The sequence below is a fragment of the Micromonospora sp. DT4 genome (assembly GCF_049841675.1).
Lineage (GTDB): Bacteria > Actinomycetota > Actinomycetes > Mycobacteriales > Micromonosporaceae > Micromonospora.
This window is the reverse complement of sequence record NZ_JBNCKT010000018.1, coordinates 1-54,531: the sequence shown is the minus strand read 5'-3', so window position 1 is coordinate 54,531 and position 54,531 is coordinate 1. Positions and strand designations below refer to the sequence as shown.

The 54,531-nt window shown below is 73.0% G+C and carries 55 protein-coding genes and 4 pseudogenes (1 of these 59 only partly in view); 37 read left to right on the top strand and 22 right to left on the bottom strand.

The features are described from left to right. The 3 genes from ACLQ24_RS08585 to ACLQ24_RS08575 form a co-directional block, all read left to right on the top strand. Positions 1 to 845, top strand: the 3' portion of a protein-coding gene (locus ACLQ24_RS08585; RefSeq protein WP_425890210.1) for an SRPBCC family protein. 106 nt of this gene lie to the left of the window's left edge; 845 of the gene's 951 nt are visible here — the last part of the coding sequence; the start codon falls outside the window, past its left edge; the stop codon is at positions 843 to 845. A 22-nt stretch (positions 846 to 867) separates the two neighbouring features. Beyond that, on the top strand, positions 868 to 2,040 hold the full coding sequence (locus tag ACLQ24_RS08580) for a zinc-dependent alcohol dehydrogenase (RefSeq protein WP_425890208.1): 1,173 nt from the start codon (positions 868 to 870) through the stop codon (positions 2,038 to 2,040). 107 nt (positions 2,041 to 2,147) lie between these two features. Next, entirely contained in the window at positions 2,148 to 2,537 is a 390-nt protein-coding gene (locus ACLQ24_RS08575) for a DUF2267 domain-containing protein (RefSeq protein ID WP_425890207.1), read from the top strand. A gap of 272 nt (positions 2,538 to 2,809) precedes the next feature. Here ACLQ24_RS08575 and ACLQ24_RS08570 read toward each other — a convergent pair whose 3' ends face one another. Beyond that, entirely contained in the window at positions 2,810 to 4,288 is a 1,479-nt protein-coding gene (locus ACLQ24_RS08570) for a glutamate--cysteine ligase (RefSeq protein WP_425890205.1), read from the bottom strand. Between the two features lie 229 nt (positions 4,289 to 4,517). Continuing rightward, on the bottom strand, positions 4,518 to 5,066 hold the full coding sequence (locus tag ACLQ24_RS08565) for a hypothetical protein (RefSeq protein ID WP_425890234.1): 549 nt from the start codon (positions 5,064 to 5,066) through the stop codon (positions 4,518 to 4,520). A 142-nt stretch (positions 5,067 to 5,208) separates the two neighbouring features. On the opposite strand from ACLQ24_RS08565, the gene ACLQ24_RS08560 reads away from it, so the two are divergent. The 3 genes from ACLQ24_RS08560 to ACLQ24_RS08550 are packed head-to-tail and all read left to right on the top strand — an operon-like array spanning position 5,209 to position 9,278. Then, complete coding sequence (locus ACLQ24_RS08560; protein WP_425890203.1) at positions 5,209 to 6,333, top strand: Vms1/Ankzf1 family peptidyl-tRNA hydrolase; 1,125 nt, start codon at positions 5,209 to 5,211, stop codon at positions 6,331 to 6,333. Then, positions 6,326 to 8,080: a thiamine pyrophosphate-binding protein gene (locus ACLQ24_RS08555; protein WP_425890201.1), complete on the top strand. Its 1,755-nt coding sequence runs from the start codon at positions 6,326 to 6,328 to the stop codon at positions 8,078 to 8,080. Before ACLQ24_RS08560 ends, ACLQ24_RS08555 begins: the two co-directional genes overlap by 8 nt. A 49-nt stretch (positions 8,081 to 8,129) precedes the next feature. After that, complete coding sequence (locus ACLQ24_RS08550; RefSeq protein ID WP_425890199.1) at positions 8,130 to 9,278, top strand: iron-containing redox enzyme family protein; 1,149 nt, start codon at positions 8,130 to 8,132, stop codon at positions 9,276 to 9,278. Between the two features lie 201 nt (positions 9,279 to 9,479). On the opposite strand, the gene ACLQ24_RS08545 is transcribed toward ACLQ24_RS08550, so the two are convergent. Continuing rightward, complete coding sequence (locus tag ACLQ24_RS08545) at positions 9,480 to 9,710, bottom strand: CDGSH iron-sulfur domain-containing protein (protein WP_179778912.1); 231 nt, start codon at positions 9,708 to 9,710, stop codon at positions 9,480 to 9,482. 184 nt (positions 9,711 to 9,894) lie between these two features. Here ACLQ24_RS08545 and ACLQ24_RS08540 point away from each other — a divergent pair, with 184 nt between their 5' ends. After that, entirely contained in the window at positions 9,895 to 11,298 is a 1,404-nt protein-coding gene (locus ACLQ24_RS08540) for a hypothetical protein (RefSeq protein ID WP_425890233.1), read from the top strand. A 221-nt stretch (positions 11,299 to 11,519) separates the two neighbouring features. Further along, positions 11,520 to 12,662 carry a SigB/SigF/SigG family RNA polymerase sigma factor gene (locus ACLQ24_RS08535; protein ID WP_425890198.1) on the top strand — a complete coding sequence of 381 codons (1,143 nt, stop codon included), beginning with the start codon at positions 11,520 to 11,522 and terminating at the stop codon, positions 12,660 to 12,662. Between the two features lie 69 nt (positions 12,663 to 12,731). Here ACLQ24_RS08535 and ctaD read toward each other — a convergent pair whose 3' ends face one another. The 5 genes from ctaD to ACLQ24_RS08510 all read right to left on the bottom strand — a co-directional run bounded on the left by ctaD (position 12,732) and on the right by ACLQ24_RS08510 (position 18,415). Beyond that, positions 12,732 to 14,723 (bottom strand): cytochrome c oxidase subunit I, encoded by a 1,992-nt coding sequence (gene ctaD / locus ACLQ24_RS08530; RefSeq protein WP_425890196.1) that lies wholly within the window; start codon positions 14,721 to 14,723, stop codon positions 12,732 to 12,734. Between the two features lie 124 nt (positions 14,724 to 14,847). Next, positions 14,848 to 15,576 (bottom strand): ATP-binding protein, encoded by a 729-nt coding sequence (locus ACLQ24_RS08525; protein ID WP_425890194.1) that lies wholly within the window; start codon positions 15,574 to 15,576, stop codon positions 14,848 to 14,850. A 92-nt stretch (positions 15,577 to 15,668) separates the two neighbouring features. Continuing rightward, positions 15,669 to 16,139: a DUF4383 domain-containing protein gene (locus tag ACLQ24_RS08520; RefSeq protein ID WP_425890193.1), complete on the bottom strand. Its 471-nt coding sequence runs from the start codon at positions 16,137 to 16,139 to the stop codon at positions 15,669 to 15,671. A gap of 85 nt (positions 16,140 to 16,224) precedes the next feature. Then, positions 16,225 to 17,382, bottom strand: a complete 1,158-nt coding sequence (locus ACLQ24_RS08515) for a glycosyltransferase (protein WP_425890192.1) — start codon at positions 17,380 to 17,382, stop codon at positions 16,225 to 16,227. A gap of 49 nt (positions 17,383 to 17,431) precedes the next feature. Beyond that, positions 17,432 to 18,415 (bottom strand): glucosyl-3-phosphoglycerate synthase, encoded by a 984-nt coding sequence (locus ACLQ24_RS08510; protein ID WP_425890232.1) that lies wholly within the window; start codon positions 18,413 to 18,415, stop codon positions 17,432 to 17,434. A gap of 222 nt (positions 18,416 to 18,637) precedes the next feature. Here ACLQ24_RS08510 and ACLQ24_RS08505 point away from each other — a divergent pair, with 222 nt between their 5' ends. The 9 genes and pseudogenes from ACLQ24_RS08505 (at position 18,638) to ACLQ24_RS08465 (ending at position 26,125) form a co-directional block, all read left to right on the top strand. Beyond that, entirely contained in the window at positions 18,638 to 19,648 is a 1,011-nt protein-coding gene (locus ACLQ24_RS08505) for a Gfo/Idh/MocA family protein (protein ID WP_425890191.1), read from the top strand. Next, the gene (locus tag ACLQ24_RS08500) at positions 19,641 to 20,729 is read left to right on the top strand and encodes a zinc-binding dehydrogenase (RefSeq protein WP_425890189.1); all 1,089 of its coding nucleotides are present in this window, start codon (positions 19,641 to 19,643) and stop codon (positions 20,727 to 20,729) included. The genes ACLQ24_RS08505 and ACLQ24_RS08500 overlap by 8 nt, the downstream gene beginning before the upstream one ends. A gap of 41 nt (positions 20,730 to 20,770) precedes the next feature. Next, positions 20,771 to 21,187, top strand: a pseudogene (locus tag ACLQ24_RS08495) (ABC transporter transmembrane domain-containing protein); the annotation flags it as partial. Positions 21,188 to 21,255: 68 nt separating this feature from the next. Beyond that, positions 21,256 to 21,306, top strand: a pseudogene (locus tag ACLQ24_RS08490) (hypothetical protein); the annotation flags it as partial. Between the two features lie 90 nt (positions 21,307 to 21,396). Then, a complete protein-coding gene (locus ACLQ24_RS08485) occupies positions 21,397 to 21,573 on the top strand; it encodes an ABC transporter ATP-binding protein (protein WP_425890240.1) in 177 nt (58 codons plus the stop codon). A gap of 65 nt (positions 21,574 to 21,638) precedes the next feature. Next, entirely contained in the window at positions 21,639 to 23,930 is a 2,292-nt protein-coding gene (secA2, locus tag ACLQ24_RS08480) for an accessory Sec system translocase SecA2 (protein WP_425890188.1), read from the top strand. A 178-nt stretch (positions 23,931 to 24,108) separates the two neighbouring features. After that, positions 24,109 to 24,849 (top strand): GAF and ANTAR domain-containing protein, encoded by a 741-nt coding sequence (locus ACLQ24_RS08475; protein WP_425890230.1) that lies wholly within the window; start codon positions 24,109 to 24,111, stop codon positions 24,847 to 24,849. A 128-nt stretch (positions 24,850 to 24,977) separates the two neighbouring features. Continuing rightward, positions 24,978 to 25,469, top strand: a complete 492-nt coding sequence (locus tag ACLQ24_RS08470) for a DUF2231 domain-containing protein (protein ID WP_425890186.1) — start codon at positions 24,978 to 24,980, stop codon at positions 25,467 to 25,469. After that, positions 25,466 to 26,125: a hypothetical protein gene (locus tag ACLQ24_RS08465; RefSeq protein WP_425890184.1), complete on the top strand. Its 660-nt coding sequence runs from the start codon at positions 25,466 to 25,468 to the stop codon at positions 26,123 to 26,125. Before ACLQ24_RS08470 ends, ACLQ24_RS08465 begins: the two co-directional genes overlap by 4 nt. Positions 26,126 to 26,158: 33 nt before the next feature. Here ACLQ24_RS08465 and ACLQ24_RS08460 read toward each other — a convergent pair whose 3' ends face one another. Together ACLQ24_RS08460 and ACLQ24_RS08455 are read right to left on the bottom strand one after the other, a co-directional pair. Beyond that, on the bottom strand, positions 26,159 to 27,109 hold the full coding sequence (locus ACLQ24_RS08460) for a DUF3500 domain-containing protein (protein ID WP_425890182.1): 951 nt from the start codon (positions 27,107 to 27,109) through the stop codon (positions 26,159 to 26,161). Positions 27,110 to 27,124: 15 nt separating this feature from the next. After that, positions 27,125 to 27,517, bottom strand: coding sequence for an ankyrin repeat domain-containing protein (locus ACLQ24_RS08455; RefSeq protein WP_425890180.1), 393 nt, complete (start codon positions 27,515 to 27,517; stop codon positions 27,125 to 27,127). Positions 27,518 to 27,691: 174 nt separating this feature from the next. Here ACLQ24_RS08455 and ACLQ24_RS08450 point away from each other — a divergent pair, with 174 nt between their 5' ends. The 10 genes and pseudogenes from ACLQ24_RS08450 (at position 27,692) to ACLQ24_RS08405 (ending at position 33,972) form a co-directional block, all read left to right on the top strand. Then, a complete protein-coding gene (locus tag ACLQ24_RS08450) occupies positions 27,692 to 28,069 on the top strand; it encodes a signal peptidase I (RefSeq protein ID WP_425890178.1) in 378 nt (125 codons plus the stop codon). Between the two features lie 111 nt (positions 28,070 to 28,180). Continuing rightward, positions 28,181 to 28,636: a cysteine dioxygenase gene (locus tag ACLQ24_RS08445; RefSeq protein WP_425890177.1), complete on the top strand. Its 456-nt coding sequence runs from the start codon at positions 28,181 to 28,183 to the stop codon at positions 28,634 to 28,636. Positions 28,637 to 28,673: 37 nt separating this feature from the next. Beyond that, a complete protein-coding gene (locus ACLQ24_RS08440; RefSeq protein WP_425890175.1) occupies positions 28,674 to 29,162 on the top strand; it encodes a rhodanese-like domain-containing protein in 489 nt (162 codons plus the stop codon). 51 nt (positions 29,163 to 29,213) lie between these two features. Then, on the top strand, positions 29,214 to 29,792 hold the full coding sequence (locus ACLQ24_RS08435) for a winged helix-turn-helix domain-containing protein (RefSeq protein ID WP_425890173.1): 579 nt from the start codon (positions 29,214 to 29,216) through the stop codon (positions 29,790 to 29,792). Positions 29,793 to 30,053: 261 nt separating this feature from the next. Then, complete coding sequence (locus ACLQ24_RS08430; RefSeq protein ID WP_425890171.1) at positions 30,054 to 30,659, top strand: winged helix-turn-helix domain-containing protein; 606 nt, start codon at positions 30,054 to 30,056, stop codon at positions 30,657 to 30,659. A 144-nt stretch (positions 30,660 to 30,803) separates the two neighbouring features. Beyond that, positions 30,804 to 31,451 carry a uridine kinase gene (locus tag ACLQ24_RS08425; protein ID WP_425890170.1) on the top strand — a complete coding sequence of 216 codons (648 nt, stop codon included), beginning with the start codon at positions 30,804 to 30,806 and terminating at the stop codon, positions 31,449 to 31,451. A gap of 150 nt (positions 31,452 to 31,601) precedes the next feature. Next, positions 31,602 to 32,000 carry a TraR/DksA family transcriptional regulator gene (locus tag ACLQ24_RS08420; RefSeq protein ID WP_425890169.1) on the top strand — a complete coding sequence of 133 codons (399 nt, stop codon included), beginning with the start codon at positions 31,602 to 31,604 and terminating at the stop codon, positions 31,998 to 32,000. Positions 32,001 to 32,048: 48 nt separating this feature from the next. Next, positions 32,049 to 32,918: a DUF72 domain-containing protein gene (locus tag ACLQ24_RS08415; protein ID WP_425890168.1), complete on the top strand. Its 870-nt coding sequence runs from the start codon at positions 32,049 to 32,051 to the stop codon at positions 32,916 to 32,918. Between the two features lie 4 nt (positions 32,919 to 32,922). Beyond that, positions 32,923 to 33,108 (top strand): annotated as a pseudogene (locus tag ACLQ24_RS08410) (XRE family transcriptional regulator); the annotation flags it as partial. 435 nt (positions 33,109 to 33,543) lie between these two features. Beyond that, positions 33,544 to 33,972 (top strand): DUF2267 domain-containing protein, encoded by a 429-nt coding sequence (locus ACLQ24_RS08405; RefSeq protein ID WP_425890166.1) that lies wholly within the window; start codon positions 33,544 to 33,546, stop codon positions 33,970 to 33,972. A gap of 13 nt (positions 33,973 to 33,985) precedes the next feature. Here the strand turns inward: ACLQ24_RS08405 and ACLQ24_RS08400 are convergent, their stop codons facing one another. After that, positions 33,986 to 34,759, bottom strand: a complete 774-nt coding sequence (locus tag ACLQ24_RS08400; RefSeq protein ID WP_425890164.1) for a DUF72 domain-containing protein — start codon at positions 34,757 to 34,759, stop codon at positions 33,986 to 33,988. A gap of 157 nt (positions 34,760 to 34,916) precedes the next feature. Here ACLQ24_RS08400 and ACLQ24_RS08395 point away from each other — a divergent pair, with 157 nt between their 5' ends. Together ACLQ24_RS08395 and ACLQ24_RS08390 are read left to right on the top strand one after the other, a co-directional pair. Then, a complete protein-coding gene (locus tag ACLQ24_RS08395) occupies positions 34,917 to 35,096 on the top strand; it encodes a hypothetical protein (protein ID WP_425890239.1) in 180 nt (59 codons plus the stop codon). 9 nt (positions 35,097 to 35,105) lie between these two features. Continuing rightward, on the top strand, positions 35,106 to 36,410 hold the full coding sequence (locus tag ACLQ24_RS08390) for a cupin domain-containing protein (RefSeq protein ID WP_425890162.1): 1,305 nt from the start codon (positions 35,106 to 35,108) through the stop codon (positions 36,408 to 36,410). A gap of 48 nt (positions 36,411 to 36,458) precedes the next feature. Here ACLQ24_RS08390 and ACLQ24_RS08385 read toward each other — a convergent pair whose 3' ends face one another. The 5 genes from ACLQ24_RS08385 to ACLQ24_RS08365 all read right to left on the bottom strand — a co-directional run bounded on the left by ACLQ24_RS08385 (position 36,459) and on the right by ACLQ24_RS08365 (position 41,683). Further along, positions 36,459 to 37,121 carry a hypothetical protein gene (locus ACLQ24_RS08385; RefSeq protein WP_425890161.1) on the bottom strand — a complete coding sequence of 221 codons (663 nt, stop codon included), beginning with the start codon at positions 37,119 to 37,121 and terminating at the stop codon, positions 36,459 to 36,461. Further along, complete coding sequence (locus ACLQ24_RS08380; protein ID WP_425890159.1) at positions 37,118 to 39,793, bottom strand: FtsK/SpoIIIE domain-containing protein; 2,676 nt, start codon at positions 39,791 to 39,793, stop codon at positions 37,118 to 37,120. The genes ACLQ24_RS08385 and ACLQ24_RS08380 overlap by 4 nt, the downstream gene beginning before the upstream one ends. Beyond that, complete coding sequence (locus ACLQ24_RS08375) at positions 39,786 to 40,883, bottom strand: hypothetical protein (RefSeq protein ID WP_425890157.1); 1,098 nt, start codon at positions 40,881 to 40,883, stop codon at positions 39,786 to 39,788. The genes ACLQ24_RS08380 and ACLQ24_RS08375 overlap by 8 nt, the downstream gene beginning before the upstream one ends. 6 nt (positions 40,884 to 40,889) lie before the next feature. Next, on the bottom strand, positions 40,890 to 41,150 hold the full coding sequence (locus ACLQ24_RS08370; protein WP_007076395.1) for a hypothetical protein: 261 nt from the start codon (positions 41,148 to 41,150) through the stop codon (positions 40,890 to 40,892). A gap of 152 nt (positions 41,151 to 41,302) precedes the next feature. Continuing rightward, positions 41,303 to 41,683 (bottom strand): hypothetical protein, encoded by a 381-nt coding sequence (locus tag ACLQ24_RS08365; protein WP_425890155.1) that lies wholly within the window; start codon positions 41,681 to 41,683, stop codon positions 41,303 to 41,305. Positions 41,684 to 41,823: 140 nt separating this feature from the next. Between ACLQ24_RS08365 and ACLQ24_RS08360 the strand changes: the two genes are divergently transcribed. The 3 genes from ACLQ24_RS08360 to ACLQ24_RS08350 are packed head-to-tail and all read left to right on the top strand — an operon-like array spanning position 41,824 to position 44,941. Beyond that, a complete protein-coding gene (locus tag ACLQ24_RS08360; RefSeq protein WP_425890153.1) occupies positions 41,824 to 44,382 on the top strand; it encodes an ATP-dependent Clp protease ATP-binding subunit in 2,559 nt (852 codons plus the stop codon). After that, a complete protein-coding gene (locus ACLQ24_RS08355; RefSeq protein ID WP_425890151.1) occupies positions 44,379 to 44,591 on the top strand; it encodes a hypothetical protein in 213 nt (70 codons plus the stop codon). Before ACLQ24_RS08360 ends, ACLQ24_RS08355 begins: the two co-directional genes overlap by 4 nt. Next, positions 44,591 to 44,941: a DUF3140 domain-containing protein gene (locus tag ACLQ24_RS08350; RefSeq protein WP_425890150.1), complete on the top strand. Its 351-nt coding sequence runs from the start codon at positions 44,591 to 44,593 to the stop codon at positions 44,939 to 44,941. The genes ACLQ24_RS08355 and ACLQ24_RS08350 overlap by 1 nt, the downstream gene beginning before the upstream one ends. Before the next feature lie 69 nt (positions 44,942 to 45,010). On the opposite strand, the gene ACLQ24_RS08345 is transcribed toward ACLQ24_RS08350, so the two are convergent. Together ACLQ24_RS08345 and ACLQ24_RS08340 are read right to left on the bottom strand one after the other, a co-directional pair. Continuing rightward, positions 45,011 to 45,256: a hypothetical protein gene (locus tag ACLQ24_RS08345; RefSeq protein ID WP_266241928.1), complete on the bottom strand. Its 246-nt coding sequence runs from the start codon at positions 45,254 to 45,256 to the stop codon at positions 45,011 to 45,013. 85 nt (positions 45,257 to 45,341) lie between these two features. Next, entirely contained in the window at positions 45,342 to 46,058 is a 717-nt protein-coding gene (locus tag ACLQ24_RS08340) for a TetR/AcrR family transcriptional regulator (RefSeq protein ID WP_425890148.1), read from the bottom strand. 24 nt (positions 46,059 to 46,082) lie between these two features. On the opposite strand from ACLQ24_RS08340, the gene ACLQ24_RS08335 reads away from it, so the two are divergent. Then, entirely contained in the window at positions 46,083 to 47,339 is a 1,257-nt protein-coding gene (locus ACLQ24_RS08335; RefSeq protein WP_425890146.1) for an FAD-dependent oxidoreductase, read from the top strand. A 4-nt stretch (positions 47,340 to 47,343) separates the two neighbouring features. Here the strand turns inward: ACLQ24_RS08335 and ACLQ24_RS08330 are convergent. Next, positions 47,344 to 48,065, bottom strand: a pseudogene (locus ACLQ24_RS08330) (LysR family transcriptional regulator). Positions 48,066 to 48,153: 88 nt separating this feature from the next. After that, positions 48,154 to 48,762 carry a hemerythrin domain-containing protein gene (locus tag ACLQ24_RS08325; protein ID WP_425890145.1) on the bottom strand — a complete coding sequence of 203 codons (609 nt, stop codon included), beginning with the start codon at positions 48,760 to 48,762 and terminating at the stop codon, positions 48,154 to 48,156. Positions 48,763 to 48,936: 174 nt separating this feature from the next. Here ACLQ24_RS08325 and ACLQ24_RS08320 point away from each other — a divergent pair, with 174 nt between their 5' ends. Together ACLQ24_RS08320 and ACLQ24_RS08315 are read left to right on the top strand one after the other, a co-directional pair. Next, complete coding sequence (locus ACLQ24_RS08320) at positions 48,937 to 50,265, top strand: M20/M25/M40 family metallo-hydrolase (RefSeq protein ID WP_425890144.1); 1,329 nt, start codon at positions 48,937 to 48,939, stop codon at positions 50,263 to 50,265. A gap of 42 nt (positions 50,266 to 50,307) precedes the next feature. Beyond that, a complete protein-coding gene (locus ACLQ24_RS08315; RefSeq protein ID WP_425890142.1) occupies positions 50,308 to 50,967 on the top strand; it encodes a hypothetical protein in 660 nt (219 codons plus the stop codon). Between the two features lie 83 nt (positions 50,968 to 51,050). Here ACLQ24_RS08315 and ACLQ24_RS08310 read toward each other — a convergent pair whose 3' ends face one another. After that, the gene (locus tag ACLQ24_RS08310) at positions 51,051 to 51,242 is read right to left on the bottom strand and encodes a DUF5703 family protein (protein WP_039906151.1); all 192 of its coding nucleotides are present in this window, start codon (positions 51,240 to 51,242) and stop codon (positions 51,051 to 51,053) included. Positions 51,243 to 51,342: 100 nt separating this feature from the next. Further along, a complete protein-coding gene (locus tag ACLQ24_RS08305; RefSeq protein WP_425890141.1) occupies positions 51,343 to 52,314 on the bottom strand; it encodes an aldo/keto reductase in 972 nt (323 codons plus the stop codon). Between the two features lie 187 nt (positions 52,315 to 52,501). Here ACLQ24_RS08305 and ACLQ24_RS08300 point away from each other — a divergent pair, with 187 nt between their 5' ends. Both ACLQ24_RS08300 and ACLQ24_RS08295 read left to right on the top strand, forming a co-directional pair. Beyond that, complete coding sequence (locus ACLQ24_RS08300) at positions 52,502 to 53,554, top strand: LLM class F420-dependent oxidoreductase (RefSeq protein ID WP_425890139.1); 1,053 nt, start codon at positions 52,502 to 52,504, stop codon at positions 53,552 to 53,554. Then, complete coding sequence (locus tag ACLQ24_RS08295) at positions 53,551 to 54,387, top strand: undecaprenyl-diphosphate phosphatase (RefSeq protein ID WP_425890137.1); 837 nt, start codon at positions 53,551 to 53,553, stop codon at positions 54,385 to 54,387. The genes ACLQ24_RS08300 and ACLQ24_RS08295 overlap by 4 nt, the downstream gene beginning before the upstream one ends. Positions 54,388 to 54,531: the final 144 nt, after the last annotated feature.

The window sequence follows — 54,531 nt, the reverse complement described above, 5'->3', positions numbered from 1 at the left end:
TGGCCGCACCCCGACCTCTCGCGCGACTGACCGGGGTGGACGACTCCCCGGCGGCGCAGGCGGTCATCGGAGCCGTCGGCGCCCGCGAACTGGTGCACGGCGTCGGCCTGCTCACCGGACGCCGCCCCGCCGGCTGGACCTGGACACGGCTGGCCGGTGACGCGCTCGACCTCACCCTGCTGGGCCGGGCGATGGCCGACCGTCGAGGTGAACGACGACGCCGCCTGGCCCTGACCACCGCCGCGATCGCCGGCATCACCGCCCTGGACGTCGCCACCGCCATCGCCACCAGACGGGCGCACCGGGCGCGGGCACGGGTGATCCGGACGGAGATCGCGGTGACGGTCAACCGGTCGCCCGCCGAGGCGTACCGGTTCTGGCGCGACATGGAGAACCTGCCCCGGTTCATGGCGCACCTGGAGTCGGTACGCGCCGACGACCTGCGCCGCTCGCACTGGGTCGCCCGTGGACCGGCCGGTCGCCACGTCGAGTGGGACGCCGAGATCATCGACGATCAGCCGAACAGGTCGATCACCTGGCGATCGCTGCCCGGCAGCCGGGTGGCCAACGCCGGCCGGGTCGCGTTCGTGCCCGCCCCCGGCGACCGCGGCACCGAGGTCCGGGTGCAACTGCGCTACGCGCCGCCGGCCGGCGCGCTCGGGAGGGCGGTGGCGAAGCTCTTCGGCGAGGAGCCCGAGCAGCAGGTCCGCGACGACCTGCGCCGGTTCAAGCAGGTGCTGGAGACCGGCGAGGTGGTCCGCTCCGAGGGCAGCCCGAACGGCATCTCCGTACGCCAACAGGTCATGCAGCGGCCCGCGCAGCCGCTCGCGACGTCCCGACGCTGACCGTTTTTCGAAAGGACGAGGAATGAAGGCCACCGCCTGGATGGGCACCGACACCGTCAAGGTGATCGACGTACCCGATCCGACGATCATGAATGCCAGGGACGCGATCGTCCGGGTCAGCACCACCGCGATCTGCGGCTCCGACCTGCACCTTTACCACGGCTACATCCCCGCCATGCGCAAGGGCGACATCCTCGGCCACGAGTTCATGGGCGAGGTGGTGGAGGTCGGTCCGCAGGTGCGCAACCTCAAACCCGGCGACCGGGTGGTGGTGCCGTTCCCGATCGCCTGCGGGCACTGCTCCTCCTGCCAGCGCGGCCTCTACTCGGTGTGCGAGAACTCCAACCCCAACGCCGGGATCGCCGAGAAGATCATGGGTCACTCGCCGGCCGGCATCTTCGGCTACTCCCACCTACTCGGCGGGTACGCGGGCGGCCAGGCCGAGTACGCGCGGGTGCCGTTCGCCGACGTCGGCCCGCTCAAGGTGCCCGACGAGATCCCCGACGACCAGGCCGTCATGCTCGCCGACGTCTTCCCGACCGGCTACCTGGGCGCCGAGATGTGCGACATCAAACCCGGGCAGGTCATCGCGATCTGGGGCGCGGGACCGGTGGGGCTGCTCGCCGCGGCCAGCGCCCGGCTGCTCGGCGCGGAGCGGGTGATCGTCATCGACCGGTTCCCGTACCGGCTGCGGCTCGCCGCGGAGCACGCCGATGCCGAGACGATCAACTACGAGGACGTCGACGTGCTCGACACCCTCAACGAGATGACCGCCGGCCGGGGACCGGACGCCTGTATCGACGCGGTCGGTCTGGAGGGCCACCACGGCAACACCGCCATGTACGCGTACGACCGGGCCAAGCAGGCCACGCGGACCGAGACGGAACGGCCGTTCGCGCTGCGGGAGGCGATCCTCGCCTGCCGCTCCGGGGGAGTGGTGTCGGTCGTCGGCGCGTACGGCGGTTTCGTCGACAAGTTCCCGATGGGGGCGTTCATGAACCGGTCACTGGTCATGCGGACCGGCCAGTGTCACGTGCAGCGGTACACCCGGCCGCTGCTGGAACGCATCCAGCGCGGCGAGATCGACCCGAGCTTCATCGTCAGCCACCGTATGCCGCTCCGCGACGCCCCGAAGGGCTACAAGATCTTCCAGAAGAAGCAGGACGACTGCACGAAGGTGCTGCTGAAGGCCTGACCGGCCCCCGCCGCGGGACGCCGTTTGTGGTCCGCGGGCTCGGGAACGCGGCTCGTTCGTCCGCCAGCCGGCCTGCGCGCCGGTCCAGGAGACGGAAGGAGCGGGTCATGGAGTACGAGCAGATGATCGCCACCGTACGACAGCGCGGGGGCCTCGGGGAGAACGAAGCGGTCCGATCCGTACAGGCCGTCCTGTCGGTGCTCGGTGAACGACTCGCCGGACAGGAGGCCGACAACCTCGCGGCGCAGCTACCGGACCGGCTGAACGGGTCCGTCACCCGCAACCCGCAGGGCCGTCGGTGGGACGTCGGCGAGTTTCTGAAACACGTCGGCGACCGGGAACAGGTCGCGAACGCGGACGTGGTGCGTCAGCACGCCCAGGTGGTGCTGAACACCGTTGCCGAGGCGCTCGACGACGACGACGACCGGCACGATCTGCTGGCCCAGTTGCCCGGCGGCATCATCGACCTCTTCGGTGTGCCGACACCGCGCGGTTGAGCACGGGTACGCCCCGCCCTCACCGAGGGCGGACTCCGGCCTCCACCGTCAGGGTTCCCGCCGGTCTCAGCCGGGTCCCTGGTGAGGGTGACCGGCGCCGTCGTCATCACCGCCCTGCACAGCGCCTCGGCCGACTCGGGGCCGGTACGGCTGTCGGACCAGTTGACCATCGGTCCGTAGAAGGTCGCCAGACCGGTCTCGCGCCAGAGCTTACAGCCTGCGACGACGCTCGATGTCCCAGGAGATCCACAAAGGATGACCAGCGCGATCGTCTACGGGATCGACCACTCGTGTACCGGCCGGTTGCTGTGCATCAGCTCCACGTAGTGCCGCACCACCTCGCGCAGCGCCTCCGGCCGGTCCAGGTGATCGGCGGACTCCAACCGGTGCAGCGTCTCCACCTGCCAGGTCGCGCCGTTGCGGCTGGTCAGGCAGCGCTGCTCGATGATGCCCAACAGCCGGTCGCGCTCGGTCGGGTCGAGCCCCCACCGGTCCAGGCCGTGGTGCGCCATCGGCAGCAGCCGGCGCAGCACCAACTCGGTGACCGGCAGGTAGCCGAGGCCGGGCCAGAACACCTGCGCGTCGATGCCGTGCCGGGCGCAACTGGTGAAGTTCTCCTCGGCGGCGCTGAACGACATCTGTGACCACAGTGGCCGGTCCGACTCGGCCAGGGCGCGGACCAGCCCGAAGTAGAAGGCGCCGTTGGCGATGGTGTCCAGCACGGTCGGCCCGGCCGGCAGCACCCGGTTCTCCACGCGCAGGTGCGGCCGGCCGCGCGACACGTCGTACACCGGGCGGTTCCACCGGTAGATCGTGCCGTTGTGCAGCCGCAACTCGGCGAGGTTGGGCACCTCGCCGGCCGCGAGGGTCTGCGCCGGGTCCTGCGGGTCGCACACCGGCAGCAGCGCCGGGAAGTAGCGGACGTTCTCCTCGAACAGGTCGAACACGCTGGTGATCCACCGCTCGCCGAACCAGACTCTGGGGCGTACCCCCTGGGCTTTTATCTCTTCCGGCCTGGTGTCGGTGGCCTGCTGGAACAGCGGGATGCGGGTCTCGCGCCGCAGCTCCCGGCCGAAGAACAGCGGCGCGTTCGCGCCGAGCGCCACCTGGATGCCGGCGACCACCTGGGCGGCGTTCCAGTAGTCGGCGAACTGCGCCGGGCTGACCTGAAGGTGGAACTGGGTGCTCGTGCAAGCCGCCTCCGGGGTGATCGTGTCGGCGGTGACCGCCAGGCGCTCCACCCCGCTGATGGCGATCGGCAGGTCCTCACCCCTGGCGGCGAAGATCTGCTCGTTGAGCAGTTTGTAGCGCGGGTTCGCCGAGAGCGTCTCGGCGGTCAGGTGCTCGGGGCGCAACGTTGGCAGAATGCCGATCATGACCATGTGCGCGCCGATCGCTCGCGCCTTCTGCTCGGCGGCGTTGAGGCTGGCCCGCACGTGCTCCTCGAAGTCGGCGGTGCCGGTGCCCGTGAGCCGGCGCGGCGGCACGTTGATCTCGATGTTGAACTGACCCAGCTCCGTCTGGAAACTCGGGTCCTCGATGGCCGCCAACACGTCGGCGTTCCGCATGGCCGGGTTCGACGCCTCGTCGACGAGGTTCAGCTCGATCTCCAGCCCGGTCATCGGCCGGTCGATGTCGAACCGCGACTCCCGCAACATCTCGGCGAAGACGTCCAGGCAGTTGCGCACCTTCTCGCGGTAACGGGCCCGGTCCTCACGACTGAAGGTCCGCACGCCGACGTCTTCGCCCATGGTCACCACCCTGTCACCGCTGGTTCCCCCAAACCTCGCACGGGGCCGGCGGGTGGGGGAAGACCCGAGGGTTCTTTCCTACCCCGTCGTGGGCCGTTCGCCACCCTGATCTTCGAGCGCTGGGCCCGCCGCAGGGGAATCCTCGACGTCGACCACCACCCGGCCCGCGAGCCCGCACCCGTCGGCTGACAGGCGGCCCGGCCAGTGCGCGGGCGCCCATCGGGACAGCTCAGGTCAGCGCGGAGCAGGCCACCACGCCGGCGAGCAGCAACGCGCCCAGGGTCGCCTGCAACAGCAGCGGCGGGCCGAGATGCGACCAGAGCGTCGCGGTACGCGGGGTAAGCAACTGCCCGGTGGTCAGATTGACGATCCGCTCGATACGGGGCGGCAACTCCGGGTCGCGCTGCGCACGAAGGGTGAGCTGCACCTGGTCGGCCGGGTGCAGGGCGCTCTGGGGCAGGTGCCCGTGCAACTCCACCTCGCAGAGCTGACCGGCGGTGTTACGCACGCGTACCGGGGTGACCAGGTACTCCGGGCCCTGCTTCAGCTCCTTCCAGCGCCGGCGGGTGCCACCGCCGCCGAAGGAGAACAGCGTCCGCAGCAGCAGGGCCGGCAGGCGGGCGAACGCGGCCGCGGTGAGCACCGCGACCAGCACCGGCTGGCCCACGCGTATCTCGCGGGTGTAGCCGTCGAGCAGGCGGACCAGCCGCCCGGTGACGATCCGCTCCGCCGGGTGCACGATCCGTCGGGTATCGAGTCCGCTGTCCATCTCCACCACCGAGAGTCCGCTTGTGTTCACTGATCGTATCGACGTCCTCGGTTGAACGACGTGAATGAAACCTGGTCACGGGCTCACGCCCGCGAGGTGACATCCCGGGCGAGGAGGGTAAGCGGGGGGCCGAGCTGGAAAGGGGTCGAGCATGCAGCTGTCCTTCCTGCGCCCGCTCTACGACCGACCCGGGCCGTGGTGCTCGGTGTACCTGGACGCCTCCGCGGACACGGAGGACGCCCACCCCGCGCTGGACCTGCGCTGGCGCGCCCTGGAACGTCGCCTGGTCGAACAGGGGGCGGACGAGGCGAGCGTCGACGCGCTGGACCGGGTGATCCGGGGTCACGACCCGATGGTCGGGGACTACGGTCTGGCGGTCTTCGCGAGCCACGGCCGGGTGGTGCTCTCCGAGTACCTGTCCGCGCCACCGCTGCGCGACCTGGCGAGCTTCGGACCGTTGCCGCACGTCATGCCACTGCTGGCTCAGCGCGGCGAGCAGGTGGCCTGGGTCCGGGTCGTGGCCGATCGCACCGGCGGCGACGCGGTGGCGGTCAGCGCGGGTGGGGTGCCCCGACGGGCGCACGTGGCCGGCCGGGAGAGCTTCCCGCTACGTCGGGTCCAGCCCGGCGGCTGGTCCCAGTCGCGCTACCAGCGGGCCGCCATGGAGGCGTGGCACCAGAATGCCGGCGACGTCACCGCCGCGACCGTGGAGCTGGCCGACCGGGTGGGCGCCGACGTCGTGGTGGTGGCCGGTGACGTCCGGGCCACCGGGATGATCGCCGCCCAGATGCCGGAGCGCTGGCAGGACCCGGTCGTCCGCACGGACGCGGGGTCCCGGGCCGGCGGCGCCGACCAGACGATGCTGGACGACCTCACCGTGCAGACCATCGCGGAGGTCGCCGACCAGCGGATCAGCGCCGCGCTGGACCGGTTCGGCGTGCAGGAGGACGTCGGCGCCGGCCTCGACGCGGTCGTGTCGGCCCTGCAACGCAACCAGGTCGACACCATGCTCATCGTCGACGACCCGTCGGCCAACGGGGAGCTGTGGATCGGCCCCGAGCCGACCGAGATCGCCGTCGACCCGGCCCAGCTGAGCGCGATGTCGGTCGACGACCCGCAGCGGGTACGCGCCGACGCGGCGCTGGTCCGGGCGCTGGTCGGCACCGACGCGGCGTTGACGGTGCTCGGCGCCGACGAGGCGCCCCAGCTCACCGACGGCGTCGGGGCGGTGCTGCGCTACGTCGACGCCGGCACCCCGGGGCGCGGCAATGGCTGAGCGCCGTGTCGCGGACCTGGTGGTCGATCGGCTGCGGGCCTGGCGGGTGCCGCGCGCCTTCGGCTACCCGGGCGCGGCGATCGTCCCGCTGGTCGAGGCGCTGGAGGGCGCCGGGGGCGACCCGGCGTTCATCCCCGCCCGGCACGAGGAGACCGCCTCGTTCATGGCCACCGGGCACGCCAAGTTCACCGGCGGCATCGGGGTCTGCCTCGCCACCCAGGGGCCCAGCGCGGTGCAACTGCTCAACGGCCTCTACGACGCCAAGCTCGACAGCAAACCGGTTGTGGCGATCGTCGGTGAGGACATCACCGGGCCGCTCGGCGGCGCGCACCAGCAGATCGGGCTGAGTCGGCTCTTCGGCGACGTGTGCAACCAGTTCGTCCAGTACGGCCGCAGTCCCCAGTCCGTACCCGCGCTGCTCGACCAGGCGTTCCGCACCGCGGCGGCGACCCGCAGTCCGACCTGCGTGGTGCTGCCCCGGTATCTACAGGAGTCCCTGGTGCCCGATCTGGGCACGCACGCGGCGGGCGTGATCACGGCGACCCCCGGTGAGCCGCTGGCCCGGGTGCTGCCGCACGAGGTGGACCTCGACGCCGCCGCGCAGGTGCTCGGCAATGGTCAGCGCACCGCGATCCTGGTGGGCCAGGGCGGCCGGGGCGCCGCCGCCGAGATCGTCGAGTTGGCCGACCGGCTCGGCGCCGGGGTGGCGACGTCGCTGTTGGGCAAGCCGATCCTGGACGAGCGTCTGCCGTTCCACGCCGGTGTGCTCGGCGAGGTCGGCACACCGGCCGCGGCCGAGCTGATGGGCGGCTGCGACACGCTGCTGCTGGTCGGCACGAACGACCCGTGGACCGACTACTTCCCGATGCCGGACCAGGCCCGTACGGTGCAGATCGACATCGACGGCACCCGCATCGGCAGTCGGTACCCGGCCGACGTGGCGCTGGTCGGTGACGCCACCGAGACGCTGCGGGCCCTGCTGGCTCGGGTGCCCGCCCGGCCCCACCAGCAGTGGCGTGCGACGGTGGAGAGCGCCGTCGACCGCTGGCGTGCGACCGCGGCCGATCGGGCCGCCGCGCCGGCCGAACCGATCAACCCGCAGCTCGTGCTCCAGGAGCTGTCCACGCGGGTGCCGCACGTCGGGTCGGTCGCGGTCGACGTCGGCTCGGTCCTCTACTGGTACGCCCGGCACCTCGTCCTGCCGCCCGGAGTGAACGCGCAGCTGTGCGGCACGCTCGGCTCGATGGGTTGCGCCCTGCCGTACGCGGTGGCCGCCAAGCTCGCCGCGCCCGACGCGCCGGTGGTCGCGCTGCTTGGTGACGGGGCCATGCAGCTCAACGGTCTCGCCGAGCTGATCACGGTGTCGCACCACTGGCAGGAGTGGGCCGACCCACGGTTGGTGGTGCTCGTGCTCAACAACCGTGACCACAACAGCATGGGCGGCGGGCGGGAGCCGTCGGCGGACCCGATGCGTCGTCGCCCCGATGTGCCGTACGCGGGCTGGGCCCGGCTGCTCGGGCTGCACGGTGTCCGGGTCGACCGCCCGGAACTGGTGGGCGCGGCCTGGGACGAGGCGCTCGCCGCGGACCGCCCCTGCGTCCTGGAGGCGGTCGTCGACCCGTCGGTGTCGCTGGCGCCGCCGGAGCCCGCCTTCGCCGACCTGCGTGGCCTGTACGACGAGGGGGAACCGGCCCGGCGCGTCCGCGAGCAGGTCGAGCAGGCCGTGGCCGTGGAGGATCTCGTTTAGGCGCGTGCCGCCAGGGCATCAGTAGCGGCCCGACGACGCTGGAGGTCACATGCCGGAGCCCGCCGACCGTCCGTACGGTCCCGCGCCCCTGCCGCAGCCGCGCGGCCCGTTGTCGGCGGCGGTGGCCGACGCGCTGCGCCGCGCGCCGCACGACCTGCCGCCGGACCTCGGCGTCGACCTCGACCCGGCGGACGCGCTGACCGACGAGGACCTTCAGCTGACCCTGTTCCTCTGCTACGAGCTGCACTACCGGGGGTGGCAGGGCGTCGACGAGGGCTGGGAGTGGCAGCCCACCCTGCTGGCCCTGCGGGCCCGCGCCGAACGACCCTTCGAGGAGGCGCTGCGCCAGCTGGCCGGCGCGCCAGCGGTGCCGGCCGGAGGCGTCGCGGCCGGGCTGGCCGAGCTGGTCGCGGCCGACGACGGGCCACCGCTGGCGGCCACGCTCCAACGGCGCGCCGGCCTCACCCAGTTCCGCGAGTTCGTCGCCCACCGCTCCGTCTACCACCTGCGGGAGGCGGACCCGCACAGCTGGGCGTTGCCGCGCCTCGGCGGCCCCGCCAAGGCCGCCCTCGTGGAGATCCAGACCGACGAGTACGGCAACGGCCGGTTGGACCGGATGCACGCCGAGCTGTTCCGGCGCACGCTTGAGCGGCTGGGCATGGACACCGGCTACGGGGCCCACCTCGACGCGGTGCCCGCCGTGACGCTGGCGACCAACAACCTGATGTCGCTGTTCGGGCTGCACCGACGGCTGCGCGGGGCGCTCCTCGGGCACCTGGCGGCCTTCGAGATGACCTCGTCCCTGCCGAACCGCCGCTACGGCAACGGGCTGCGCCGCCTCGGCCTGGACGAGGTGGCCACCCGCTTCTACGACGAGCACGTGGAGGCCGACGCGGTGCACGAGCAGATCGCCGCGCACGACCTGTGCGGCGGCCTGGTCCGGACCGAGCCGGCGCTCGCCCCCGACGTGCTCTTCGGCGCGGCGGCGGCGCTCGTGGTGGACCGGCTCTTCGCGGGGCACCTGCTGGACAGTTGGGCCGCCGGCCGCAGCTCGCTACGGTCACCCGCCCCGCCGACCCCGCCCGCCCCGCCGACCCCGCCGCCCACCGTCCCGCTCGTCGGCCCAAGCCCGGTGGCCACGGCTGCGGCGACCCCTGCGGCCCCGGTGGCTTCGCTGGAGCCGATCGCGCTCGTCTGATCCGAACGGCTCGCCACGCTCACCGGATCGCCGGCTGTGCCCGCGGGTCAGACCGGTCCACCTTCGTCCTTTGCTCTGCTCCCACCGAGGCGACAGTGACGGGCCGTGAGTGGTGCGTCGGTGGAAGCAGAGCAAAGGGAGCGAGTCTGGTGGGGCCCGGTGGAGGATGCCGAGTTCGTGGTGGGGCGCGACGGCGTCGGCTCACCCCTGGCGGGTGGTGCCCGCCCGGAAGTTGATCGCCTTGTGGGTGCCGTCGCAGAACGGCTTGAGCGCCGACTTGCCGCAGCGGCACAGCGCCACCGTGCCCCGGCGGGCGTCGATCCGCTCGCCGTCCGGGGTCACCAGTTCGAAGTCGCCACGGACGAGCAGCGGACCGTCCTCGTACGGGGTGATCGTGGCGGCGGCGGGCTCGCTGGTGTCGTCGGTGCGCATGGGCCCCGATGTGCCCGCACCAGCCCCGGTGAAACCTGCGCGACCGATCGCCGCTGATGGTCCGCCCACCCCGCTGACCAGCGAATTGTGCCGCCGGGTGGGTGATGCCCCGTTTGAACCCCATCGGGACGGGAAGCCGGGCCGCGTGGTGAGCGAACGAGGCAAGGTGGGGCCGGTGCACAAGGTGCGCAAGGGGCTCACGGCCGATGGCGCCGGTCTGGCCGGTGACCGGGTCGTGGCCCAGAGCAGCGCGGCCCGCGTGCTGGTCGCCGCCACCGCCCGGGCGCTGCGTGGCGTGGACTGCGCCGACCTCGGACACACCGGGCCGACCTCGCGGTTCCCGGCGGCGCCCGAGCCGGTACGCCGGGCCGCGGCGACGCGGGCCGCCGGGCGGGTCGCCCTCACCGCCGACCAGGTCGGTGAGGTGGACGCCGCCCGGGTGGCCCGATGGTTCGTCGACCAGTACCCGCGCCGGAGCTACCCCGGGGTGGTCATCGGCTCGCCGCACGGCGCGGCGGCACACCTCGCGGTGGCCCTCGGCGCGCCGTGGCTGCCCGTCGGCTTCGAGATGACCGCGCACTGGAGCGATGGGGCCGTGGACCGTCCCCGGGAGGCGCTGGAACACGGGCGCGCTCTCGCCGAGCGGCTGCTCGCGGGCAACCCCGACGTGCACGTGCGTCAGGTGCACTGCCCGGCCAGCCGGGGGCCTCTGACCGGCGTGACGGTGTCGCTGGCCACCCGCTGGCGGGCGCTGCCGGCCGCGTACGCGCAGTTCCTGGGCGACCGGCTGAGCGCCGACGCCCCGATCCTGCTGGTGCGTGACGCGCGTACCTGGCCGGTGCTGGAGCGCGGCCCGGGGTACAGCTTCCAGGTCGGCTGCCCGGCCAGCGGGCTGGACCCGGTGGACTTCCACCCCGACAGCCACGCCCTGCGGCAGGTGCTGCGCGCGATGGGCGGGGACGCCGCCCGGTGGGCGCCGCCGGAGGTGTCGGTGCCGTCGGGCGACGCCGAGCACGGCATGGACCCCGGGTTCGAGGAGGCCACGCAGGACTTCGCGGCCCGGCACGGACACCCGCTGCACCGGCTGCTGGTGCCCCGGCCGGCGGCGTTGAGCGCCGGTGTGGCCGACCTCTACCGGCGGTGGCTGCGGGCCGCCGGCAAGACCGGTGACCGGTTGGTGGTCGAATGCGGACGGCTGCTCGATCCGTGGCAGGTGGTACGGGCGGGGCTGGTGCCGTACTGGTGCGAGAACGCCACCCGCCGCAGCGTGGACGAGGCGGAGTGGTGGCTCGCCGGCAGTGAGCCGTTCAGCTCGGTGGACGTCCTGCCCGAGCCGCCCGGCATGCGCTCGCCCGCCCTGGCCGGCCTTCCGCAGTGGTTGGCGGTCGCCGGCTTCGGACGGCGGCGGCGGGCGTTGGACCGGACCTCCGCGCGGGGCTACCCGGTGACGTCCGTGCCGACGTGCCGGGCCACCGAGGTGCTGCGCGCCCAGCCGTACGACCTGCCCGCTCCGCCCCTGCTGGGGGCTGCCGAGGCCCTGTCGGTGCTCCGTGACACCGGCGGTCACCAGGGGTTGCTCGTCTCCTGAGGGGAGGACGCCGAAACTTCCTCGCGAACCCGGGGTCTCGTGATTGAGTACCTACGGAGCGGGAACATCGCTGGCTGCGACGAACTGATCGCGCTGCGTAGCGATGTTGTCGCCCGCTGGCATCCCAGTCACTGACCCACTTTCCGGCCCGGTGCGTGGCTCGACCACGCGCACGACCGGTTTCCCGATCCGGGCGGGGGACCTTCCTGAGGGAGGCGCGGATGTTCGGACAGACGAGCACGACCACGACCACACCACCACCCACCGAGCGCGGTCTCGAGGACCTCGACGCGGCGGCGCTGGCGTACGCGGCCCGGATCGAAGGGCTGCCGCCGGAGCGGCGACAGGAGGCGCGGGACGACCTGGTTCGGTTCGCGCTGCCGTTCGCCGGGCGGCTGGCCCGCCGCTACCGGGGGCGGGGCGAACCGCTGGAGGACCTGGAGCAGGTGGCCCGCCTGGGGCTGGTCAACGCCGTCGACCGGTACGACCCGGAACGGGGCTCGTTCACCGCGTACGCGGCGATCACCATCGTCGGGGAGATCAAGCGCCATTTCCGGGACCGCACCTGGGGCGTACACGTGCCCCGGCGGCTGCGCGACCTGATCCTCGAGGTGGGGCAGGCCACTGCGGCGCTGACCAGCGAGTTGTCCCGGGCGCCGTCGGTGGCCGAACTGTCGGCCCGGCTGGAGACGCCGGAGGAGGAGATCCTGGCGGCGTTGGAGTCGGCGGCCGGCTACAGCCCGGCGTCGCTGAACGCGCCGGTCGGCGGCGAGAGTTCGGCGGAGTTCGGTGACCTGGTCGGCGAGTCGGACAACGCGCTGGAATCGGTCGACGACCGGGTGACGGTGAGCGGCCTGCTGCACCGGCTGCCCTGGCGTGAGCGCCGCATCCTCGCCATGCGCTTCTACGGCAACCAGACCCAGGCGGAGATCGCCGCCCGGTTCGGCATCTCCCAGATGCACGTGTCCCGACTGCTGTCGCGGGCGCTGACCTGGCTGCGGCAGGCCATGCTCGCGGACGCGCCGCCGCCCTGGCAGAACGGCGCCGCCGAACCGGACCCGGGCAAGACCCGCATCTCGGTACGGCAGAACGGCGACCGGGTGGTCGTCGAGGTCGGCGGCGAGGTCGACCGCGACGGGGCGAACCAACTGCGCCGGGCGGTGCTGGAGGCCGTCACGGGCCAGCCGAGCGAGGTCGTCGTCGACCTGGTCGGCGCGGGCGGCTTCGACGCCGGCGGGATCGCCGCGCTCGTGGCGGGCCGGGAGGCGGCGGAGCGTACCGGAGTGCCGCTGCGGCTGACCCGGGTGCAGCCGGCGGTGCGCCGTTCGCTCACCGCCGCCGGACTGTCGCCCACCCGGGACTGACCGGCCGACGACGACAGAGGGGCCCACACCCTGGTGGTGTGGGCCCCCCTCCGACGTACCGACCGACGCTCAGTGCTTCTCGTCCTCGCCGTCGCTGTGCGGGTGCCGCCAGCGTTCGTGCGGCTTCGGCGCGTCCTGCGCGTCCTTCGGCGCGTCGCTCTGCTCGAAGCTCGGCCGGCGCACGCCCTCGGGCTCGGGCACGTCCACCGGGCGGGCGCCGGACTCGGGCGCCGGCTGGTACCTGGCCGCTTCCGGGGCGCCGTGCGCGCCCTCGGCGGCGGGCGACTCCGGCGCGTGATGTTCCAGGTGCATCTCGTCGCCGAGGTGCTGCGGCGGCTTCGTGGTGCGCTGCGGCAGGTCGCGGCCCAGGTCGGCGACGAGGGGGCCGTACTTCAGGTCGAACGCCGGACGCTCCGAGCGGATGCGGGGCATCTTGTCGAAGTTGCGCAGCGGTGGTGGGCAGGTGGTCGCCCACTCGAGGGAGTTGCCGAAGCCCCACGGGTCGTCCACCGTGACGATCGCACCGTACCGCCAGGACTTCCAGGCGTTGTAGATGAAGAACAGCGTGGACAGGCCGAGGATGAAGGCGAAGATGCTGGAGATGGTGTTGAGCGTGGTGAATCCGTCGGTCGGCAGGTAGTCGGCGTACCGCCGCGGCATGCCCTCGTTGCCCAGCCAGTGGTGCACGAGGAAGGTGCCGTGGAAGCCGATGAACAGGGTCCAGAAGTGCGCCTTGCCGAGCCGCTCGTCGAGCAGACGCCCGGTCATTTTCGGCCACCAGAAGTAGAAGCCGCCGAACAGGGAAAAGACCACCGTCCCGAAGACCACGTAGTGGAAGTGCGCCACCACGAAGTACGTGTCGGTCACGTGGAAGTCGACCGGCGGGCTGGCCAGCAGCACCCCGGTGAGGCCGCCGAAGAGGAACGTGACCAGGAAGCCGAGGGCGAACAGCATTGGCGTCTCGAAGGTCAGCTGCCCCTTCCACATGGTGCCGATCCAGTTGAAGAACTTCACGCCGGTGGGCACCGCGATCAGGTAGCTCAGGATGCTGAAGAACGGCAGCAGCACCTGGCCGGTGGCGAACATGTGGTGCGCCCAGACCGTCATGGAGAGCACCGTGATCGCGACCGTGGCGAGCACAATCCCGGTGTAGCCGAACAGCGGCTTGCGGGAGAAGACCGGGATGATCTCGGTGATGATGCCGAAGAACGGCAGCGCGATGATGTAGACCTCGGGATGGCCGAAGAACCAGAAGAGGTGCTGGTAGAGCATCGGGCCGCCGGTGGCGGCGTCGTACACGTGCGCGTTGATCAGCCGGTCGGCCGCCAGGGCCAGCAGCGCGGCGGCCAGCAGCGGGAATACCAGGATCACCAGCACGCTGGTGAACAGCATGTTCCAGGTGAAGATCGGCATCCGGAACATGGTCATCCCGGGCGCGCGCAGGGTGAGGATCGTGGTGATCAGGTTGACCGCGCCGAGGATGGTCCCCAGCCCGGAGACGACCAGGCCGATGACCCACATGTTCGCGCCCACGCCGGGGCTGTTCTCCACGCTGCTGAGCGGGGGGTAGGCGGTCCAGCCGAAGTCCGCCGAGCCGCCCGGCGCGAGGAACCCGCCGACCACCATCAGCCCGCCGAACAGGTACAGCCAGTAGGCCAGCGCGTTGAGCCGGGGGAACGACACGTCCGGCGCGCCGATCTGGATCGGCACGATGTAGTTGGCGAAGCCGAACGCCGCGGGCGTGGCGAAGAACAGCAGCATGACGATGCCGTGCGAGGTGAAGAGCTGGTTGTACTGCTCGGAGGAGAGGAACTGCATCCCCGGTCGGGCCAGCTCGGCGCGCATCAGCATCGCCTGCAGACCGGCCACCAGGAAGAACCCGAAGGAGGTCAGCAGGTACAACACGCCGATCTGCTTGTGGTCGGTGGTGGCGAGGAACTTGATCAGGGAGTTGCCGGGGACCGGCGTCCGCAGGGCCCCGGGAAAGCCCCCGAAGCGGGCCGGTGCCAGGATCGCCGGGCCCCGATCGCGAACGGGTTCCGTGGTTACCCGCTTGGGCATGGCTGCTCACCCCGTCGTGACGGCAGAAAGGACGGGCGTGCCTACCCGACCCTCGCACCATGTAACCAGGCTTAAGCGGTAATTTCGGTCAGATTGCCCGTACCGGTCGAAGCGTCCCGAACTCTCAGGCCACCGGCAGTATCGCCCAGATGGCTTTGCCCTGGCCCGCCGGGACGCTGCCCCACCGCTGCGCCAGCTCGCGCACCAGCAGCAGTCCGCGGCCGCCCTCGGCCCGCAGGTCCAGGCCGGCGGGTTGGGCCTCCGCCGGGCTGCCGTCCACCACGGCCAGGTGCAGGTACGGCCGACGCAGGGTCACCGTCACCTGCATGGGGGTGCCCACGTGTCGGACCACGTTGCCGACCAGCTCGGTCAGCACGAGAGCCGCCGGGCCGGCAGCCTCGGGCAGGTTCCACCGGGCGCACGCGTCGCCGACCAGATCCCGGGCTCGCCGACAGGCCTCCGCCACCGGCTCCAACCGGGCCCGGATTCGTAGCGCGCCCTGTGCGCCGGCCGCCCTCGTCGCCTCCGCGCAGTCCGATGAGACCGGGACCACCCGGCACGTCGTCGACTCGGCCAGCCACCGGGCGGCGATCGGGGACGGGGCACACAGCACCACCGGCACGGCCGGCCACTCCTCGGCCTGCCGAGCTGTCGCCGCGAAGACCGACAGCGCGAGCCGGTCCCGCACGGTCACCCGCGCGAGGTCGACCACCAACGCCTCCGGCTGGGCGGCCAGCGCCCCGTCCAGGGCCTGGTGCACCGAGCGCATGGTGCCCAGGTCCAGGGCACCGGTGAGCCGGACGACCGCCACCGGTGCGGAGTCGCGCACCTCGCAGGTGATCCGGCTAGCCATCCGGGTGCCCTCGATTCGCTGGTAGGTCGGGATCTGCCAACTACCCGAGGCCCGACGGCGCCAAACCGGACCGATCGGTCGGCGCGCCGGGGTCACCCTGATCGGGCGGGCCGGGGTCGCGCGGTCAGCAGACCCAGCGCGATCAGACCGAGGCCCAGGCCGAGATGCAGCCAGTCATCGGCGGGATTGACCGGCAGGACGTTCGCGCCGGTGTCGTGGTCCACCGCCAGTCCGTAGAGCCAGAGCACCAGGTAGACCGCGCCGCCACCGACGAGGAAGGTCCGCGCGCCGCCGACCGTCCGCGCCAACGCCAGGCCGACCACCCCGAACAGCAGGTGTACGAGGTTGTGCAGCACCGACACCTGGAAGGCACCGAACAGGAACGCGCCCGAGGTGTGCCCGGCGAAGCGCAGGTCGTCCGTACCACTGGTGATCCCGGGAACGAAACCGAGCACACCGACCAGGAGGAACAGCACGGACGCGGCGCTCGCCGCCCGGCGTACCGGGGGCTTGCCGTCGGCCGGGTTGGCCCGCGCTCGGGAGTGCGCCATCGGTCCGACCATCACCGGCTCCCTCGCTACCAGGCAGGCGTGAGTGATGCGCCTACCCGTCGCCGCCGGCGGCAAACGCGCCAGCGGCGACAGCGGCTCAGACCGGTTGCAGGTGGGACGCGGTCGCCAGCTCGCGCACCCGCTGGTACAGCTCGACGTAGCGCTGGGCCATCACCGCGGGCGTGAACCGCTGCGCGGCCACCCGCCGGCACTCCTGCGGGTCGAGCAGGTCGGCGGCCAGCACCAGGTCGGCCAGCTCGTCCTCGTCGACGGTGAGCAGGCCGGTGCGTCCATGCTCGATCAACTCGGGCAGGCAGCCCCGGGCGGTGGCCACCACCGGCGTACCCAGGGCCAGCGACTCGACCACGGCCGTGCCGCCGGGCTCCTCCCAGCGCAGCGGGAACAGCGACGCGCGGGCGGTGGCCAGCAGGTCGTCGCGCTCCTGCCCGGCCACCGTGCCGATCCAGCGGACGAGGTCACCGTCGACGTGCGGCGCCACCTCGTCGAGGAAGAACCGTACGTCCGGGTTCTGCCGGGCCTCGTCACCGGCCGCGGCCAGGTCGGCCGGGCGGTGGTACGGGCCCACGGGACCGGCCAGCACCAGCGGAACGCCGATCCGCCGCGCGAGCCGCGCGCCCACGTCCTGCCCCTTGCCGGGGTTGATTCGACCGAGGATGAGCAGGTGCTCTCCCTTGCTCGGGCGCGGCTGCCGGTCGGCGTCCACGGCGAGCGGCGTGGACAGGTGCACGTGACCCACCGAGTGCTCGCGCAGCGCCAGCGGCGCCCGGGCCAGCTGTGACGCCGAGACGCCGTTGACCCGAACCCGGTCGCCGCCGTCCAGGCTGCCGTACAGCGCGGGGTGCTTGGCCAGGTCCCAGTGCAGGGTGTGCAGCACCGGCGGCCCGGACGGCCCCATCGCGGTGAGGGTGGCCAGCCCGACCGCCTCCACGTGGTCGTGCACCAGGTCGATGTCGTCGCGCGAGTGCAGCTCGCGGACCACCCCGGCCAGGTGCGCCTGGGCGATGCCGCAGACCTGGTTGTACGGCCGTTGCAGCGCGCCGAACTGCCCGTCGGCGAAGACCGAGACCTTCTCGTCCACCGGCAGGTCGCTGGACTCCACCGAGGCGAGTACCACCCGCACGCCGAGCCGCCGCAGCTCGGGTACCAGGGTGGCGATCACGTTCTCGATGCCGCCGTACCCGGGCGGGGGCACCGACAGCCACGGGCCGGCGTTCATGAGCACGGTGAGGCTCATCGGTGCACCTCCCGTACGGCGGCGACGTCCGAGCGCCGCTGTGGGGCGCTCACGCGGCGGCCACCCGTCGACGGGGGACCCGATGGCGCAGCTCGGCCAGCGGCGGGCGCTCGTCGATGGAGACGTCGCTGACCACGATCTCCCGGTCGAGGTTCGGCAGCGTGTCCGACCCACCCCGGCGGAACTGGGTCAGCAGCGCCTCCGGCATCAGGCCGGGACTGGCCCAGCCGCGTCGTTGCAGGCGGGACCACGCGGTCAGCATGATCTGCGCGGACATCCGGCCCAGCGCCGCCGTGTCCTGGTGACGGTGCTTGCGCTCGCCCAGGTCGACCTGCGCCAACGCGTCCAGACCGACCAGGTCCAGCAGGTCGATCATCATGGCCGTCTCCACGCCGTACCCGGAGACGAACGGCACCCGGGCCAGCACGTCGCGGCGGCCGGCGTACTCACCGGCGAGCGGCTGCACGAAACCGGCCAGCTCGGGCCAGAAGAGGTTGAGCAGCGGCCGGGCCATCAGCTCGGTCACCCGCCCGCCGCCGTCCTGTTCCACGGTGGCGGTCCCCACCAGGGGCCGGTGATAGAAGCCCTTCACGAAGTCCACCGACGGGTCGGTGAGCAGCGGCCCGAGCAGGCCGGTGATGAAGTGCGGGCGGAACTCGCGCAGGTCGGCGTCGACGAACGCCACCACGTCCCCCTCGGCGGCGGCGAGCCCCGCCCAGAGCGCGTCGCCCTTGCCGGTGAGCCGGGGCAGACCTCGGGTCATCGCGTCCTGGCTGACCACCTCCGCGCCGGCGGCCCGGGCCACCTGCGCGGTGCGGTCGGTCGACCGTGAATCCACCACGATCAGCTCGTCGACGAGGGCGACACGGTCCATCAGGTGTTCTCGGATCGTCGACACGATCGCGCCGACCGTCGCCTCCTCGTTGCGTGCCGGCAGCACCACGCTGACCCGGCTCTCTCCCTTGGCACGCAGTAGCCGGCGTGCCGGCCAGTCCGCTGCCGACGTGGTCCGGTACGTGGCCCACGCCTCCACCACCGGTGACACGGTCGTATCCCGCACGGGCACCCCTCCGTTCGTGCGTGGAACAAGCGAGGTCTCTAGTTCCCACTCGCCACCACGCGCTAACCGTTCCCAGGGCAACAGCTTGATCACGAGGGTGACATCGGCGCGTTCCCGGGGGATGAACGTTTGATTGCGCACACCCCAGGGGACTGCTCCCAGCGAAGTCGAAACGTTCTCGAAAGAGGTTGTCGAATGGGTAGATGCCGGGTGGGTCTCGTGGGAGCCGGCGGGGTGGCACAGCGCCATGCGCGGGTGCTGTCCGGGTTCGACGACGTCGACATCGTCGGGGTGACCGACGTGGTGCCGGAGGCGGCATCCGCGCTGGCCGGGCAGCACGGCGGGCAGACCTTCCGCGATGTCGCCGAGCTGCTGGCCGCCGGTCCCGACGCCGTGTACGTCTGCGTGCCGCCCTTCGCGCACGGCCCCGCCGAGGAGGCGGTGATCGACGCCGGGGTGCCGATGTTCGTGGAGAAGCCCGTGGCCGTCGACCTGAGCACGGCCGAGCGCGTCGCCGACCTCGTCGCCCGGCGGGGACTGCGCACCGCCGTCGGACACCACTGGCGCTACCTGAGCGTGCTCGACCAGGCCCGGGACCTGCTCGCCGAGCGTCCGGTACGGATGGTCGGCGGCGCCTGGCTGGACAAGGTGCCGCCGGTCGACTGGTGGTCGCGGCGGGACCGCTCCGGCGGTCCGGTCGTCGAGCAGGCCGCCCACGTGCTGGACCTGATCCGGGTGCTGGCCGGCGAGGTCACCGAGGTCACCGCGTACGGCGACGGCACGCCGCCGCCCGTCGACGGCGCCGACATCGACTCGGTGACCACCGCCACGCTGCGCTTCGCCTCCGGGGCGGTCGGCACGCTCAGCGCCGCCTGTGTGCTGGGCTGGAAGCACCGCGCCGGCCTGGAGATCCTCGCCGACGGGCTGGCCCTGTCGCTTTCCGAGGACGGTCTGCTGATCCGTGACTCCGACGGCGAGCGGCACGCCCCCGCCGATCCGGAGGCCGCCCGCGTGGCGGTGGACCGCGCGTTCGTCGACGCGGTCCGTGGTGTCGGCGACGACGTGCGCGTCCCGTACGCCGAGGCGCTGAACACCCAGCGGCTGGCCCTCGCGGTGGCCGACTCGGCCCGCAGTGGCCGGACGGTCCGACTCTCCGTGCCCGCCGATTCGGGCACGCTCAGCACCGGGGTGACCGTCGATGCGTGATCGGTTGGTAGCGGTCACCGCCCCCGGTCGGGTGGAACTCGTCGAGCAGGAGGCCGCGGCGCTGCGGCCCGGCACCTTCCGCGTCGAGACGCTGTTCAGCGGCGTCTCCGCCGGCACCGAGCTGAGCTACGTCAAGGGCACGAACCCCTACCTGAACGTCACCTGGAACGCCGATCTGGGGCTCTTCGAACCCGGCGCGGCGAGCACCCCGTACCCGGTGACCCGGCTCGGTTACATGCAGGTGGGCCGGGTCGTGGAGAGCGCCACCCCGGCGGTGGCCGTCGGAGCCGTCGGAGCGATGACCTACGGGCATCGCACCGGCTGGCTGGCCGACCCCGTCGCCGAACGGTTCGTGCCGCTGCCCGACGACCTGGACCCGCTGCTCGGCGTCTACGTCGCGCACATGGGCCCGATCTGCGCCAACGGCCTGCTGCACGCCGCCGCCGACCTGCACGGCGCGGACGTCCGCGCGCTCGGTGACGGCGTACGCGGGCGGCGGGTCGCGGTGGTCGGCGCCGGCGTGGTGGGCCTGCTGACCGCCCTGCTGGCCCGGCGACACGGCGCCGCGTCGGTGGTGGTGCTGGACCCGACCCCGCAGCGCCGCCAGGTCGCCGACGCGCTCGGCCTGGAATCACTCGACCCGGAGGCGGACGACCCGGCCGTGGCGCTGAAGACCCGGTGGGCGCACGTCGCCGGCGACCGGGGCGCCGACGTGGTGTTCCAGTGCCGGGGGCAGGCGTGGGCGTTGCAGCTCGCGCTGCGGTTGCTGCGCCCGCAGGGCACCGTGATCGACCTGGCCTTCTATCAGGGCGGCGCGGACGCGGTCCGGCTCGGTGAGGAGTTCCACCACAACGGGCTGGCGCTGCGTTGCGCGCAGATCGGGCGGGTGCCGCGCGGGCTCGCGCCCACCTGGGACCGGGAACGGCTCTCCGCCGAGACCGTCGACCTGCTGCGGACGTACGGGGACACGATCCGCAAGCACCTCGTCTCGGCGGTGGTGCCCTTCGACGAGGCGCCCACCCTGCTCACCGACCTGGCCGAACGCCGCCGCCAGGAGCTACAGGTGGTGCTGGCCGCCTGAGGCGCCCGCACGGGGTGACCCGGCCGCCTGCCGTTCGCCCCATGAGCACCCCGAGGGAGCGGCCGGTCGGCAGCACGACCGAGAGCAGACCGGTCGGCCTCACCGCGCTGCTGCCGTACCTGCGCGAGCACCGGCGCACCCTCGTCGTGGTGGGCGTGCTGTCGCTGGCCGGTTCGGCGGCGTCGCTGCTTCAGCCTCTGCTCACCCGGTCGGTGCTCGACCGGATCGGCGCCGGTCGCCCGCTGTCGGCGCTGTCGGCGCTGTCGGCGCTGTCGGCGCTGGTGGCGGTGCTGGTGGGGCTCGTGGTGCTCGCCGCGGCGATCGGCGGGCTGCGCGACTACCTGCTGCAACGCACCGCCGAAGGGCTGGTGCTGGGCACCCGGCGACGGTTGGCGGCCCACCTGCTGCGGCTACCCATCGCCGAGTACGACCAGCGGCGCACCGGCGACCTGCTCTCCCGGGTGGGTTCGGACACCACCCTGCTGCGGGCGGTGGTCACCTCCGGGCTGTTCGAGACGGTCACCGGGTGCTGCTCTCCGGGGGCGAGCGGCAGCGGCTGGCCATCTGGCGGGCGCTGCTGGCCGGTCCGCCGGTGCTGCTGCTCGACGAGCCGACCAGCAACCTCGACGCGCGCAACGAGGCCGCCCTGCGCCGCGCCATCGACGCGGTGGCCGTGCGCCGCACGCTGCTGATCGTGGCGCACCGACTCACCACCGTGGTGGACGCCGACCAGATCGTCGTCCTCGACGGCGGCCGGGTGGTGGCCGTGGGCACCCACGCCGAACTGACCGCCACCGACCCCCTCTACCGGGAGTTGGCCACCCACCAACTGCTGGTCGCCTGACCGGTCCCAACTTGCCGGGCGGCCGGGCCGCCCGTGTCGGCCGGAATCGCGTACCGTTGCCGCTCATGGGTGTGTCGCAACGGTTCAAGAGCAAGTTCCGGCGTTTCCTCCAGCGCCCGGGATCAACCGTGGATCTTGCTCCGCTGGAGAAGCTGCTGCCGGCGATCGCGGCGCGCGAGGACGACCTCGCCGCGCTGGACGACGCCGAGTTGACCGAGGCCGCTGGCGCCGCCGTCGGCTACGAGGAGATCTGCGCGGTCGGCCGCGAGGCCGCCCGCCGGGGCCTCGACCAGCGACCGTACGACGTGCAGCTGCTCGGCGCGATGGCGCTGCTCTCCGGCAAGGTCGCCGAGATGGCCACCGGTGAGGGCAAGACGCTGACCGCCACCATCGCCGCGTACGGGCACGTCCGGCTCGGTAACGGGCCGGTGCATGTGCTCACCGTCAACGACTACCTGGCCCGCCGCGACGCCCAGTGGATGGAGCCCGTCTACCGGCTGCTCGGCCTGACCGTCGGCTGGGTCAACGAGGCGTCCACCCCCCAGGAGCGGCGCGACGCGTACTCCTGCGACGTCACCTACGTCTCGGTCAGCGAGGCGGGCTTCGACTACCTGCGCGATCAGCTCGTCACCGACGTCGAGGACCGCGTGCAGCCGGTGCTGACCACGGCGATCATCGACGAGGCCGACTCGATCATGATCGACGAGGCCCGGGTGCCGATGGTCCTCGCCGGCGCGGTACCGGGCGAGCAGGACCCGGTGCACGCCGCCGCCGCGCTGGTGCGCGGCCTGCGCAAGGGCCGGCATTACACGATCGCCGAGGACGGGCGCAGCGTGGCGTTCACCTCCGCGGGCCTGGCCGCCGTCGAGGCCAAGCTCGGCATCGACCTGTACGACGAGGAGCACGTCGAGCAGCTCTCCGCGGTCCACGTGGCGCTGCACGCCCAGACCCTGCTGCACCGTGACGTGGATTACATCGTCCGGGACGGCTCCGTCGAGCTGATCGACGAGATGCGCGGCCGGGTGGCCCAGCGCCGCCGTTGGCCCGACGGGCTCCAGGCGGCGGTCGAGGCCAAGGAGGGCCTGGACGCCACCGCCGAGGGCGAAGTGCTCGGCACCATCGCGGTGCAGGCGTTCATCGCGCTCTACCCGAAGGTGTGCGGGATGACCGCCACGGCGGTGCTGGTCGGCGACCAGTTGCGGGAGTTCTTCGGCCTGGAGGTCGCCGTGATCCCGCCGAACACGCCGTGCGTCCGCGAGGACGAGCCGGACCGGATCTACGCCACCCGCGCCGAGAAGGACGAGGCGCTGATCGACGAGATCCGCCGCTGCCATGACGCCGGGCGGCCCGTGCTGGTCGGCACCCTGGACGTCAAGGAGTCCGAGGCGCTGGCCGCCGGCCTCAACGCGGCCGGCGTGTCCTGCGTGGTGCTGAACGCCAAGAACGACGACGAGGAGGCGGCGATCATCGCCGAGGCCGGCGCGTACGGCGCGGTGACGGTCTCCACCCAGATGGCCGGCCGGGGCGTCGACATCCGGCTCGGCGGCAGCGACCAGGCCGACCAGGACCGGGTGACCGAGCTGGGCGGCCTGTACGTGATCGGCAGCGGCCGGCACGACAGCCGCCGCGTCGACGACCAGCTGCGCGGTCGCGCCGGCCGCCAGGGCGACCCGGGTGGCTCGGTCTTCTTCGTCAGCCTGGAGGACGACCTGGTCGTGCGGCACGCGGCCGACGCGGTGCCCCCGTCGCCGCGGATGAACGCGGACGGCCTGGTCACCGACGAGCAGGTCGACTACGCGGTCGAGCACGCCCAGCGGGTCGCCGAGGGCGTCAACCACGAGATCCACCGCAACACCTGGCGCTACAGCGTGGTGATCGAGCAGCAGCGCATTGCCCTGGCCGCCCGCCGGGAGCGGCTGCTGACCAGCGACGTGGCCGCCCTGATGCTGCTGGACAAGGTGCCCGAGAAGGCCGGCGAGATGGACGAGGACCTGCTCGCCCGGGCGGCCCGCTCGATCGCGCTCTTTCACCTGGACCGGCTCTGGGCCGAGCACCTGGCCGAGCTGTCCGAGGTCCGCGAGGGCGTGCACCTGCGTGCCCTGGGGCGGCTCGACCCGCTGGACGAGTTCCACCGCGCGGCGGTGCCGGCGTTCAACAACCTCGTCCCGGAGATCGAGGCGCGCACCATCGCCACGTTCACCGAGACCGAATTCGATGAGGATTGGGAGCCCGAGGACGGCACCCTGGTCCGTCCGACCGCCACCTGGACGTACCTGGTGCACGACAACCCGTTCGGCTCGGAGCTCGACCGGCTGATCGCCTCGATCGGTCGGCGGCTCAGCGGCGCGTCGCGCTGACCTCACTTGCGGGGCCTCTGCCCTACCTTCGGGTGGCGCAGAGGCCCCTCCTTGCGCCGTTTCGATCCCGGTTTGCGAGGGTAGTAGGGCGGGTCGGTCAAGGCGGAAGAGAGCAGACGATGGCACACGTGACGACGACGGCCGGATGCGCGCGAGGGCATACGAGGGCAGTGCGACGGTGAACCTGGACACGCGGGATCCGGTGGTCGAACGACTCGGTGTGCTGGAGACAGCCGCGCTGTTGCGGGAGCTGACCGCCGGCCTGATCGGCCTGACCGATTTCGATGAGGCACTGCTGGCGCTGGTCCGGGTCACCCGCGACGCGGTGGCCGGGGTCCGCTGGTGCGGGTTCACCGCGCTGCGCGCCGGTGAGCCGGCCGGCGTGGCCGCCTCCGACGACCAGATGGCCGGCCTCGACGACCTGCGTCACGGACCGGACTCTCCGGCGATGAGCGCGATCCGTCGTCGCGAGATGATCCTCGCGGTCGACCTGGGCGGCGAGTCGCGGTGGCCGGCCTGGACGCCCCACGCCCGCGACCTCGGTGTACGTGGGGTGATCTCCGCGCCGGTGGACATCGACGACCAGGTGCTCGGGGCGGTCAACCTGTACGCCGCCGCGCCCGATGTCCTCACCCCGCAGCACCAGCTAACCGCGATGCTGCTCGCCGAGCACGCCGGTCTGCTGCTGGCCGCCGTCCGCGACCGGGGCCGCCAGCGGGCGCTCGCTGGCGAGCGGGACGCCTCGCTCCTGCACGACGGTGTCGTCGGCCAGGCCATCGGCGTGATCATGACGCAGCGCGGGTGCCCGCCGGCCGAGGCCCTGGACGTGTTGCGTACCGCCGCCTCGTCGCTCGACATACCGCTGCGTGAGGTGGCCGAACGCCTCGTCCGGACGGTCTCCCGCCCCCGCGAGAGCTGACCGGTCCGTCGGTGCGGGCGGGTGCCCGTTCTCCCGGTCGGCGGAGAGTCGGGCGCTGTCGTTTCGCCCGACGAGGGCTCGGGTAGCACTCTGCTACTGGTGGAGTGCGCTGATCCTGGGGAGGACCGATGCAGAGCCGGCTGCGGGTGCAGGGGCATCCCATCCAACCGATGTTGGCGACGTTCCCGCTCGGGCTCTTCGTCAGCGCCACGGTCTTCGACCTCACCGACGTCGTCGGTGGGCCGGTCTTCCTCGGCGAGGTTGGCTACTGGACCGGCGTCGCGGCCCTCTTCGCCGCTGCCGTGACGGCGATCGCGGGCATGGTCGACCTGTGGGACGTGCCGGTCGACGGCACCCGCCGTACCGCCATCGCCTTCAACGTGGTCAACGCGGCCATGGCGGGTCTGTTCCTGATCAGCAGCCTGGTCCGTGCGCACTCGCCGGATCGTGGCGCGACGGCGGCGATCCTGGCCACCGAGCTGGTCGCGCTGGCCGCCGGCGGGGTCGGTGTGTACCTGGGCGCGCGGCTCATGCGCCAGTTCGACACGGGTCGCGCCGAGACCGGCACCCTGGACGCCCTCGCCGGAGGCACGGTCGAGGTCGTCCGCCCCCGTCCGTGACCGGGGGCGCCGGACGCTTACCCTTCAGGCCCGCGAAAACGGATTGCCGTTCGGGTGGCGAGGCGGCGAGGCTGGTCGTCGTTATTGACGCGCGTGTCGCCGAGGATCTGATCGCGGAGTCCGCCGCCGCTCTGGTCGACGGCTGGGGTTTCGAGTGGCTGGCTGGCCGGGCCACCGAGGAGCGCCCGCCCTGGGGATACTCGCGGCTGGTCGCCGACCGGATGAGCCGTGCCGATGCCGCGCTGGGCGTGGACACGGGCGGCGGCGAGGTGCTGGCGGAGGTGCCACGCCCGCCGCATGTGCTGGTGGCCACCGAGGCGTGGCCACCGAACGTCCTGGTGGCACGGCGGAACCTGCGCCCGCTCGGCGCGACGGTGGTGGCGGTCGCGCCGGACTCGGCGATGCCGTTGCTGAGCGAGGCGATCCTCGGCCCGTTGCCGCCACCGGACAGCCGGCACCCCGAGGAGGCGGTCGCTTCCGCCGAGGCGGCGGGCCTGCGGGTGGTCGAGCTGTTATGCCCTCACCCACACCCTTCGTCACCACCACAACTCCATGATCGCCGGGGCGCCGGGCCGCCGGGGCGCCGGGGTGTCGGGGCGCCGGGGTGTCGGGCCGCCGGGACACCGGGGTGTCGGGGTGTCGGGGTGTCGGGGTGAACGGGCCGGGCCGGGGTGGGTCAGGGGTGGGGGTCAGTGGGGGTTTGTTTTGTGGTGGGCGGCCAGGATGTCGGCGCCGAAGTCGCTGGCGGGGCGGCGCAGCACGGTGTGCGCATGGTTGCCGTCGTCGCTGGTGTTGTCGTACTCGATCAGTAGGTCGTCGCCCTGCACCCGGTAGTAGTGCCGCTGGCCGGGCCGGGTCGGGCCGGCCCAGGCGAAGTGCAGCTGGCCGCCGGCGAGGCGGGTGGCCTCGCGTACGGCCAGCTCGGACGGCAGCCGGTCCAGGTAGAGCGCGACGACCTGGTCGAGCAGTGCCCGGCCGGTGGGGCCGAGCCGGTCGGCCGGTACGCCGAGCGGTTCGAGTGGGCCGTCGACCCGGGCGCGGGTGGCGCTGATGATGTCCGTCGGCGCGTCGTCGGCGACGATCGCCGCGGCCCGCCCGGCCGTCCCCAGTGCGTCCAGCAGGGCCCGGCCCAGATCCTCCTCGACGCCGAGCGGTCGGGAGACGGCACGCCCGGCGTACCGCACCGCGGCCGGGTTGGCGCCGAAGAAGACCGGCGCGGGGGAGACCTGGTCGTCCACGACGGTCATGGTCACCGACAGGTGGTGTCCCTCGATCCGCCACGCCCAGTGGCCGTCGCGCACCGGGTCGCCGAACACGGCGATCCAGTAGTCGCCGCTGTGCCGCCCGCGACGCCAACCCTCGGCCCGGTCCAGGACCTCCTCCAGCGCGATGATCCCCATGGCCTGGGCGTACGCCGACGGGCTGAGCGCGGTGGCCAGCAGCCGGTGCGCGGCCTTGCGCCCGGCGATGTCCAGGTCGGCGAGGCAGACGCCGGGGCGGGGGCGCGGCCGGTACTCGAGCCAGCGCCGGGCCGGCTCGTCGTCGAACGGGTACGCGGCGGCGACGCGGGTCGCGGGGTCGAGTGCGGTCAGCAGGGCGGTGGCGGCGGCACGCATCTGTTCGGGCAGAGGATCTTCCACCGTCCCTGTATACCGTCAGCCGGCCCGCAGCAGCCGCACCATCTCCGGCAGGTCGAAGAACTGCGCGGTCTCGAGCGCCGAGGGATTGCCGTACGCCGGGTCGGCCCCGGCGGCGAGGAGCGCGCGGACCCCGTCGGCGCTGCTGCGAAAGACCGCGGCGGCGAGGGCGCTCTGACCCCGGTCGTTGGTGCGGGTGTGGTCCGCGCCGCGCGCCAGCAGCGCGGCCATTGTGTCGGGGTGGGCGTGGTAGGCGGCCAGGATCAGCAGGGTGTCGCCCTTGTCGTTGGTCAGGTTGATCGGCAGGCCGGCGTCCACCTGGGCGGCCAGCTCCTCGGTGGCGCCCGCGCGGGCGAGGTCGAACATCCGGTGGGCGAACGCCAGGGTCGCGGCGTCGAGGTCGTCGGTCACCGATCCAGGTTAGGGCCGTTTCATGAGAACTGCCCGGCCTGCGGCGGGCCCGGACGACGACCGCGCCTTGCCGGATCGCGTCCGGACTCCGCCTCGGCTCGGCCGCTCTTATGAAGCGGCCCTAGTCGTCGGAGTCTTGATAGGTTGCTCGGCCGGCACGTGGGGGAGGGTCCGATGGGTGAGACGGTTTACGTGGGCAACGCGGGCGTCGACGGGATCGGCGACGGCGGCTGGCTGCTCGGGCACTTCGCGCCGCCGGGCGAGATCCGGCACAGCACCGACGTCGAGGTGAAGTGGGGCGTGCATCCACCCGGGGAGGCCCGCTCGCGGTGGGCGACCGGTGAGCGCCGGACCACCCTGCTGGTGCTCGTCGAGGGGTGCTTCCGGGTGGAGTTGCCGGACCGGACGGTCCGGTTGGCCGACCCTGGCGACTACGTGGTGTGGGCGCGGGGAGTGGACCACTCCTGGTACGCGGAGCGGGCCTCGGTGGTGCTGACCGTCCGGTGGCCGTCGCTGCCCGGCTACCGGGTGGAGCCGCCGGTCCTGCGCTGACCGGGGTGGCCACCGTCGACGTCCCGGCATGTGGAATTACCTACTAAACCTATAGGCTTTGCCGTCTAGAGTACGGAGGCACCCCACGCAACGACCCGCGAGGAACCACCGATGACCCACGATCGCCCGGCCACCGACCTGCTCGCCGTCGCCGCCCGGTGGGCCGACCCGACGGGCTGGCCGGTCCCGCTGCGCTTCGACCCCACCGAACGCTGGTACGCCCGGCTCGCCGGCGCCGACGACCACGAGGTGTGGGCGCTGAGCTGGCTGCCCGGCCAGGGCACCGACCTGCACGACCACGGCGGCTCGGCCGGCGCGTTCCTGGTGGTGGCCGGCACGCTCGCCGAGGAGACGGTCAACCGAGGGCGGCTGCTGCCGCACGTGCTGCCCGCCGGCGTCGGTCGTCGCTTCGGCGCGCGGCACGTGCACCAGGTCACCAACCGTGGCGCGGAGCCGGCGGTCAGCGTGCACGTCTACCGGCCGGCGCTGCTCCGGATGACCCGCTACGACCTCCTCGACGGGCGGCTGCGCGCCGCCGAGGTCGCCGAGGCCGGCCGGTCCTGGTGAAACACCCCGACCCCCTCGTCACCGGAAGGAATCGATAATGCAGCTCACCGCCGAGCACTGTCCGGCGCCCGTGCCACCGCCGGGCTCCCGGGGAATCGACGAGATCCTGGCCGCCGCGCGAGCCCGGCTCGACCGGCTGGACCCCGAGCGGGCGCACCTGGCGTACCGGGCCGGGGCCCTGCTGGTCGACATCCGCCCGGCGGCCCAGCGCGCCGCGCACGGCGTCGTGCCCGGCGCGCTCACAGTCGAGCGCAACGTGTTGGAGTGGCGCTTCGACCCGCGCTGCCCGGCCCGGTTGCCGGAGGCGGTCGACTACGACGTGCCGGTGGTGATCCTCTGCCAGGAGGGCTACACCTCATCGCTGGCCGCCGCCGCGTTGCAGGACATCGGCCTGCGCCGGGCCACCGACGTCGACGGCGGGTTCGCCGCTTGGCGCATCGCCGGCCTGCCGGCGCTCGGCCCGACCCCCCTGCACCGCGCAACCCCCCTCGCGTCGCCGGTCACCGCCGGCCGGGCGCGCCGCTGACCCCCACGCCGCACCGGGCGTGGCGGGCGTACCGCCATCTCAGGAGGCACGATGTCCGTCGTCGCGATCCCCACCCGCCCCTACTCGCCCGCGCACCCGGGACGGGCCGTCGGCCGCCCGCGCACCGGCCCGACCCTGACCATCACCCTCGACCTGGCCCCCGGGCCGATGAGCCCACGGCTGGCCCGGTTGGTGCAGTTGCTCGGCGAGCTGGCCGAGGCCGGGGAGGGTCGGCTGGGCCCCGTCGACGACGTACCGCCGACACCGCGACCACTCGCGCGCCCCGCCGCCGTCGAGCTGTCCGCGGTGGACGCCGCCAGCACCGACGCGGCCGACGTCCGCATCCTGGCCGGCTCGCGGACGATCCGTCAGGGCGACCGGGTGGTCGCCCTGACCCGCATCGAGTACGACCTGCTGCTCTTCCTCGCTGAGCGTCCGCACCGGGTCTTCACCCGCCTCCAGCTCCTGTCGAACGTGTGGGGCTACGAGCACGCGGTGGCCCGGACGGTGGACGTGCACGTCCGCCGGCTGCGCGCCAAGTTGGCCGGGACGGAGGTGATCACCACCGTCTACGGGGTGGGTTACCGGCTGGGCGACGAGGCGCGGGTCAGCATCGACCACACCCGCTGAACGGCGGCCCGGGCGGGCGCTCCGGAGGCGACGGCAACGGCATGGTGAACAGGACGGGGACCCCCGTACCGGGGCATCTTGGTGGCTCTGCTGTAATCATCTGGCTTCGTACGCAGAGCGAGCACCCGGCTCCGATGCGTTCGTCAATTGTCACATTCATGCAACGCAGCCGCCTCTTGACCCTCGCCCGGGCGCCGGGAAGCATCGATGAAGCGGCGTCCCGGGCCGTGGGGAGATACCCGGACCAGCCCAAGGAGGACCATGTCGGTCAGCCCCGCCTCGTCGCGCGCCGGATGGCATACGTCCCAACCTGCGGTGCCCGGTCGACCTCCCGGCGGTCAACGCCGCCCGGCCAATACCACCGCGCCCGTGCTCACCGTGACGCTGTCCATCCCGCTGACCTGCGAGGAGTCACTGACGGCACCGGCCCGACGGCTGCTGGAGGCCGCCCGCGAGCTGCTCGAACGCGGCGAGGGCGTGATCACCACCTCCGTTCCTGCGGAGCGCCGCGCCGACGGGGTGCCGGCCAACCGGGCACCCGTGCGGGCCCTCACCCCGACGATCCCCTCCCTGCACATCCTCGCGTCGTCCCGGTCGGTGCTGCGGGACGACGAGCCGCTGCCCCTGACCCGGCTGGAGTTCGACCTGCTGCTGCACCTGGTCGCTCACCCCCGCCGCGTCTTCACCCGGCTGCAACTGCTCAACGCCGTCTGGGGCTACGAGCACGCCGGCGTCCGCACCGTCGACGTGCACGTGCGCCGTCTGCGCGGCAAGGTCGGCGTGGACGTGCCCCTGGTCACCACCGTCTACGGCGTGGGCTACCGGCTCGCCGACGACGCGCGCGTCACCGTCGACCGCACCGGCTGACCGTCACCGCCGCCCGTCCGCCCGGCGGGGTCGAGCGCCATCCGCCCGCCCGGGCCGTCAGCGCCGGCTGTCCGGTGGGGCCGTCAGCGGCGCCTGTCTGGCGGGGCCGTCAGCGCCGGCTGTCTGGCGGGGCAGGATGGACCGGTGCGCATCCGTCCCATCTCGCCCGACCTGCTCGTCGCCGAGCTGACCGGCCGTCTGGCCGACGACTCGACCACCGTCGAGCCCGCCCGGCTGCGCGTGGCCGTCGACGGCGCCCCGGCCGCCGGCCCGGACGAGCTGGCCGCCGCGCTGGTCGACCCGCTGCGCGCCCGGGGCCGCCCGGTCCTGCACGTACGCGCCGCCGACTTCCTCCGACCCGCGTCGCTGCGCTTCGAACTCGGCCGCACCAACCCGGACGCCTACTACGAGGGCTGGATCGACGAGACCGGCCTGCGCCGCGAGGTGCTCGAACCGGCCGGCCCCGGCGGCGACGGGCGGGTGCTGCCGTCGCTGTGGGACTCCACCGCCGACCGGGCCAGCCGTGCCGCGTACGTCGATCTGCCGCCGGGCGGCGTGGTCCTGGTCAGCGGCGCGCTCCTGCTCGGCGGCGCGCTGCCGTTCGACGTGACCGTCCACCTCCAGGTGTCCGCGGCGGCGCTGCGCCGCCGCACCGAACCCGCCCGGGAGTGGACCCTGCCGGCCTTCGACCGCTACGCCCAGGAGGTGGTTCCGGCCAGCTTCGCCGACGTGGTCGTACGCGCCGACGACCCCCGCCACCCCGCGCTCGTCGAGGCTGCCGTCGAGGGCTGAGATTCGCCCGTTTGCGCGCCGCGTCCGGCGGGTACTCGCCCGGCTCACAGAGCGCGGGTGACCGCCCGCGCACCGCATGCGACCGCTACCGGGGCTCCACGCCGCCGGACCCGGTTCACGTGAACCACAGGCCAGGAAAGGCAGGCAGCGATGCTCGTCCACGACACGGTCGGCACCGGCCGCTCCCAGACGGAGATCGACCAGATCCGGCAGTCCCTGCAGGCGCGCTACGACGACCTGACGGCGGAGTACGACCAGGCCGTGCTGCAGAGCCAGGTGCTGCGTCTGGTGGAGGTCGGCGACACCGCCGGCGACGACCAGGCCGACAGCGGCACCAAGACGGCCGAGCGGGACACCGCCCAGTCCCTCCTGCGGACGATCCTCGACCGACGCGCCCAGTACGAGCACGCCCTGGGCCGCCTCGCCGAGGGCACGTACGGCTGGTGCGAGGGCTGCTCGGCGGCGATCCCGGTCGAGCGGCTGGAGATCTTCCCGGCCGCCACCACCTGTGTGACCTGCAAGCAGACCCGTGAGCGGCGGGCGGCCTGAGCGACGGCATCGGTTGCCGGTCGGTCTTCGACACGATGGACTCCACCCATGGGTGACATCCTGGTGGGCACCGCGTCCTGGACCGACCGCACACTGCTCGACTCGGGCTGGTATCCGCAGACCGCGGACAACCCGGAGAAGCGCCTCGCCTACTACGCCCGGCAGTTCCCGCTGGTCGAGGTGGACGCGACGTACTACTCGCCGCCCGCCGAGTCGACCGCACGTCTCTGGGCCGAACGCACCCCGGCTGGGTTCACGTTCAACATCAAGGCGTTCAGCCTGTTGACCGGTCATCCCACCCGGGTCAGCGCGCTCTACAAGGATCTGCGACCGGAGACGGACAAGAAGAACGTCTACCCCGACGACCTGCCCGCGCAGGCGTACGAGGAGGTGTGGACGCGCTTCCTGTCCGCGCTGGACCCGCTGGTCGAGGCGGGCAAGCTGGGCGCGCTGCTGTTCCAGTTCCCGCCCTGGTTCACGATCAAGCGGGCCAACAAGCAGTACCTGCTGGGGGTGGCGAAGCGTTGCGCCCCGCTGCGCCCGGTCTACGAGTTCCGCCACGCGTCCTGGTTCGACGGCGACAACGCCGACGAGACGCTCTCCTTCCTGCGCGAGCACCGGCTGTCGTACGTCTGCGTGGACATGCCGCAGGGCCACCGCTCGTCGGTGCCCCCGGTGCTGGCCGCCACCGGCGACCTCGCGGTGATGCGTTTCCACGGCCACAGCGACAAGTGGACCAGCAAGGACATCCACGAGAAGTTCGGCTACCACTACTCGAAGCGGGAACTGGCCGACTGGGCGCCGAAGCTGCGCGAGCTGGCCGACTCCGCCGGCCAGACCCACGTTCTCATGAACAACTGCTATCGGGACTACGCGCAGCAGAACGGCCAGCAGTTGCAGGCCCTCCTGGCTGGTTGAACGCGGAGAGAGCGCCGACTGGGTCAAGGCGCTGGAGTCCGGCCGCCTGCTCACACCCCGGCTGCCGATGCTGCTGCGCTTGGCGGAAGTTTTCGATCTCTCGGACCTGGCTGAGTTGACCGGCGATCAATCCCTGCCGGTCGCGTCGGTGACTCGGGCGGGTCATCCGGCTGTGGACAGCGTCGCGGCCGGTAACCGTGCCTGGGGGATAGTCCGTCCCCATCGCGTTGCGTGGTCGTACCTAGCGTCAGCCAGCAGATCATCGTCGACAAGGACGAATGGGCGGCGTTCGTCGACTCCATACGCTCGGGCCAGACCTATTGACCGGGCCGTCTCACCCGATCCGGGTGGGGTCGGCTCACCCGCTCGCCCGGCAGGGTGGGACACGGTGGGTACGGCCGCCCGACGGCCGGAGACGACACGGAGACGACACGGAGGTGACGGGGGATGACGGTTCGACTGGTGACGGATAGACGGCGCGGGGCCGTTCTGCATGTGGTCGGCACGGCGGACAGCGCCCGGCGCGCCCCGCAGGGCAGCCCGGTACGGGCCCGGCGCGGTCCGGTGGGACCACCGCGACGCCCCGACGACCGACGGTGGGAGACCACGGAACGGGGGTCGACCGATGCCTGACACGATGATCTCCGCGTTCGAGAGTTCGCTGGACAAGACCAACCTGATCCTCAAGGACATCGAGAACGCCTACGGGTGGCCGAAGGAGCGGCGCAACCAGTCGTACGCCGCGCTGCGTACCGTGCTGCACCTGCTGCGCGACCGACTGGCGGTCAACGAGAGCGTCGAGTTCGCCCAACAGTTGCCCGTGCTGGTCCGGGGAATCTACTTCGACGGCTGGAACCCGTCCAACGTGCCGATCAAGCTCAACCGCGACGACTTCCTCTACGAGGTCCGCCAGGGCTTCCCGTACGACGCCGAGGGCGGCGCGGAGCGGGTGACGCAGGTGGTGCTGGATACCCTGCGTCGGCACGTCACCCAGGGCGAGTGGCAGGACGTGAAGGACACCATGCCCAAGGACCTCGCGATGATGCTGCCCTGACCCCGACCACGGATCACCGATCGGCGCTGTCCGGCGGGGACGGCACCCGGGACACCGGGTGGCCGGCCCCGCGGGCCAGCGCCGCGAACGCGACGGCGTCGGTGACCGCCGCGCCGCCGGGGTCGTTGTTGAAATAGACGTACGCCGGCTCGTCCGCGCCGAACGCGTCGGTGAGCCGGCGCACCCACGAGCCGAGCGCGGTACGCCCGTAGTGCGGCCACGGCCGGGCCCTGCCCCCGTGCAGCCGTAGGTAGCCGAAGTCGGTGGTGCGCCAGCGCGGGGCCACCGGACGACCGAGGCGATCCGCCCAGACCAACGCCGCCCGCCGTCGTTCCAGGACGGCCCGGGTGGCGTCGGTCCACCACGAGGGGTGCCGGGGCTCGACGGCCACCCGCACCCGCTCCGGGAACAGCCGCAGTGTCGCGTCAAGCGCGTCGACGTCCGCCCGCAGGTTCGGTGGCAGTTGCAGCAGCACCGGGCCGAGCCGATCACCGAGGGCGGTGGCCCGGCCGAGGAACCGCGCCACCGGCTCGGCCGGCTCCCGCAGACGCTTGATGTGGGTGAGGTAGCGGCTCATCTTCACCGTTACGCAGAAGTCCGCCGGGGTCCGTTCCCGCCACGCCGCGAACGTCTCGCGCTCCGGCAGCCGATAGAACGCGTTGTTGACCTCGACGGTGGCGAAGCCCGACGCGAAGTGCTCCAACCAGAGTCGCTGCGGCAGCCCCTGCGGGTAGAAGCGGCCCCGCCAGTCCCGGTACTGCCAGCCCGACGTGCCCACCAGGATCACCGCCCCATCCTGGCACTCTCTGCCGCCGCCGGCGAACCGACCGTGTCGTACCGGTTCGGCGTCTACGGTGTGGGTTAGAGAAGATCGCGCGTGGGGTATCATCCGCAGCGCAACGGACCCCGGCGTACGGCGGGGCGGCACACCCGAGGGAGCACCGATGGCACTTAACGACGACGACATGCAGACCACGGGCGGCGGCGGCCTGGAAGGCCCGGCCGATGGTGGTGCGACCCCGGGTCAGCAGGACGGTGGCGCCGATGGTGGCGCGGAGGGTCCGGCCGATGGTGGCGCGACCCCGGGTCAGCAGGACGGTGGCGCGGACGGCAGCGCCCGGTAGCGGCACGTCATGACACACCTCGACCCGCCGGGCGGCCACGGCCGCCCGGCGGTTCCGTCCGTGGCCTCCGACGGCGGCGTGTCCGTCTCGGCGAGCGCCTCCGCCGCGCTGGCGCGCTGCGTCTCGGTCGAGCCGGCGAAGTTCGCCGCCGCGCACTGGGGCCACACCCCGCTGCTGTCCCGCGCCGCCGAACTGCCCGACCCGGCGGGCTTCACCGACCTGTTCAGCCCGGACGACGCCGACGAACTGCTCAGCCGGCGCGGTCTACGTACCCCCTTCCTGCGCGTCGCCAAGGACGGACAGCTCGTGCCGGCGGCCCGCTGGACCGGCGGCGGCGGGGCCGGCGCCGAGATCGGCGACCAGGTGCTCGACGAACGCGTTCTGGAGCAGTACGCCGGTGGGGCCACCCTGGTGTTGCAGGGCCTGCACCGGATCTGGCCGCCGCTGGTCGACTTCGCCCGCGACCTCGGCCTCGCGCTGCGCCAGCCGTTGCAGGTCAACGCCTACCTCACCCCGGCGGGAAGCCAGGGGTTCGCCACCCACTACGACACCCACGACGTGTTCGTGCTCCAGGTGGACGGCCGCAAGCACTGGCGGATCCACCCGCCGGTCCTGCCCGACCCGTTGGAGAGGCAGCCCTGGGGAGGCCGCGCCGACGAGGTCGGCGCCACCGCGCAGGGCCCCGCCGCGCTGGACGTGGTGCTCGCGCCCGGCGACGCCCTCTACCTGCCGCGCGGCTGGCTGCACAGCGCACAGGCGCAGGAGGCCAGCTCGCTGCACCTGACCGTCGGCATCCGTGCGTTGACCCGCTACGCGCTCGTCGAGGAGCTGCTCGCGCTGGCCGCCGAGGACCAGAGGCTGCGGGCCAGCCTGTCGTTCGGCACCGACGTCGCCGACCCGGACGCCATCGAGCCGGAGCTGACCGAGACGGTGGAGGCGCTGCGCGACTGGCTCCTGCGGGCCGACCCGGGGGCGGTGGCCGCGCGGCTGCGGCAGCGTGCCTGGCCGGCGGCCCGGCCGGCGCCGATCCGTCCGCTCGCCCAGGCCGGCGCGCTGGCCACGCTGGACGCCGACTCCCGGCTCACCCTGCGACCCGGTCTGCGCTGGCAGCTCGTGCCGCACGGGGACGGCCAGGTGGCGCTGCGGCTGTTCGACCGCACGATCACGCTGCCCGCCGACTGTGAGGCGGCGACCCGCGCGTTGCTCGGTGGCACCGCCATCCGCGTCGGTGACCTGCCGGGTCTGTCCGACGACGCCGACCGGGTCACCCTGGCCCGCCGGCTGCTGCGCGAGGCCGTCCTGGTGCCGGCCTGAGGTTGTCAGAGGGTCTTCGGCTGCCCGGCGCTGTTGTCGATCATGGCGTCAGCGGCCGAGCACCAGCAGCAGCACCGTCGTGACCAGCCCGGCGCCGAGCACCACCATGATCGGTCGGGGGCCGAGCATCGCGTGCCGACGATCGGCGAGCAGCCGCGCCGGCGCCAACCCCATCAGCGGCCCGAACAGCGTCACCACCAACGCCAGCACCGGCATCCCGACCGCCAGGTCGCCGCCGTACCCGACGCCGAGCGCCCGCGCGGCGACGCCCAGCGCGTACCCCAGCACCGCGCCGCCCACCCCGCACAACGCCAGCAACGGGTTGGCCGAGCCCGGCAGCTCACCCGGCTGCCCGGCCCGGTTGAGCAGGTCACGGGCACGGCCGAGCAGCAGCGCCGGGTCGGCGGCGTCACCGCCGTTGGCCGGCGCGGGCGGCCCGCCGAGACGACGGGCGCCCAGCCGTGCCCGGGCCTGCTGCCAGAGGTGTGCCACCTCGGCGTCGACCCGCTCCTGCTCCTCGCGGGCGTCGACCAGCTCCTGCTCGGCACGCCGCACCTCGGCGACGGCCTCGGCGACGGCCCGCTCGGCCGCCGCGCACTGCCGCTCGTACCAGGTGTGCGCCTCGGCGCACTGCTCGTGCACCCGAGCGCTCAGCTCGGCCAGCCGTCGCAGCTGCGCCGTGTACGTCTCGCTGGCCACCGGTTCGTTCATCGCGACGGTCCATACGGGATGATCACGTGACCGGTGCGGTGCACCGCACGGTCGAAGAAGAGCCCGCGCCACGGGCGGGGATACCAGTCCGGGCCGCCGGTGCCCGGGTAGAGCGACGCGCCCAGCTCGCCGCCGTGCGCGTCCAACGCCACCCAGGCCCCGATCTGGTCGGTGCGGGCGGCCGGGCCGCCCAGGTCGGCGCGCATCCGCGCCACGCCACGCCACCAGGCCAGCACGTGGGTGCGCCGCTCCGGACCGTCGTGCAGGATCCGACGGAGCTGCTCCAGGCCGGTGCGCCGGCCCGTCCGCGCGGCCAGCGCCCCGGCTGCCGCGTCGACCGCGAACAGCAGCAGGTAGTGCGGGCTGCCGGTGCTGGACAGCCCGTCGGCCGTCTCGGTCATCAACTCGCCGACGGTCTCCTCGTCGTACCAGGCGGCGTCGTCGGCAAGGTCGTCGTAGAGCGCGCGGGCGATGCCGTCGGCGTCCGGGTCGAGACAGGCGATGGAGAAGCGGGCGGTGCCGGGCGGGTGCTGGCGGGCCAGCGACCGTGCCGCTGCGTCCAGCACCGCGCACGCCTCGTCCACCCGCGTGCCGAGCACCGCCAGGTTGCGCCCGGGCGCGCGGGGCAGCCGTAGCGCCGCCGAGCGTGCCTGCACGTCGATGATCTCGCCGAGCAGGGCCACCGGGTTGCGCGGCGCGCGGCCGTCCGTCGGGGCTTCGAGGGCCCGGAAGTCCGGCGCCTCGGTCAGCCGGGGGATCGCGTCGCCGTCGAAGAGCCGGGCCGGCGCCGCGTCGGGCGGGCGCATGCGCCACAGACGGTGCTGTAGCCCACTCCACGTCTCCCAGTCGCTGGCGGCCGGGATCCGGGCGACCTCGTTGCCCTCGACCATGCCCGACTCGGCGTTGACGACCGCGTGCCAGCGTGGCAGCGACTGCGCCGCGTCGTTGCGCTCGGCGAGGATCCGCAACGCCTTGGGCAGCGCGATACGCAGGGCGAACTGGGCCACCAGCGCGGGACGCCCCCACAGCGCCTCGATGCCCCGTACGTCCTGGGAGGCGAGCACCAGATGGATGCCCTGTGACCGGCCGCGGCGGGCCAGGTCTTCCAACAGGTCGGCGGCCTCCCGGGCCACCACGTCGCGGCCGGCCAGCAGCATCTGGAACTCGTCGACCACCGCGACGATGCGCGGCCAGTGCCCGGTCGGGTCCACCGCGCGCAGCTCGGCCAGCTTGGTGACCTCGTGCTTCTTGGCCGCGTCGGCCCGCCGCCGCAGCTCCTCGGCGAGGAAGCGCAGCAGCGCCAACCCGAACTCCCGGTCGGTGTTGACGTTGATACCGACCAGACGCATGTGCGGCAGCCAGCTCGGGTCACGCCGGCCCTGCGCGAACCGGGCGAAGGACACGCCCTCCTTGAAGTCCAGGAGATAGAACTCCAGCTCGGCGGGGGAGTAGCGGGCCGCCAGGGCGCCGATCCACGCATAGATCAGATTCGTCTTGCCGGTGCCGGACGGGCCCCCGATGAGGGCGTGCGGCGGATAGTCGCCGAGCGTCAGGCGTACCGGCCGGCCCTGCGGTCCCTCGCCGATCGGCACCGTCAGGCCGTCCGCCGAGTTCTCCCGCCACATCTGCTCGGGCGGGGGCAGCAGGTCGCCGAACGGCGTCGGCGGCGGACCGGCGTTCACCCGGGCGGCGATCTCGCGGCAGGTCTCGGTGACAAGCGTCGCCGGGGGCGGCGGGTCCAGCCGCACCGAGAGGCCCGACGGGCCACCGATCCGGGCGCCCGACGCGTCCGTCACCACCCGGGTCACCGTCGGATCTTCGGGTAGCGGCACGCCACGGACCACCAGGTGCACCCCGCAGGCGACGCCGGCGCGGACCACCCGGTCGAGTTGCCCGCGCTCGTGCCGGTTCAGCTCGTCGCCGCCGAGCAGCACCGCAACCCGCCACGGCTCGGGACGGCGGCCAGTCGCCGAGGCCAGCTCCCGCAGGGACCCGTACTCGCCGGCCAGCACCGTCTCGTTGATCCGCCGGATCTGTTCGACCAGGTCGTCCAGCAGCGGGCCCAACCCGCCCGGGCCGACGAAGGTGAGCAGCCCCGCCGTGCCCAGGGGAGCGAATCCGGCCAGGCCGCCGCCGAGGTGCTCCGGGTCGTACCCGATTAGTCGTACCCCACCGGGGTCGGCGCGGCCGACGGCCCGCAGCAGCAGCGCGGACACCACGGCGTCGCAGCCGGCGCGGTCCGCTCCGGACAGGTGGACGTGGCCGGCATCGAGCAGCGGCACCAGCGCGGGCACCGGCTCGACGTCGTCGAGCCGGACCGTGCCGACCCGCAGCGCACCGGGCGGCTCGGCCCGGTTCAGGGGCGTGGGTGTCCAGCCCGGCCAGTCGGCGCCGGCGCAGCCGGGCGCCTCCCGGCGGGCGGCATCGGCCGCGTGGCGGGCCAGCTCCGCGATCCGGGTGGCGTGCCGGCCGTCGATCTCGGCGAGACGGCGGTCGCGCTGGCCACGCACCCGTTCGGGTACGGCGGCGGCGGCCCGGCGAACCCGGGTGAGCCGCTCCCGCCCGGCGCTCAGCTCGGCCTGTGCCGCCGACAGCCGGGTACGGGTGGCGCCCAGCGCCTCGGCGAGGGTGTCCCGGACCCGGGTGGCGAGCTGCCCGCGCCGGTCAGCCATCGGAGCCCCGGCGTGCCGGCGCGTCCCGCCACGGGCTGCCCGTCCGGGGCGGCAGCCCGCCGCCGCGCGGTACGACCCCACCGGACGTCTGGCCGCCCACCTCCCCGGAGCGGTGGTCGCGGGGACGCGGAGTCGCGCCGCTGTCGCGGGGGACGGGACGCGCAGGCCCGCCGCCGGAGCGGTTGTCGCCGGGGCGTGGACGCGGGCTCGCGCCGCCGGTCTCCGGTTCGGCGGCGGCCGGCGGCGTGCCGGTGGCGGCGGGCAGGTCCCGGCCCAACCGGGCGAGCAGCAGCCCGGCCGTCACGCCGGCGGCCACCGCGGAGTCGGCGGCGTGTGGTGGCTCCCCGGACGACCGCGGTGGCGGCATGCGGCACACGCGGGTCAGCAGCGTCTCCAGCACCGGTGGGGGCAATCCGGGCAGCAGGTCCCGGACCCGGCCGTCCAGCTCGCCGCGTAGCCGGCCGAGGTCGGCGGCACGGGGCGGGTGCCCCAGCAGCTCACCGGCCAGCTCGCGCAGCAGCGGTGGCGCGAGCGCCGCCATTCCGAGGCCGACGTCGGCCGAGGCGCGGCGCAGCTCGGTACGGAGGCGGTCGCGGTCACCGGCGCGGACGCCGCGCACGACCCGGCGCAGCAACTCCTGGGAGTCGCGCAGTTGCTCGTCGGGCTCGTCGGCGTCGCCGTCGCGCCCGCCGGTCAGCTCCGCCACCCGCACCGACCACCAGCGACGCATCCGCACCTGCTCCGCCCGCTCCGGCGCCACGGTGGTCGGCCCGTCCGGCGGTGCCGCGTCGTGGCGCGGGTCGAGCTGCTGTGGCCGGGGCGAGGGGGCGCCGTCGGCGGCCAACCCGATCGCGGCCAAATACGCCGACAGCTGCTCCTGGGCCACCCGCAGCGCGTAGTTGGCGCTCTCGGCATGCTCGGTGGCGGCGGACAGTTCGGGTACCCCCATTGGGTTGGCCGACTCCTGGCGGACCCACCGCAGCCGCTCCGCGGCCAGGCCGAGCTTTTCCAGGGCCTGACCGAGCAGACCCACCGGGAACTCCTCGCTGGCCGCGCGGACCTGGCCGCCGATGTCCTCGATGATGGACATGCCGGCCTACAGGGTGGAGACGTAGAGCTGGGCCTGCTCCACCGCGACCAGTGTCGCGGCGAGACACTCCTCCAGCTCCTGACTGGCCTGTGTCAGGGACGCCTGGGCCGCCTCGACCGTCTCGTGCCCGCTGCCCTCCAAGGCGCCGGCCAGGGTCTGCTGCGCCTCGGCGAGCTTCTCACCCGCCGCCTGGACGGCTGTCTGCCCGTCGCCGATCTGTTGGAGGGCGACATCGATGGCAGCCTTCAGCTCGGCGACGCTCGCCACGGCGGAACCTCCTGGGGGCGGGGAGATCTCCATTAGAGCCTATCGGCGTCCGCGGGAGAACATCCGCCCTGTCGGTGTTCCTGCCCGCCTGACCGTTAACCCCCTGGAAGTGCCGGGAGTCCGTTCTGTGGGAGTCCCAGTGCGAGAACTTCTCAATTGTCGCGGAGCCAGCGCGGGCCGTACACCTCGGCGCCCAGTGCGGTGACCCGCTCGCGCAGCTCCCGGTCGGCGGTGACCACCAGCCGGCGACGCTGCGGGGCCGCCTGCACCAGCTCGACCACCGTGTCGTCGCCGGACCCGGGGGCGGAGACCACGCGGACCTCGTCGATGCCCGGCACGTTCCGTGCCGCGCCCTCGACCACGAGCACCACCTCGACCGGTGCCGGCAGTCGGGCGGGCAGCCCCTCGGCGGCCACCGGCGCGAGCGTGTCCCGCAGCCGAGCGGCGGCCCCGGCCCGGTCCCGCCACCACCCGTTCGGGCGGGAGCCCACCACGTTGGCGCCGTCGACGATCAGCAGCGGGTTCTCAGTCATGCCGCCAGCCTGCCATCACCGGCCCGTCCCGGCCGGACGCCACTCCACAACGCGGGGTGCGCCACCGCGTGCGGCGTTTGTCGGGCCGGGTGCCGGGTAGCCCGTGCCGACCGTGCCGCGCCCGACTGCGGAGGACAGACATGATGGGACCCGGTGATCTCGGCTCCGACCCGTGGGACGAATTCCTGGCCCGGTACTTCGGCCGGGGAGAGGGAGGACGCCGACCGCCGCACCGGGTCGACATCACCCGCCTGATGACGGCCGACGCGCGGGAGATGCTGGCCGACGCGGCCCGCCGTGCCGCGCAGCGGCAGAGCAACGACCTGGACACCGACCACCTGCTGTGGGCGGCCCTGCAACGCGAACCCCTGCGCGACCTGGTACGCCGGGCCGGCGCCGACCCGGACAGCCTGCTCAACGCGCTCGGCGGCAAGGGCGACGGCGCGCCGCGCGGCGAGGTGCCGCCCAACCTGTCGCTGACACCGGCGGCCAAGCGGGCGCTGCTCGACGCGCACCAGCTCTCCCGGGCGATGGGGGCCAACTACATCGGCCCCGAGCACATCCTGATGGCCCTGCCGCTCAATCCCGAGTCGCCGGCCGGGCGCATGCTGGCCGCCGGCCGGATCCAGCCCGAGTCGTTGCAGGCCGCCAACGCCGAGCGCGGCCCGATGAACGGGCCGAAGCCGGACCGGGGTACGCCCACCCTCGACCAGTACGGACAGGACCTCACCGACCTGGCCCGCAACGACCAGATCGACCCGGTGATCGGACGGGCCGACGAGATCGAGCAGGCCGTGGAGATCCTGTCCCGGCGGACCAAGAACAACCCGGTGCTGATCGGCGAGGCCGGTGTCGGCAAGACCGCCATCGTCGAGGGGCTGGCCGAGCGGATCTGCGACGGTGACGTCCCGCAGACCCTGCTCGGCAAGCGGGTCGTCCAACTCGACCTGGCCGGCCTGGTCGCCGGCACCCGCTACCGGGGTGACTTCGAGGAGCGGCTGAAGAAGGTGATCGACGAGATCCGGGCGCACCGGGACGAGCTGATCATCTTCATGGACGAGATCCACACATTGGTCGGGGCCGGCGGCGCCGGCAGCGAGGGCGGAATGGACGCGTCCAACATGCTCAAGCCCGCCCTCGCCCGGGGCGAGCTGCGGGTGATCGGCGCGACCACGCTGGACGAGTACCGCAAGAGCATCGAGAAGGACGCCGCGCTGGCCCGGCGGTTCCAGCCGGTGCTGGTGCCCGAGCCGAGCATCGACGACACGATCGCGATCCTGCGCGGGCTGCGGGACCGGTACGAGGCGCACCACCAGGTGCGCTTCACCGACGAGGCGCTGGTCACCGCCGCCGAGCTGTCCGACCGGTACGTCACCGACCGGTTCCTGCCGGACAAGGCCATCGACCTGATCGACCAGGCCGGCGCGCGGGTCCGGCTGCGTACCCGCACCCCGGCATCCGACGTGCGGGAGCTGGAGCAGGAGCTCGACGACGTACGCCGGGACAAGGAGCAGGCCGTCACCGACGAGCAGTACGAGCGGGCGTCGGCGCTGCGGGACCGGATCTCCGAGCTGGAGGAGGAGATGCGCCGCGCCAACGGCGAGGATGGCTCGTCAATCTCGCAGGTGCCCGAGGTGGGTCCGCAGGAGATCGCCGAGGTGGTCTCCCGGGCCACGGGTATCCCCGTCAGCCAGCTCACCGAGGAGGAACGCGACCGGCTGCTGCGCCTGGAGGGGCACCTGCACGAGAAGGTCGTCGGCCAGGACGACGCGGTCACCGCGGTGGCCGAGGCAGTCCGCCGCTCCCGTGCCGGGCTGGCCGACCCGGAGCGCCCGATGGGCAGCTTCCTGTTCCTCGGACCCACCGGCGTCGGCAAGACCGAGCTGGCCCGCGCCCTGGCCGAGGCGCTGTTCGGCGAGGCGGACCGGATGGTCCGCGTGGACATGAGTGAGTTCCAGGAGCGGCACACCGTCAGCCGGCTGGTCGGCGCCCCACCCGGGTACGTCGGCTACGAGGAGGCCGGCCAGCTCACCGAGGCGGTGCGCCGCCGCCCGTACGCGGTGGTGCTGCTCGACGAGATCGAGAAGGCGCACCCGGACGTGTTCAACATCCTGCTCCAGGTGCTCGACGACGGGCGGCTCACCGACAGTCAGGGTCGCACGGTGAACTTCAAGAACACCGTACTGATCATGACGAGCAACCTCGGCTCCGAGCTGATCACCGGAACGCAGCGTGCCGTCGGCTTCGGCACCGGCGCGCCCGGCAGCGAGCAGGAGAACGACGAGCTGCGCGAGCGGCTGATGCGCCGCCTGCAGGAGAACTTCCGCCCGGAGTTTCTCAACCGCATCGACGAGGTCATCATCTTCCGCCGGCTCGAGGCCGAGCAGTTGCGGGACATCACCGCGCTGCTGCTGGAGGAGACCCGCCGCCGGTTGCACGCCCAGGACGTCCAGGTGGAGTTCACCACCGCCGGCGTCGACTGGCTCGCCGAGCACGGCTACCAGCCGGAGTTCGGCGCCCGTCCGCTGCGCCGGGTGATCCAGCGCGAGGTGGACAACCACCTGTCCCGGATGCTGCTGGAATCGGCGATCTCACCCGGGCAGAAGGTCGTCGTGGACGCCCGCGACGGGCAACTCACCTTCGACGTGACCGCGGGCGAGCGGGGGTACACCGCCGCCACGACAACACACCCGCGATGAGCGGGCCGGCGCGGCGCGAGGACCACGAGGAGCCGCACGAGCACGCGGAGTCCGCGCAGCCCCGGGACGAGGAGGACCATCCCGACCCGATCCTGGCGCCCCCGACCGCGAACCCCCGTCGGACGCGGGTGCCCGCCGAGGGCCTGCATCCCAAGACCGACCAGGACGACCCGGAGACGTCCGGGACGCGCCGGCGAGAGGAGACCTGATGGTACGCGACACGCGGCTCGACCCCGAGGTGGAAGTGCTCTGGGAGGACTTCCACGCCGAGGTCAACGTCCCGTCCGAGCAGCTGCGCACCTGGCTGTTGACCCGGGGCTCGGGCGAGGAGTCGTTCAGCCCGAACCCGGACCTCGACCTGCCCCAGCCCGGGCGGGAGATCCTCAAGGTGCTCAACAAGCGCAAGGTCGACCTCACGCCGGAGGACATCGAGGTGATGCGGGAGGCGGTCGAGCGTATCCGCGAGCTGATGGACGCCAAGCCCCGGCGCGGCAACGCCGACGACGACTGGCGGCACTCGCTGCTCGACCTCGGCCACGATCCGCTCGTGGAGCGGTGAGCGTGTCGAACTGAACGACCGCGTACGCGACGGTGCCGACCCGGTCCGGGCCGGCACCGTCGTCGCGCGCTACTGGCCCTGGTCGGGCTCCAGGCTGCCGATGGTCAGCCCCGCCGCGTCGGCGGCGGCGTCGCGCTCGCCCCGGGTCTGGTCCTCGCGCGTGAGCAGGTTGGCGTACTCGGTGACGTCGGCCGGGTCGGGCACCTCCGGCAGCCGGCGCAGGAACGCCTCGACCTGGCGGGTGGCGGCGGTGTGCGCGGCGGCGGCCTGGCGGAGCAGTTCGCGGTCGTCGGCGGGCGGGTAGAGATCGGTCATGTCCGCCAGATACCCGGACAGCGGCGGTTCGCACCGCCGGTGACCGCCGTGTCGCGGGTGGCCTTCGTCTCGGCGGCCGGTCGTGTCACCGGCCGGCGATGCCGTCCAGGAGGGTGGTCAGGTTGTGGTCGAAGGTCTCCTCGGCGTCGAGGTGCGCGCCCTCGACGACGAGTCGGGCGACGGTGGGATAGCGGCCCGTGTCGAGCATGCGCGTCAGGTAGGGGCCGAGGCTGGCCTGCCATGCGCTCAGTTCGGTGCCGGTGGAACGGGCGGTGCGTCGCTCGGTGACCTCCCGCCGCAGCGCCCCCACGATGAAGGCGTTGAGGGCGCCCAGGGCCCGCTGGAGGTCGTCGATGCCGCGTACGCCGGGGGCCTGGCTGAGCGCTGCGGCGGTCGACTCACCCACGGCGAGCGCGTGCGGCCCCAGATGGGGTCGCCCGCCGAGCAGGTCGGAGAACCACTCGTGGGCTAGGGCGGCGGCGCGGGTCCGTCGCACGATGGCCAGCAGCGTGGCGCGCCAACCGGGGTGCTGGCCGGCCTCGGCGATCTGGGCGTAGACGGCGTCGACCATCAGGTCGAGCAGCTCCGACCGGTTGGCCACGTAGTCGTAGAGGCGCATCGGGCCGACGTCGAGTTCCTTGGCGATCCGGCGGACCGACAGGCCGTCGAGGCCGTGCGCGTCGGCGAGCCGGATCGCCGTGTCGGCGATCTTCGCGCGGCTCAGCGGCACCGGCGTCGCCCGGGGGCGCGGCTCGGGCCGTTCCCAGACGGGCAATACTTCGCTACCGTACGGTGTATCCACGCAATACAGTGTACGGTAAGGGGAATGATGATGCGAATCGCGATCGTCGGCGGCGGCCTGGGCGGGTTGACGCTGGCACGGATCCTGCGCCGGCACGGCATCGAGGCGGTGGTCCACGAACGCGAGGCGAACCGGTCCGCGCGCTCGCAGGGCGGGATGCTCGACCTGCACCCGGAATCCGGGCAGCACGCCCTCGCCGAGGCGGGTCTCGACGAGGATTTCCGGTCGACGGCGCGGCCCGAGGGCGAGGAGCACCGCATCCTCGATCCGGCCGGACGTACCCTCGTGCACCACACGCCGCGACCCGGCTCGTTCGACGGACGCCCGGAGATCGACCGCGCCGTACTGCGTGGTCTTCTGCTCGACGCGCTCCCGCCCGACGCCGTCGCGTGGGGGCACCGCCTCGTCGCGGCGACCCCGCGAGGAGGTGGTGGCTTCGTGCTGACCTTCGACGGCGGCCACCGCGCCGAGTGCGACATCCTGGTCGGCGCGGACGGCGCGCGCTCGGTCGTCCGGGCGCTGCTGACCGGCGCGCCGCTGTCCCACGTGTCCAGCCACGTGGAGCTGACCATCGACGACGCCGACCGACGCCACCCGGATCTCGCCGAGCTGGTCGGCCCCGGAAACCTGTGGTGCGTCGGCGTCAGTCAGATCCTCGCCGCGCAGCGCCTCGGCGACGGCGGCATCCGGGTCGGGATCTCCCTGCCCGCCGACGACCGTGACCTCGACGCCTACCGTGACAAGCGTGTCCTGCTGGACCTGTTCGACGGCTGGGACACGCGCCTCACCGCCCTCATCGACGCGGCCGACAATGCGCCGACGCCGCGCCGGGTCGAGGCGATGCCGGTCGGCGTGCGGTGGGCCCACCAGCCGGGAGTCACCCTTCTCGGTGACGCCGCGCACCTCATGCCGCCGGTCGGCGAGGGCGCCAACCAGGCGATGCTCGACGCCGCCGAACTCGCGCGGGAGATCGCCGCCCAGCCCGCCGACCCGGACGCGGCGCTCCGGGCGTACGAGGAGGCGATGTTCGCGAGGATCCAACCGATCGCCGAGATGTGCGCGCGGGTTCAGGCGATGATGCTGTCCCCGACGGCGGCCGACGACCTCGTCCGCTTCTTCACACCACGGTCCGCCGCGCCCGCCGCGCCCGCCGCGCCCGCCGCGCCCGCCGAGCCCGCCGCGCCCGCCGCGCCCGCCGCGCCCGCCGAGCCCGCCGCGCCCGCCGAGCCCGCCGCGCCCGCCGAGCCCGCCGCGCCCGCCGAGCCCGCCGCGCCCCGCTAGACCCTCACACCCCGCTGGGCGGCCGGACGCCGAAGCCCGGATTGCGCACCAGCCAGTCCAGGTAGGAGGGGTGCGGCGCCAGCGAATCGGTGTACGCCGCCTTCGCCGTCGACAGCAGCAGGTCGGCGTCGCGGGCGGCGGGCGAGTCCGGATGCCAGGCGCACCTCGTCCCGGTCGGCGAGCGGGTGGCTCGCCGCCAGCAGCACCAGCACCGGGTCGACGGCCACCTCCCGCCACCTCAGCCCGAACTCGGCAGACGGGGTGGCGTCACCGCACACGCCGGTGAGGGCGAAGTCCAACCGCCCGCCGGCCACCAACTGCTCTAGCTCGTCCACCGACCACGAGGCGTACGTGGTGATCTGGGCCGGCGGCTTCTCGGCGGCGAGCCGGTGCACCAGCCGGCCCAGGATCGGGCTGTTCACGCCGCCGAGCCGGTAGCAGCGCGACACCTCGGCGGCGGCGCCGGCCAGCCGTGCCGCCTCGTCCCGTAGGCCCTTCATGGCCGGCAGCAGCACCCGGGCCCGGGCGAACACCAGCTCACCGAGCGCGGTGGGGCGCGCGCCGCGCCGATCCCGGTCGAACAGCGGCCCGCCCAGCGTCCGTTCGATCCGCTGGAGCTGGGCGGTCAGCGCCGGCTGGGCGAGCCCGAGCGACGCCGCCGCCTTGGTCACACTCCCTGTCTCCGCGATCGCAGACCACCCGCAGGTGCCGCAGCTCCAGGTTCATACGGTGACGGTAGGACCACGCCGCAGCCTGCGGAAGGGGCCAAGTGCATCGGTGAACTTGAATTAATTCTGTGGTGCGGCCCGCACCTTCAGTCGCGCGGCGGCTCCGGCAGGTCCGCCAGGTACGTCGGCCGCCGCGTCACCGCGTCGCGGACCTTGTCCACCACGCCCACCGCCGGCTCGACGATGCGGTTCCACGGCGGCGTGGCCGGGGTGCCCGGGTGCGGCCGGGTCGGCGCGGCCTCCTCGGCGATCTCCAACCGGTTGCCCAGCCGGATCAGCTCCTCCGGCGTCGCCACCGCGCGCAGCTCGGCGACGAGCGCGCCCACCCCGTCGACGTGGCGGTGGACCCGCTCGGCGACCTCGGTCACGGTCTCGTCGTTCAGCCCCTTCAGGGCGGCCAGCAGCGCCGCGTCACCGTCGATCTCCGCGTCCACCCGAGCGGCCTCGGCGGGCAGCGCCGCCCGCACCGCGGGCAGCAGATACTGCTCCTCGGCGGAGATGTGCCGCGACAGCGCGGCGGTGAGCACGGCCAGCGCCTCGTGCGGCGCCGCGTCCGGGCTGGTCAGCTGGTCCACGAGGGCCAGCAACTGCCGGTGCTCGCGGTCCACGATGTCGGCGACGCTGCGGCCGCCGGGCCGGTAACCCTCGTCGGGTGCGGGCGCGGGCGGCAACGGGGGCAGGGGAACGGCGGACATGGTGCCCTCCTCGACTGGCGGGCGGAAGCTCCGGCAGGGGATGTGCGGTCGTGGGCGGCGGTACCCGAACGCGGCCGCGACGAAACAGTTGCCCGGATCTGTGGACCTGGATGCCCGGCCGCGTCTGGTCGGTGCGCCGGCCCACCGGTTACCCCGGGCTGGTATGAAGGGGCGATGACGAGCGACGCCGCCTCCGGCCGACCGGACCCCACCGCGGAGGTCGTGGACCTCTGCCGCGACCTGCTGCGCATCGACACCACCAACACGGGTGACAACGACACCAGCGTCGGCGAGCGCCGCGCGGCCGAGTATGTGGCGGAGAAACTCGCCGAGGTGGGAGTCGAGTCGGTCCTGCACGAGTCCGCGCCCGGACGGGCGAACGTGGTGGCCCGCATCCCCGGCGCCGACCCGAGCCGGGACGCCCTGCTGGTACACGGCCACCTGGACGTGGTGCCCGCCGACGCCGACGAATGGTCGGTGCACCCGTTCTCCGGGGAGCAGCGCGACGGCTACCTGTGGGGTCGCGGCGCGATCGACATGAAGGACTTCGACGCGATGGTGCTCGCCGTCGTACGGCACTGGCAGCGCACCGGCGTCCGGCCCCCACGCGACATCGTCCTCGCGTACACCGCCGACGAGGAGGCGGGCAGCGACTACGGCGCGCGCTTCCTGGTCGAGAACCACCGCGACCTCTTCGACGGCTGCACCGAGGCGATCGGCGAGGTCGGCGGGTTCTCCTACTCGGTCAACGACAGCCAGCGGCTCTACCTCATCGAGACCGCCGAGAAGGGCATCGACTGGCTGCGGCTGCACGCCAAGGGCCGCCCCGGGCACGGATCGATGGTGCACGACGACAACGCGGTCACCGCCCTCGCCGAGGCGGTGGCCCGCATCGGCCGGCACCGTTTCCCGGTGGTGGTCACCGACACCGTACGGGCGTTCCTGACCGAGGTCTCCGACCTGCTCGGCATCGAGCTGGACCCGGACGACCCGGAGACCGCCATCGCCAAGCTCGGGCCGATCGCCAACATCATCGGGGCGACCATCCGCAACACGGCCAACCCGACCCGACTGGGCGCCGGCTACAAGGACAACGTCATCCCCGGCCGCGCCACCGCCACCATCGACTGCCGCAGCCTGCCCGGCCAGTCGGAGCTGTTGGAGCAGCAGCTGCGCGACCTGATCGGCCCGGACATCGCCATCGAGTACGTCCAGCGGCAGCCCGCGCTGGAGACCACCTTCGACGGCGACCTCGTCGAGGCCATGTCGGCGGCGCTGCGCGCCGAGGACCCGGGCGCCCGGCCGGTGCCGTACATGCTCTCCGGCGGCACCGACGCGAAGGCGTTCTCACAGCTCGGCATACGCTGCTTCGGGTTCGCGCCGCTGCGGCTGCCCGCCGACCTGAACTTCTCCGCGTTGTTCCATGGCATCGACGAGCGCGTTCCGGTCGACGGACTACAGTTCGGCGTGCGGGTTCTCGACCGGTTCCTCCGTACCTGCTAGCAGTGTCCGCGTTACCTCCCCATCGTGAAGGGACTGCCCCACATGACCGACCAGCACGGTGAGCTGGACGCCGCACTCGAGCGGGTGATCGAAGCGGCCCGCCATCACCTGGCCGCCGTACGCGCCGCGCAGGGCCGCGTCGACGACGACGACGTCTGGCAGGCGTACGTGGCGTTGAACAACGCATCCTTCGCCTACGACGAGCAACTCCTCGACGCCTTCGGTGAGGTCACGCCGTGGGACGTCGACTCGATCGACCCGGACGAGGCCGACGAGCGATTCGGCGGCGAGGGTGTCGAGGCCAGCGACCCGCACCCACGGGTGATCTCGGTACGGCAACGCCGCGACTACCGGGTGCCGAGCATCTCCGCGCTGCTGCGGGCGGCCGAGGCGGCCCGCCGCGAGGGCACCCCGGAGGACGACGATCCGGCGCCGGTCGAGGGAGTCGGCGAGGCGGTGCTGGAGCTGCTGCAGAGCGGCGACGGCTCGCTCGGCGCGCTGGACGTCCCGGAGCTGGAACCGCTCGACGGGGTGGTCATGGTCAGCGAGGTGGGCACCCCGGTGGACCTGGAGTCGTTCGACGACGACGACGCCGTCGGCCCGTTCCAGCCGGCCAGCGACGACCGGCTCGTCGGTCGACTCGACGAGCACCCGTTCCTGGAACTCGACGACGACCACGACCACGCCGGGCACCAGCACTAGACGCCTGCGGGCCGTACGACGCCCGGGGCCCGACCGTGCGCGGTTCGGGCCCCGGGCGTGTCATCGCCCGTCCCGGGACGGTGTCAGTACGACAGACCCGGCTGCGGCTGGTTGACCCGTCGACGGCGCAGCATGACCTGTCGCGTGCCGTCGCGGAACAGCCGTACCCGGGCCAACTCCCATCCGGAGAACTCCGCCTGGATCGCCAACTGCGCCGCGGCGGTCAACCGGTCGACGTTCGGCGGCAGCCGCAGCGGCGCGTACTCGTAGTCCATGCCGTCCATGCTGCCCAGCCCGGCGGCCGTCCGCCACCCCTTGGCGGGTGACCAACGCCGCTGCCGCGCGTGGTTCGTGCCGTCCTGTGCCCGTCTCGGGTCACCCGTCGCGCTCGGGATAGCCGACCGGCACCGACGAGACGTCCTCCAGCGCGGTGGTGATCTCCTCGGGCAGTGTGATCCGCTCGACCTGCAACGCGCCGAGCAGTTGCCCGACCGTCCGCGCGCCCAGGATCGGCGCGGTCACCCCGGGCCGATCCCGGATCCAGGCCAGCGCCACCTCCAGCGGCGACACGCCCAGTCCGCCGGCCGCGGTCGCCACCGCCTCCACGATGCTCGAGCAGCGCGGCTCGAGGTAGGTCGAGACGAACCGCTCGAAGTGGGGGGAGGCGGCACGCGAGTCCGCCGGCCGCCCGTGCCGGTACTTGCCCGTGAGCACCCCCCGACCCAGCGGCGACCAGGGCAGCACGCCCAGGCCCAGCGCGTCACACGCCGGCAGCACCTCCCGCTCCACGCCCCGCTCCAGCAGCGAGTACTCCACCTGGGCGGCGACCACCGGCGCGCGGCCCGGCCAGGCCGTCTGCCAGGCGGCGGCCCGTGCGGTCTGCCAGCCGGAGAAGTTCGACACCCCCACGTACCGGACCTTGCCGCTGGCCACCGCGTGGTCCAGCGCCGCCAGGGTCTCCTCCAGGGGGGTGTCCGGGTCGTACCCGTGCATCTGGAACAGGTCGACGTGGTCGGTGCCGAGCCGGCGCAGCGACGCCTCCAGGGTGCGCAGCAGGTGGCCCCGGGAGCCGTCGCGCCGGCGGCCGCTGCCCGGGCGCAACCCCGCCTTCGTGGCGATCAGCAGTTCGTCGCGCGGGACGAGGGTGCCCAGCAGCGACCCGATCACCGACTCGGCGTCACCGTCGCCGTACACGTCGGCGGTGTCGATCAGGTTGCCGCCCGCGTCCAGGAAACTCTTCAACTGGGCGGCCGCATCGTCGGCGTCGGTGTCCCGGCCCCAGGTCATGGTGCCGAGCGCGAGCCGCGAAACCGCCAGCCCGCTTCGGCCGAGCGGTCGCTGTTGCATGGGTGAACCTTATTTCGAACCCGCCGCCACGGATATCCTCGCTCCCGTCATCTCTGCCGGTTCTGCCGGTTCCGCCTCCGGCAGGCACCGCGACGGGCGGGGGATCATTGGCGGTGAGCCGGTGATCGAGTCCGTTTTCGGCATTGCGTAACCTGGTGCGACCTGTGCCACGGATGGGGGAGGACCAGTGCGACTCGGGCTCAGCCTCGGATACCAGACAGCGTGGAGTACACCGGCCGACCACCTGGCGCTGGCCCAGGAGGCGGACCGCCTCGGCTATTCGGTGGTGTGGGCGGCGGAAGCGTACGGCTCCGACTCGCCCAGCATGCTCGCCTGGATGGCCGGCCAGACGCAACGGATCGACGTGGGCTCGGCGGTCATGCAGATCCCCGCTCGCACCCCAGCGGCCACCGCGATGACAGCCGCCACCATCGACGCGCTCTCCGGCGGTCGGTTCCGGCTCGGCCTGGGCGTCTCCGGCCCGCAGGTCTCCGAGGGCTGGCATGGTGTGCGGTTCGCCAAGCCCCTCGGCCGGACCCGCGAGTTCGTCGACATCGTCAAGCTGGCCATCGCCCGCAAGGAGGTGGCGTACGACGGCGAGCACTACACACTGCCGCTGCCCGACGGCCCCGGCAAGGCGCTGCGGCTGAGCTTCCACCCGCCCCGCGAGCACATACCGATCTACCTGGCCGCCGTCGGCCCGAAGAACCTGGAGCTGGCCGGGGAGATCGCCGATGGCTGGCTCGGCGTGTTCTACGCCCCGGAGTTCGCCGACGAGCACCTCGCCGCCGTCTCCGCCGGCCGGGCCAAGGCGGGCAAGGAACTGGCCGGTTTCGACGTGGTGCCGTCCGTGCCCGTCGTCATCGGCGACGACGTCGCCTCCTGCGCCGAGCTGGTCCGCTGGTACGCCGCGCTCTACGTCGGCGGGATGGGCAGCCGGCAGCAGAACTTCTACAACCAGCTCGCCACCCGGATGGGTTACGGCGACGCCGCCCGCGAGGTCCAGGACCTCTACTTGGCCAAGCGCCAGCGCGACGCCGCAGCGGCCGTACCCATGGAGTTCATCGACCGTACGTCGCTGCTCGGCCCGAAGGAGCGCATCGCCGATCGGATGCGTGAGTACGCCGCCTCCGGCGTCACCACGCTGTCGGTGAGCCTGTTCGTGGCGGACCGGGACAGCGGCGTGCAGACCCTGCGTACCGTGGCCGAGGCGCTCGACCTGTCCGGAGTTGGCGAGTGACCTGGATCGAGGCCATCGTCCTGGGCATCGTCCAGGGACTGACCGAATTCCTGCCGGTCAGCTCGTCGGGGCATCTGCGGATCACCTCGGCGATCTTCTTCGATCGCGACGCCGGCGCGTCGTTCACCGCGGTCACCCAGCTCGGCACCGAGGCGGCCGTGCTGATCTACTTCGCCAAGGACATCTGGCGGATCATCCGTGTCTGGCTGGTCGGGCTCAAGGACAGGTCGGTGCGCTCCAGCCTCGACTACCGGATGGGCTGGTACGTGATCGTCGGCTCGATCCCCATCGGGCTGTTCGGGTTCCTCTTCAAGGACCAGATCAAGACGGCCGGGCGCAACCTCTGGGTGGTGTCGACCACGCTGATCGTGTTCGCGTTCGTGCTGGCCTTCGCCGAGTACTGGGGTCGGCAGACGCGCACGTTGGAGAACTTCCGGATGAAGGACGGCGTGGTCATGGGCTTCGCCCAGGCCATGGCGCTGGTCCCCGGCGTGTCCCGCTCCGGGGGGACGCTCACCGCCGGCCTGCTGCTCAACCTGACCCGGGAGGCGGCGGCACGCTACTCGTTCCTGCTGGCCATCCCGGCGGTGGTGATGTCGGGGGTGTTCAGCCTCGGGGACGTCTTCGAACCGTCCGCCCCGGGCACGTCCGCGCCCTCGGTCGCCCAGATGATCGTGGCCACCGCCATCGCCTTCGGCATCGGCTACGCGGCCATCGCCTGGCTGCTGCGCTACGTCGCCCACCACACCCTGTACGTCTTCGTGCTGTACCGGGTCGCGCTGGGCACCCTGGTCCTCGCCCTCCTGCTGACCGGCACGATCAGCGCCACCTGATCCGCCCGCGCCCGCGCCTCCAGACCTTGGACAGTTTCCGTTAGCTGTTGACGGAAACTGTCCAAGGTCTGTGAAGACGGTGATGGCCGGCACCCGTTTTCGGGTGCCGGCCATCGGTTGGTCTTTAGCTGTTCCAGAGGTGGG

Excerpts from the sequence above, each read along its gene's own strand:
- ACLQ24_RS08580 (WP_425890208.1), top strand. The coding sequence starts at position 868 with ATGAAGGCCACCGCCTGGATGGGCACCGACACCGTCAAGGTGATCGAC.
- ACLQ24_RS08575 (WP_425890207.1), top strand. The coding sequence starts at position 2,148 with ATGGAGTACGAGCAGATGATCGCCACCGTACGACAGCGCGGGGGCCTC.
- ACLQ24_RS08570 (WP_425890205.1), bottom strand. The coding sequence starts at position 4,288 with ATGGGCGAAGACGTCGGCGTGCGGACCTTCAGTCGTGAGGACCGGGCC.
- ACLQ24_RS08560 (WP_425890203.1), top strand. The coding sequence starts at position 5,209 with ATGCAGCTGTCCTTCCTGCGCCCGCTCTACGACCGACCCGGGCCGTGG.
- ACLQ24_RS08555 (WP_425890201.1), top strand. The coding sequence starts at position 6,326 with ATGGCTGAGCGCCGTGTCGCGGACCTGGTGGTCGATCGGCTGCGGGCC.
- ACLQ24_RS08550 (WP_425890199.1), top strand. The coding sequence starts at position 8,130 with ATGCCGGAGCCCGCCGACCGTCCGTACGGTCCCGCGCCCCTGCCGCAG.
- ACLQ24_RS08545 (WP_179778912.1), bottom strand. The coding sequence starts at position 9,710 with ATGCGCACCGACGACACCAGCGAGCCCGCCGCCGCCACGATCACCCCG.
- ACLQ24_RS08535 (WP_425890198.1), top strand. The coding sequence starts at position 11,520 with ATGTTCGGACAGACGAGCACGACCACGACCACACCACCACCCACCGAG.
- ctaD (WP_425890196.1), bottom strand. The coding sequence starts at position 14,723 with ATGCCCAAGCGGGTAACCACGGAACCCGTTCGCGATCGGGGCCCGGCG.
- ACLQ24_RS08525 (WP_425890194.1), bottom strand. The coding sequence starts at position 15,576 with ATGGCTAGCCGGATCACCTGCGAGGTGCGCGACTCCGCACCGGTGGCG.
- ACLQ24_RS08520 (WP_425890193.1), bottom strand. The coding sequence starts at position 16,139 with ATGGTCGGACCGATGGCGCACTCCCGAGCGCGGGCCAACCCGGCCGAC.
- ACLQ24_RS08515 (WP_425890192.1), bottom strand. The coding sequence starts at position 17,382 with ATGAGCCTCACCGTGCTCATGAACGCCGGCCCGTGGCTGTCGGTGCCC.
- ACLQ24_RS08505 (WP_425890191.1), top strand. The coding sequence starts at position 18,638 with ATGGGTAGATGCCGGGTGGGTCTCGTGGGAGCCGGCGGGGTGGCACAG.
- ACLQ24_RS08500 (WP_425890189.1), top strand. The coding sequence starts at position 19,641 with ATGCGTGATCGGTTGGTAGCGGTCACCGCCCCCGGTCGGGTGGAACTC.
- secA2 (WP_425890188.1), top strand. The coding sequence starts at position 21,639 with ATGGGTGTGTCGCAACGGTTCAAGAGCAAGTTCCGGCGTTTCCTCCAG.
- ACLQ24_RS08470 (WP_425890186.1), top strand. The coding sequence starts at position 24,978 with ATGCAGAGCCGGCTGCGGGTGCAGGGGCATCCCATCCAACCGATGTTG.
- ACLQ24_RS08450 (WP_425890178.1), top strand. The coding sequence starts at position 27,692 with ATGGGTGAGACGGTTTACGTGGGCAACGCGGGCGTCGACGGGATCGGC.
- ACLQ24_RS08445 (WP_425890177.1), top strand. The coding sequence starts at position 28,181 with ATGACCCACGATCGCCCGGCCACCGACCTGCTCGCCGTCGCCGCCCGG.
- ACLQ24_RS08440 (WP_425890175.1), top strand. The coding sequence starts at position 28,674 with ATGCAGCTCACCGCCGAGCACTGTCCGGCGCCCGTGCCACCGCCGGGC.
- ACLQ24_RS08435 (WP_425890173.1), top strand. The coding sequence starts at position 29,214 with ATGTCCGTCGTCGCGATCCCCACCCGCCCCTACTCGCCCGCGCACCCG.
- ACLQ24_RS08430 (WP_425890171.1), top strand. The coding sequence starts at position 30,054 with ATGTCGGTCAGCCCCGCCTCGTCGCGCGCCGGATGGCATACGTCCCAA.
- ACLQ24_RS08420 (WP_425890169.1), top strand. The coding sequence starts at position 31,602 with ATGCTCGTCCACGACACGGTCGGCACCGGCCGCTCCCAGACGGAGATC.
- ACLQ24_RS08415 (WP_425890168.1), top strand. The coding sequence starts at position 32,049 with ATGGGTGACATCCTGGTGGGCACCGCGTCCTGGACCGACCGCACACTG.
- ACLQ24_RS08405 (WP_425890166.1), top strand. The coding sequence starts at position 33,544 with ATGCCTGACACGATGATCTCCGCGTTCGAGAGTTCGCTGGACAAGACC.
- ACLQ24_RS08395 (WP_425890239.1), top strand. The coding sequence starts at position 34,917 with ATGGCACTTAACGACGACGACATGCAGACCACGGGCGGCGGCGGCCTG.
- ACLQ24_RS08390 (WP_425890162.1), top strand. The coding sequence starts at position 35,106 with ATGACACACCTCGACCCGCCGGGCGGCCACGGCCGCCCGGCGGTTCCG.
- ACLQ24_RS08385 (WP_425890161.1), bottom strand. The coding sequence starts at position 37,121 with ATGAACGAACCGGTGGCCAGCGAGACGTACACGGCGCAGCTGCGACGG.
- ACLQ24_RS08380 (WP_425890159.1), bottom strand. The coding sequence starts at position 39,793 with ATGGCTGACCGGCGCGGGCAGCTCGCCACCCGGGTCCGGGACACCCTC.
- ACLQ24_RS08375 (WP_425890157.1), bottom strand. The coding sequence starts at position 40,883 with ATGTCCATCATCGAGGACATCGGCGGCCAGGTCCGCGCGGCCAGCGAG.
- ACLQ24_RS08365 (WP_425890155.1), bottom strand. The coding sequence starts at position 41,683 with ATGACTGAGAACCCGCTGCTGATCGTCGACGGCGCCAACGTGGTGGGC.
- ACLQ24_RS08360 (WP_425890153.1), top strand. The coding sequence starts at position 41,824 with ATGATGGGACCCGGTGATCTCGGCTCCGACCCGTGGGACGAATTCCTG.
- ACLQ24_RS08355 (WP_425890151.1), top strand. The coding sequence starts at position 44,379 with ATGAGCGGGCCGGCGCGGCGCGAGGACCACGAGGAGCCGCACGAGCAC.
- ACLQ24_RS08350 (WP_425890150.1), top strand. The coding sequence starts at position 44,591 with ATGGTACGCGACACGCGGCTCGACCCCGAGGTGGAAGTGCTCTGGGAG.
- ACLQ24_RS08345 (WP_266241928.1), bottom strand. The coding sequence starts at position 45,256 with ATGACCGATCTCTACCCGCCCGCCGACGACCGCGAACTGCTCCGCCAG.
- ACLQ24_RS08335 (WP_425890146.1), top strand. The coding sequence starts at position 46,083 with ATGATGATGCGAATCGCGATCGTCGGCGGCGGCCTGGGCGGGTTGACG.
- ACLQ24_RS08325 (WP_425890145.1), bottom strand. The coding sequence starts at position 48,762 with ATGTCCGCCGTTCCCCTGCCCCCGTTGCCGCCCGCGCCCGCACCCGAC.
- ACLQ24_RS08320 (WP_425890144.1), top strand. The coding sequence starts at position 48,937 with ATGACGAGCGACGCCGCCTCCGGCCGACCGGACCCCACCGCGGAGGTC.
- ACLQ24_RS08315 (WP_425890142.1), top strand. The coding sequence starts at position 50,308 with ATGACCGACCAGCACGGTGAGCTGGACGCCGCACTCGAGCGGGTGATC.
- ACLQ24_RS08310 (WP_039906151.1), bottom strand. The coding sequence starts at position 51,242 with ATGGACTACGAGTACGCGCCGCTGCGGCTGCCGCCGAACGTCGACCGG.
- ACLQ24_RS08305 (WP_425890141.1), bottom strand. The coding sequence starts at position 52,314 with ATGCAACAGCGACCGCTCGGCCGAAGCGGGCTGGCGGTTTCGCGGCTC.